The sequence below is a fragment of the Xanthomonas cissicola genome (assembly GCF_008801575.1).
Classification (GTDB): Bacteria; Pseudomonadota; Gammaproteobacteria; order Xanthomonadales; family Xanthomonadaceae; genus Xanthomonas; species Xanthomonas cissicola.
The window spans coordinates 1-52,650 of record NZ_VZPL01000031.1 but is presented as its reverse complement, the minus strand read 5'-3'; the positions used below and the strand labels follow the sequence as shown (position 1 = coordinate 52,650).

42 protein-coding genes and 1 pseudogene are annotated in these 52,650 nt (G+C 64.4%); 24 read left to right on the top strand and 19 right to left on the bottom strand.

Going from position 1 to position 52,650, the window contains the following annotated elements; all coding sequences use genetic code 11:
* Positions 1–124: 124 nt before the first annotated feature.
* The gene (locus F7R02_RS14260; protein ID WP_078591218.1) at positions 125–1,102 is read right to left on the bottom strand and encodes a glycosyltransferase family 2 protein; all 978 of its coding nucleotides are present in this window, start codon (positions 1,100–1,102) and stop codon (positions 125–127) included.
* A 40-nt stretch (positions 1,103–1,142) separates the two neighbouring features.
* Here F7R02_RS14260 and F7R02_RS14255 point away from each other — a divergent pair, with 40 nt between their 5' ends.
* Positions 1,143–1,820, top strand: a complete 678-nt coding sequence (locus tag F7R02_RS14255) for a class I SAM-dependent methyltransferase (RefSeq protein ID WP_208789123.1) — start codon at positions 1,143–1,145, stop codon at positions 1,818–1,820.
* Positions 1,810–2,757 (top strand): hypothetical protein, encoded by a 948-nt coding sequence (locus F7R02_RS14250; RefSeq protein ID WP_078591219.1) that lies wholly within the window; start codon positions 1,810–1,812, stop codon positions 2,755–2,757. Before F7R02_RS14255 ends, F7R02_RS14250 begins: the two co-directional genes overlap by 11 nt.
* A 36-nt stretch (positions 2,758–2,793) precedes the next feature.
* Here F7R02_RS14250 and F7R02_RS14245 read toward each other — a convergent pair whose 3' ends face one another.
* A complete protein-coding gene (locus F7R02_RS14245; RefSeq protein ID WP_078591220.1) occupies positions 2,794–3,735 on the bottom strand; it encodes an electron transfer flavoprotein subunit alpha/FixB family protein in 942 nt (313 codons plus the stop codon).
* Positions 3,735–4,481, bottom strand: coding sequence for an electron transfer flavoprotein subunit beta/FixA family protein (locus F7R02_RS14240; protein WP_003484150.1), 747 nt, complete (start codon positions 4,479–4,481; stop codon positions 3,735–3,737). The genes F7R02_RS14245 and F7R02_RS14240 overlap by 1 nt, the downstream gene beginning before the upstream one ends.
* A 236-nt stretch (positions 4,482–4,717) precedes the next feature.
* On the opposite strand from F7R02_RS14240, the gene rfbB reads away from it, so the two are divergent.
* From rfbB to F7R02_RS14215, 5 genes are all read left to right on the top strand, one after another.
* Positions 4,718–5,773, top strand: a complete 1,056-nt coding sequence (gene rfbB / locus F7R02_RS14235) for a dTDP-glucose 4,6-dehydratase (RefSeq protein ID WP_078591221.1) — start codon at positions 4,718–4,720, stop codon at positions 5,771–5,773.
* Between the two features lie 52 nt (positions 5,774–5,825).
* A complete protein-coding gene (gene rfbA / locus F7R02_RS14230) occupies positions 5,826–6,713 on the top strand; it encodes a glucose-1-phosphate thymidylyltransferase RfbA (RefSeq protein WP_003484154.1) in 888 nt (295 codons plus the stop codon).
* Positions 6,710–7,267: a dTDP-4-dehydrorhamnose 3,5-epimerase gene (gene rfbC, locus F7R02_RS14225; RefSeq protein ID WP_033482374.1), complete on the top strand. Its 558-nt coding sequence runs from the start codon at positions 6,710–6,712 to the stop codon at positions 7,265–7,267. The genes rfbA and rfbC overlap by 4 nt, the downstream gene beginning before the upstream one ends.
* The gene (rfbD, locus tag F7R02_RS14220; RefSeq protein ID WP_078591222.1) at positions 7,264–8,163 is read left to right on the top strand and encodes a dTDP-4-dehydrorhamnose reductase; all 900 of its coding nucleotides are present in this window, start codon (positions 7,264–7,266) and stop codon (positions 8,161–8,163) included. Before rfbC ends, rfbD begins: the two co-directional genes overlap by 4 nt.
* A gap of 340 nt (positions 8,164–8,503) precedes the next feature.
* Positions 8,504–9,670, top strand: a complete 1,167-nt coding sequence (locus F7R02_RS14215; RefSeq protein WP_078591223.1) for a nucleotide sugar dehydrogenase — start codon at positions 8,504–8,506, stop codon at positions 9,668–9,670.
* A gap of 282 nt (positions 9,671–9,952) precedes the next feature.
* Here the strand turns inward: F7R02_RS14215 and F7R02_RS14210 are convergent, their stop codons facing one another.
* Together F7R02_RS14210 and F7R02_RS14205 are read right to left on the bottom strand one after the other, a co-directional pair.
* Complete coding sequence (locus F7R02_RS14210) at positions 9,953–11,356, bottom strand: mannose-1-phosphate guanylyltransferase/mannose-6-phosphate isomerase (RefSeq protein ID WP_003484165.1); 1,404 nt, start codon at positions 11,354–11,356, stop codon at positions 9,953–9,955.
* Positions 11,357–11,402: 46 nt separating this feature from the next.
* Positions 11,403–12,749: a phosphohexomutase domain-containing protein gene (locus tag F7R02_RS14205; protein WP_078591224.1), complete on the bottom strand. Its 1,347-nt coding sequence runs from the start codon at positions 12,747–12,749 to the stop codon at positions 11,403–11,405.
* A gap of 136 nt (positions 12,750–12,885) precedes the next feature.
* On the opposite strand from F7R02_RS14205, the gene F7R02_RS14200 reads away from it, so the two are divergent.
* Together F7R02_RS14200 and F7R02_RS14195 are read left to right on the top strand one after the other, a co-directional pair.
* Positions 12,886–13,617 (top strand): CoA transferase subunit A, encoded by a 732-nt coding sequence (locus F7R02_RS14200; protein ID WP_003484175.1) that lies wholly within the window; start codon positions 12,886–12,888, stop codon positions 13,615–13,617.
* Positions 13,617–14,249 carry a CoA transferase subunit B gene (locus F7R02_RS14195; RefSeq protein ID WP_033485865.1) on the top strand — a complete coding sequence of 211 codons (633 nt, stop codon included), beginning with the start codon at positions 13,617–13,619 and terminating at the stop codon, positions 14,247–14,249. The genes F7R02_RS14200 and F7R02_RS14195 overlap by 1 nt, the downstream gene beginning before the upstream one ends.
* Positions 14,250–14,279: 30 nt before the next feature.
* Here F7R02_RS14195 and F7R02_RS14190 read toward each other — a convergent pair whose 3' ends face one another.
* On the bottom strand, positions 14,280–15,929 hold the full coding sequence (locus F7R02_RS14190) for an electron transfer flavoprotein-ubiquinone oxidoreductase (RefSeq protein ID WP_078591225.1): 1,650 nt from the start codon (positions 15,927–15,929) through the stop codon (positions 14,280–14,282).
* A gap of 115 nt (positions 15,930–16,044) precedes the next feature.
* On the opposite strand from F7R02_RS14190, the gene F7R02_RS14185 reads away from it, so the two are divergent.
* Complete coding sequence (locus F7R02_RS14185; RefSeq protein WP_078591226.1) at positions 16,045–16,647, top strand: alpha-ketoglutarate-dependent dioxygenase AlkB family protein; 603 nt, start codon at positions 16,045–16,047, stop codon at positions 16,645–16,647.
* A gap of 206 nt (positions 16,648–16,853) precedes the next feature.
* Here the strand turns inward: F7R02_RS14185 and F7R02_RS14180 are convergent, their stop codons facing one another.
* The 4 genes from F7R02_RS14180 to F7R02_RS14165 form a co-directional block, all read right to left on the bottom strand.
* On the bottom strand, positions 16,854–17,498 hold the full coding sequence (locus tag F7R02_RS14180) for an ABC-type transport auxiliary lipoprotein family protein (protein ID WP_016850203.1): 645 nt from the start codon (positions 17,496–17,498) through the stop codon (positions 16,854–16,856).
* Entirely contained in the window at positions 17,495–18,421 is a 927-nt protein-coding gene (locus F7R02_RS14175) for an MlaD family protein (RefSeq protein WP_003484185.1), read from the bottom strand. Before F7R02_RS14175 ends, F7R02_RS14180 begins: the two co-directional genes overlap by 4 nt.
* 2 nt (positions 18,422–18,423) lie before the next feature.
* Positions 18,424–19,266 carry an ABC transporter ATP-binding protein gene (locus tag F7R02_RS14170; RefSeq protein ID WP_005913466.1) on the bottom strand — a complete coding sequence of 281 codons (843 nt, stop codon included), beginning with the start codon at positions 19,264–19,266 and terminating at the stop codon, positions 18,424–18,426.
* A gap of 85 nt (positions 19,267–19,351) precedes the next feature.
* Entirely contained in the window at positions 19,352–20,464 is a 1,113-nt protein-coding gene (locus F7R02_RS14165) for an MlaE family ABC transporter permease (protein ID WP_003484189.1), read from the bottom strand.
* Between the two features lie 181 nt (positions 20,465–20,645).
* Here F7R02_RS14165 and F7R02_RS14160 point away from each other — a divergent pair, with 181 nt between their 5' ends.
* A complete protein-coding gene (locus F7R02_RS14160; RefSeq protein WP_005920776.1) occupies positions 20,646–21,905 on the top strand; it encodes a threonine/serine exporter family protein in 1,260 nt (419 codons plus the stop codon).
* Positions 21,906–21,961: 56 nt separating this feature from the next.
* On the opposite strand, the gene F7R02_RS14155 is transcribed toward F7R02_RS14160, so the two are convergent.
* The 3 genes from F7R02_RS14155 to F7R02_RS14145 all read right to left on the bottom strand — a co-directional run bounded on the left by F7R02_RS14155 (position 21,962) and on the right by F7R02_RS14145 (position 25,002).
* Positions 21,962–22,423, bottom strand: a complete 462-nt coding sequence (locus F7R02_RS14155) for an H-NS histone family protein (RefSeq protein WP_005920774.1) — start codon at positions 22,421–22,423, stop codon at positions 21,962–21,964.
* 142 nt (positions 22,424–22,565) lie between these two features.
* A complete protein-coding gene (locus F7R02_RS14150; protein ID WP_003491014.1) occupies positions 22,566–24,260 on the bottom strand; it encodes a proline--tRNA ligase in 1,695 nt (564 codons plus the stop codon).
* 343 nt (positions 24,261–24,603) lie between these two features.
* Positions 24,604–25,002, bottom strand: a complete 399-nt coding sequence (locus F7R02_RS14145) for a DUF4124 domain-containing protein (RefSeq protein ID WP_005913471.1) — start codon at positions 25,000–25,002, stop codon at positions 24,604–24,606.
* Positions 25,003–25,133: 131 nt separating this feature from the next.
* Between F7R02_RS14145 and pssA the strand changes: the two genes are divergently transcribed.
* The 5 genes from pssA to F7R02_RS14125 all read left to right on the top strand — a co-directional run bounded on the left by pssA (position 25,134) and on the right by F7R02_RS14125 (position 28,819).
* The gene (gene pssA / locus F7R02_RS14140) at positions 25,134–25,907 is read left to right on the top strand and encodes a CDP-diacylglycerol--serine O-phosphatidyltransferase (RefSeq protein WP_005913472.1); all 774 of its coding nucleotides are present in this window, start codon (positions 25,134–25,136) and stop codon (positions 25,905–25,907) included.
* 22 nt (positions 25,908–25,929) lie between these two features.
* Positions 25,930–26,385, top strand: a complete 456-nt coding sequence (locus F7R02_RS14135; protein ID WP_029829439.1) for an alanine acetyltransferase — start codon at positions 25,930–25,932, stop codon at positions 26,383–26,385.
* On the top strand, positions 26,382–26,864 hold the full coding sequence (gene rimI, locus F7R02_RS14130) for a ribosomal protein S18-alanine N-acetyltransferase (RefSeq protein ID WP_167521033.1): 483 nt from the start codon (positions 26,382–26,384) through the stop codon (positions 26,862–26,864). Before F7R02_RS14135 ends, rimI begins: the two co-directional genes overlap by 4 nt.
* A 32-nt stretch (positions 26,865–26,896) precedes the next feature.
* A complete protein-coding gene (locus tag F7R02_RS26380) occupies positions 26,897–27,040 on the top strand; it encodes a hypothetical protein (RefSeq protein WP_155400525.1) in 144 nt (47 codons plus the stop codon).
* 627 nt (positions 27,041–27,667) lie between these two features.
* Positions 27,668–28,819 (top strand): pectate lyase family protein, encoded by a 1,152-nt coding sequence (locus F7R02_RS14125; RefSeq protein ID WP_078591227.1) that lies wholly within the window; start codon positions 27,668–27,670, stop codon positions 28,817–28,819.
* Positions 28,820–29,120: 301 nt separating this feature from the next.
* Here F7R02_RS14125 and F7R02_RS14120 read toward each other — a convergent pair whose 3' ends face one another.
* Positions 29,121–31,094, bottom strand: a complete 1,974-nt coding sequence (locus F7R02_RS14120; RefSeq protein ID WP_139371102.1) for a transglycosylase SLT domain-containing protein — start codon at positions 31,092–31,094, stop codon at positions 29,121–29,123.
* A gap of 259 nt (positions 31,095–31,353) precedes the next feature.
* Between F7R02_RS14120 and F7R02_RS14115 the strand changes: the two genes are divergently transcribed.
* Entirely contained in the window at positions 31,354–34,233 is a 2,880-nt protein-coding gene (locus F7R02_RS14115; RefSeq protein ID WP_078591228.1) for a TonB-dependent receptor, read from the top strand.
* A gap of 255 nt (positions 34,234–34,488) precedes the next feature.
* Here F7R02_RS14115 and F7R02_RS14110 read toward each other — a convergent pair whose 3' ends face one another.
* The 4 genes from F7R02_RS14110 to F7R02_RS14095 form a co-directional block, all read right to left on the bottom strand.
* Complete coding sequence (locus F7R02_RS14110) at positions 34,489–37,323, bottom strand: valine--tRNA ligase (RefSeq protein WP_078591229.1); 2,835 nt, start codon at positions 37,321–37,323, stop codon at positions 34,489–34,491.
* A gap of 119 nt (positions 37,324–37,442) precedes the next feature.
* The gene (locus tag F7R02_RS14105) at positions 37,443–37,868 is read right to left on the bottom strand and encodes a DNA polymerase III subunit chi (protein ID WP_078591230.1); all 426 of its coding nucleotides are present in this window, start codon (positions 37,866–37,868) and stop codon (positions 37,443–37,445) included.
* Between the two features lie 7 nt (positions 37,869–37,875).
* Positions 37,876–38,238, bottom strand: coding sequence for a hypothetical protein (locus F7R02_RS14100; protein WP_003490204.1), 363 nt, complete (start codon positions 38,236–38,238; stop codon positions 37,876–37,878).
* Positions 38,238–39,710 carry a leucyl aminopeptidase gene (locus F7R02_RS14095; protein ID WP_078591231.1) on the bottom strand — a complete coding sequence of 491 codons (1,473 nt, stop codon included), beginning with the start codon at positions 39,708–39,710 and terminating at the stop codon, positions 38,238–38,240. Before F7R02_RS14095 ends, F7R02_RS14100 begins: the two co-directional genes overlap by 1 nt.
* Positions 39,711–39,817: 107 nt before the next feature.
* On the opposite strand from F7R02_RS14095, the gene lptF reads away from it, so the two are divergent.
* The 3 genes from lptF to F7R02_RS14080 are packed head-to-tail and all read left to right on the top strand — an operon-like array spanning position 39,818 to position 42,307.
* Complete coding sequence (gene lptF / locus F7R02_RS14090) at positions 39,818–40,900, top strand: LPS export ABC transporter permease LptF (protein WP_078517974.1); 1,083 nt, start codon at positions 39,818–39,820, stop codon at positions 40,898–40,900.
* On the top strand, positions 40,849–42,003 hold the full coding sequence (lptG, locus tag F7R02_RS14085; RefSeq protein WP_172397291.1) for an LPS export ABC transporter permease LptG: 1,155 nt from the start codon (positions 40,849–40,851) through the stop codon (positions 42,001–42,003). The genes lptF and lptG overlap by 52 nt, the downstream gene beginning before the upstream one ends.
* A 4-nt stretch (positions 42,004–42,007) precedes the next feature.
* The gene (locus tag F7R02_RS14080; RefSeq protein ID WP_016850866.1) at positions 42,008–42,307 is read left to right on the top strand and encodes a hypothetical protein; all 300 of its coding nucleotides are present in this window, start codon (positions 42,008–42,010) and stop codon (positions 42,305–42,307) included.
* Positions 42,308–42,416: 109 nt separating this feature from the next.
* On the opposite strand, the gene F7R02_RS14075 is transcribed toward F7R02_RS14080, so the two are convergent.
* Positions 42,417–42,884 (bottom strand): RDD family protein, encoded by a 468-nt coding sequence (locus F7R02_RS14075; RefSeq protein WP_033485885.1) that lies wholly within the window; start codon positions 42,882–42,884, stop codon positions 42,417–42,419.
* A gap of 357 nt (positions 42,885–43,241) precedes the next feature.
* Here F7R02_RS14075 and xerD point away from each other — a divergent pair, with 357 nt between their 5' ends.
* The 4 genes and pseudogenes from xerD to F7R02_RS14030 form a co-directional block, all read left to right on the top strand.
* Entirely contained in the window at positions 43,242–44,213 is a 972-nt protein-coding gene (gene xerD / locus F7R02_RS14070; protein ID WP_003490213.1) for a site-specific tyrosine recombinase XerD, read from the top strand.
* Between the two features lie 475 nt (positions 44,214–44,688).
* Complete coding sequence (locus F7R02_RS14055; RefSeq protein WP_078591232.1) at positions 44,689–45,486, top strand: DsbC family protein; 798 nt, start codon at positions 44,689–44,691, stop codon at positions 45,484–45,486.
* 539 nt (positions 45,487–46,025) lie between these two features.
* Positions 46,026–50,072 carry a phosphoribosylformylglycinamidine synthase gene (gene purL / locus F7R02_RS14040; protein WP_078591233.1) on the top strand — a complete coding sequence of 1,349 codons (4,047 nt, stop codon included), beginning with the start codon at positions 46,026–46,028 and terminating at the stop codon, positions 50,070–50,072.
* A 660-nt stretch (positions 50,073–50,732) separates the two neighbouring features.
* Positions 50,733–52,650 (top strand): annotated as a pseudogene (locus F7R02_RS14030) (adhesin); the annotation flags it as partial.

Genomic DNA, 52,650 nt, shown 5'->3' with positions numbered 1-52,650 from the left:
TCGCGCCGGGTCTGCTTGCGCTTGCCCAGGCCCTCAGCGTCACCGAACGTCAGCTGCATAGATGATCCTCTACATGATGAGGCGGGTAGTGTCGCGTATCTGTGGTGCGTTGTTCAGAGCTTCCTTAACGTCCCTGTTCGGGCGTTACGGTGGCAAGAGTCACTGGATGGCTAGTCAGGACGCTGCCCTGGCTACGGATGTCCTCAAGCAACTTGCGATTTGCTGACAGAAGATCTGCGAGAAAGGCGGCTATTAGTGTCTGGAATCCCATTAGAATTAGAACAGACGAGAGAATGAGGGACTGGATGTGACCATCGCCGTGTCCTAATAACAGATATGCCAGAAAACGGGCGCCAAGTAAGACACCACAAAAGAAAAAGAATATTCCGATCGTCCCGAAGAAACGGAAGGGCCTATAGATGGCGAATATACGGACAATTGTGATGATGCTGCGTTTAATATAGGAGGGTATGCTCCGCATTAATCGTGATGGCCTCAAATCCTCGTTAACCCTAATCGGAACGGAAGTGATGGCTAATCCTCGCTGTCCTGCTTGGATGATGGTTTCGAGTGTATATGTATAGTCGTTGAATACAGTGAGTTGGCGGGCCGCGTTACGACTAAATGCTCGAAATCCGCTCGGAGCGTCGGGGATAGTGGTTTTGCTTGCGATCCGGACTACCCAGCTGCCAATCCGCTGCAAGAGTTTTTTGAGTGGTGAGAAGTGCGCGATGGTGGCTATGGGGCGGCTGCCTACTACAATGTCCGCCTGTCCGCTAAGAATGGGAACGAGGAGAACCGGTATGTCTGCAGCATTGTATTGATTGTCGGCATCAGTGTTGACGATTACGTCGGCCTCCAATTGAAGAGCGGCGGCAATTCCTGACATGAAGCCTTTTGCTAGACCAAGATTTTGCGTGTGGCGAACTATATGGTTTGCGCCGGCATCGCGAGCCACCTTTGCGGTGTCATCAGTGCTGCCATCGTCAATCACCAGCCATTCAACCAAGTCGAAACCTGGTAAGGTGCGCGGTAATTCTGCCAGTGTAATACCAAGCGTGGCTGCTTCGTTGTAACAAGGGATCTGGATGATGAGTTTCATGCGCGCCACGGCTAAAAAGTACAGCTTGTAATATACTTAAATGCTGTGCGAGTTCAATTTCTTCTGCGCCGGGTTTGCGATCGACCTGGTACTTTTAGGACCTCGGATCATGTCCCTCCAGCCAGCCGGCAACTACTACGACAAGTACAACACAGTCAATCCAATCGCGCGTCGACTGATGCGAGGTTTCCTGTCTTCCTTTGGTGAACTTGTTGCGCTGGCGGGTACGCCGAGCGAAGCACTGGAGGTCGGATGCGGGGAGGGAGAGCTGTCCATGCGGATGGACGCTGCAGGTTGGCGAGTGCAGGCGTGCGACATCGCCGAAGACGCGGTACAGGAAGCGCGACGCCGAATTAACGCAGCACGCCTGAATATCCCGGTTAAGCGTGCCGATGTTCGCGATATAGGTGGTTGCTATCGGCCGGTTGACCTGGTGGTCTGCTGCGAAGTGCTTGAGCACTTGGATTCCCCGGAGCAGGCTTTGCAGACGCTGCTCGCATTGAGTCGCCGGTACGTGTTGGTCAGCGTTCCTCGCGAGCCGATTTGGCGGATGCTGAATGTGATGCGTGGCAGTTATTGGACGGATCTGGGCAACACGCCTGGGCATATCCAGCACTGGTCCAGGCGAGAGTTTCTAGCCATGCTGTCGGATCATGCCGAGGTGGTTCACGTGCGCAATCCCCTTCCCTGGACCATCGCGCTCTGTCGTGCGCGTTGATCGACGGCTGGTTTTGCGCGTAGCTGGAGCGCTGCTTTCGATCACCAGCGTCGCCTGGATCGTGAAGCGATTTGTCGAGCAAGGCGCGCTTGCTCGGATGCTCGGCAAAGATCAAGAGCGTCTTGCGCTGACTGCTGGCTCCGGTGCGTTGACCTATGCGGGCGCCGTGGCGCTGCTTGCGTTGGCCTGGCTGCTGGTGCAACGTTCTGCGTGCGCGTCGGCGCTGCCCGTGCGGCCGCTTTTGCGCGTCTATTGCATCAGTCAGTTCGCCAAATATCTGCCAGGTAACGTAGGTCACTATGTAGGACGCCACGTATGGTGCCGCCGCCATGGGATCGGCCACGCCGCGTTGCTCGCCGCTGCGGTGAGTGAGGCGGCGATTCTAATATTCGCCGCCATGGCTTGGTCGGCCCCGCTGCTTGGTGCTGAGGCGCTGCAGCAGTGGTGGTCTTACAGCCCAGGAGCGTGCTGGTTGTGGGTCGCACAAGCCTGTGTGTTGCTGGCGGTCTGGCTGATGCTGCGTTGGCTCCCGCTTTCCTTGGAGGGTGTCGGGTCACTACGCAGAATGTGGGACCAGATCGTCGTCAGCATGCTGCCCCTGCACCTGCTTTTTTTTGCGATGTTGGGTGCATCGCTTTACGGCCCGGCAATGGTGATGGGCGCTCCGGCCGACATCATACTGGTCCTTCCGGCAGCTGCTGCAATCAGCTGGCTGGCGGGCTTTCTGGTCGTGGGTGCGCCCGCAGGCATCGGAGTGCGGGAGGTTGTGTTTGCCGCTGTGTTGGCTGGGCGGATGCCGGAAGCAGATCTGCTGGCACTGGCCGCCGTGATGCGCGTGATCACCTTTGGTGGAGATTTTGCTGCATTCGCAGTCGCAACGATGTTGCGCGCCGGTAGCGAGCCAGAGGCTACCCATCGGACGACCGCGAAGCGGTGATACAAGCGGCGCTATATGCACCGCCTGCAGGATGCATCAGAGCGCGTTTTCCAACTCCGGCAGCAGCGCAAACAAATCCCCCACCAGCCCGATATCGGCAATCTCGAAGATCGGCGACTCCGGGTCCTTGTTGATCGCCACAATCGTGCCGGCGTCCTTGATGCCGGTCAGATGCTGGATGGCGCCGCTGATGCCGATGGCCACGTAAAGCTCCGGGGCGATGATCTTGCCGGTCTGGCCGACCTGCAGCTCGTTGGGCACGTAACCGGCATCCACTGCCGCGCGCGAGGCGCCCACGGCGGCACCGAGTTTGTCGGCCAGGCTGTAGATGTGCTGGAAGTTCTCGGCCGAGCCGACGCCGCGACCACCGGAGACCACGCGTTTGGCGCTCTGCAAGTCGGGGCGATCAGAGGTGCCTGCGGCCAGCCCGATGAAGCGGGTATGGGTCGGCAGCGTCGCATCGACGGTCACGGACTCGACAGCGGCGCTTCCGCCGGCCGCCGCTTCCGGCCACGAGGCGCTGCGCACCGTCGCGACCACGATCTGGTCGGCCGGCGCCTTGACGGTGATGATGGCGTTGCCTGCGTAGACCGGACGCTTGAAAGTGTAAGCGTCTTCGACCGACATCAGATCGGAGATCTGGTTGACGCCCAGCAGCGCAGCCACGACCGGCATCAGGTCCTTGCCGAAGGTGGTGGAGGGGCCGAAGACATGCGTATAGCCCTGGCCGGCAAGCTGGGCGATCTGCGGTCCCAGCACCTGCGCGATGGCATGTTCGTTTGCGGGGTTCGCCACCGTCAGCACTCGGGCAGCGCCGGCCAATTGCGCGGCCTGCGCTGCAACCGCTGCCGGGTCCGCTGCCAGCACAACCACATCGATGGATTCGGCCGAGATCGCCAGCGCAGCGCTCAGCGTCTTGGCGGTGGCCGCATTGAGCTGACCGTTGAGATGTTCGGCAACAACGAGAACTTTGGCCATTACAGCAACCCCTTCTGCTTGAGTGCGGCCACCAGCTCGGCGGCGTCCTTAACCATCACGCCGCGGCTGCGCTTGGACGGCGCGGCGTAGTGGGTGGTGGTCAGGCTGTCATGCGCGTCGACGCCCAGGTCGGCAAACGCCAGCGTTTCCAATGGCTTGCTCTTGGCCTTCATGATGTCCGGCAGCTTGATGAAGCGCGGCTCGTTCAGGCGCAGATCGGTGGTGATCACCGCCGGCAGGTCCACTTCCAGCGTCTCCAGGCCGGCGTCGACCTCGCGCGTGACCGTGGCCTTGCCATCGGCAACGACGAGCTTGCCGGCGAAGGTGGCCTGCGGGCGGCCCCAGAGTGTGGCGAGCATCTGGCCGGTCTGATTGGCGTCGTCGTCGATCGCCTGCTTGCCGAGGATGACCAGATCCGGCTGTTCCTTCTCGACCAATTTGAGCAGCGCGCGTGCGGCGGTCAGGGGCTGAACAGCCGCATCGGTCACCACATGGATTGCGCGATTGGCGCCCATGGCCAGGCCGTTGCGCAAGTGCGCAGCCGCATCGGCCGGCGCCAGGGTGGCGACCACGACTTCCGTGGCGATGCCGGCATCGCGCAGGCGCAATGCTTCTTCCAGGGCGATTTCGTCGAACGGGTTGGGCGAGAGCTTGACGCCCTCGGTCACCACGCCGGAACCATCCGGCTTGACCTGAATGCGGACGTTGTAGTCCACCACGCGCTTGTAGGCGACGAGGATTTTCATCGTGTACGAGATCCTTCAGCTATTGCGGGAAGGCCCGGCCGCGGCGGCAGGCACGGGAGTGGAGTCATTCTAACCGGGTGAAGCGAACCATGCGATGGCGTATGGATGGTGCGGTGCATCTACCCATCTTGCCGCAGCACATAACCACGCTTAAGCCGGATGCGGCTGGCACCGTATATCCTGTGCGGTTAAAAAGCGCGGCAGGGTTCGCGCGACCAGCGCACAAGAGGTAAACAGTGACGACTTGGCTTGTAACCGGCGGCGCCGGTTTCATCGGAGGCAATTTTGTGCTGGAGGCGGTGTCCCGTGGAGTCCGTGTGGTCAATCTGGACGCCCTGACTTACGCGGGAAACCTGAACACATTGGCGTCGTTGGAGGGCAATACTGGCCATGTGTTCGTCAAGGGCGATATCGGTGACGGTGCGCTCGTTACCCGCCTGTTGCAGGAACACCGGCCCGATGCAGTGCTGAATTTCGCCGCCGAGAGCCATGTCGATCGTTCGATCGATGGGCCTGGCGCCTTCATCCAGACTAATGTCGTCGGGACCTTGGCCCTGCTCGAAGCAGTGCGTGATTACTGGAAGGCGTTGCCGGATGCGAGTCGGGATGCGTTCCGCTTCCTGCACGTGTCCACCGACGAGGTCTACGGCACCCTGGGCGAGACCGGCAAGTTTACCGAGACCACGCCATATGCGCCGAACTCGCCGTACTCCGCGTCGAAAGCCGCCTCGGATCATCTGGTGCGCGCATTCCACCACACCTATGGGCTGCCGGTGCTGACCACCAATTGCTCGAATAACTACGGCCCGTACCATTTCCCCGAAAAGCTCATACCGCTGGTGATCGCCAAGGCGCTGGCTGGCGAGCCGCTTCCGGTCTACGGCGACGGCAAGCAGGTGCGCGACTGGCTATTCGTCAGCGATCACTGCGATGCCATTCGTACCGTGCTGGAAAAGGGGCGAGTTGGTGAGACCTACAACGTTGGGGGCGATGCCGAGCGACAGAATATAGAGGTGGTCAATACCATCTGCACCTTGCTGGACCAGTTGCGACCACGCGCCGACCGTCAACCGCGTGCCAGCCAGATTGCTCACGTTGCCGACCGTCCAGGCCATGATCGCCGTTATGCCATTGACGCCAGCAAACTCCGCAACGAATTGGGGTGGCAGCCTGCGTATACGTTTGAGCACGGAATTGCACTGACGGTGCAGTGGTATCTGGACAACCAGGACTGGGTGAAGGGAGTGCTGGACGGCAGCTATCGTCTGCAACGTATTGGTGCCGTCGTCTGACGCAGCCTTCGCTCGAATGCGCACATGATGCGCACGTCAAAGGAACATTCGTATGAAAGAACGCAAGGGCATTATCCTGGCTGGCGGCTCCGGGACGCGGCTGTACCCCATCACCAAGGGGGTCAGCAAGCAGCTGTTGCCGGTTTACGACAAGCCGATGATCTACTATCCGCTCAGCATTTTGATGCTGGCTGGAATTCGCGAGGTGCTAATCATCAACACGCCGCATGAGCAGTCATTGTTCCAGGCACTGCTCGGAGATGGCACACAATGGGGAATGGATATCCGTTATGCGGTGCAGCCTAGCCCGGATGGGTTGGCTCAGGCTTATCTGATCGGACGCGACTTCGTCGATGGAAGGCCCAGCTGTCTTGTGTTGGGCGACAACATCTTCCACGGGCATGGGCTGACTGACGTACTGCGACGCGCCACTGCACGCCAGCATGGCGCAACCATTTTCGGCTACTGGGTCAATGACCCGGAACGCTATGGGGTCGCCGAATTCGATTCGCAGGGTAGAGTCATCGACATCGAAGAGAAGCCCTCAAGGCCGCAATCGAACTACGCCGTTACTGGGCTGTATTTCTATGATGGTAGGGCGTGCGAGTACGCCGCGCAGTTGAAGCCCTCGAGTCGAGGAGAATTGGAGATTACCGATCTCAATCGCCGTTATCTCGAAGTAGGAGACTTGCATCTGGAGCAACTTGGACGTGGATACGCTTGGCTGGATACGGGCACCCACCAGTCTTTGCATGAAGCTTCCAACTTCATCGAGACGATCCAGTTGCGCCAAGGCCTGCAAGTCTGTTGTCCTGAAGAAATCGCTTTTGCGCAGGGTTGGATTGACGCCTCCCAACTGGAGCTGCTGGCAGCCCCACTGCGTAAGAATGCCTATGGTCAATATCTGCACTCGCTGGCACAACGTGGAGTGGTTCCTTGAAAGTCATCGATACATCCCTGCCTGGTTGCTTCGTGGTCGAGCCGAGAGTGTTCGGAGACGAGCGGGGTCAATTCTTCGAAGCCTGGAATGCCGAACGCTTCGACCAGCACGGATTTTCCGCGCGGTTCCTGCAGAGCAATATCTCCACTTCGACCAAGGGCGTGCTGCGAGGTCTGCACTACCAATGGCCACGGCCACAGGGGAAGTTGGTCAGCGTGCTGGAGGGCGAGGTCTACGATGTGGCGGTGGATATCCGGCGCGGATCACCGTACTTTGGTCAGTGGACTGCCGCCATCCTGAGTGCCGAGAACAATCGGCAGTTCTGGATTCCGGAAGGTTTTGCGCATGGCTTTGCAGTTCTGTCCGAACGTGCGGTCTTCAGTTACCTGTGCACCGACATCTACGTCCATGACGCCGACGCAAGCGTGCGCTGGGACGACGCCACCATCGGTGTGGACTGGCCGATCAGTTCGCCAATTCTGTCTGCGAAGGATAGGGCTGCGCCGTTTCTTGGGGATATCGCCGAAGAGCGCCTGCCGGTTTATCAGGGATGACCACGCTGGTGATTGGTGCCAACGGGCAGGTGGGTACCGAGTTGCTGCGGGTGCTGGCGCCGCTGGGTATCGTAGTGGCTGCGTCCCGCTCAGGGCAGTTGGCCGATGGACTCTCCTGTGAGCGGATCGATCTGGACGAGCTTGCGTCGCTGGACCTGGCATTAAATAGGGTGCGGCCGGCGTTAGTGGTCAACGCAGCCGCCTACACCGCCGTCGATCGTGCCGAGCAGGAGCGTGATGCGGCCTTCCGCGCCAATGCCGAAGCGCCTGGCGTGATAGCGCAATGGTGCGCGCGCGCCGATGTGCCCCTGGTCCATTACTCGACCGACTATGTCTTCGATGGGCAGGGCACGCGCCCCTATCGGCCGGACGATGCCACCGCGCCGCTCGGCGTGTACGGGCAGAGCAAACTGGCCGGCGAGCGAGCGGTGCAGGCGGCCGGCGGCCGTCATCTGATCTTCCGCACTGCCTGGGTCTACGCGGTGCATGGACACAATTTCCTGCGCACGATGCTGCGCGTGGGCGCCGAGCGCGATGTACTGCGCGTGGTCGCCGACCAGATCGGCACGCCAACGCCAGCGGCGTTAATCGCCGACATCACGGCGCACGCGCTCCGCCAGCCGGGCGAACCCTCCGGCTTGTGGCATCTGACTGCCGCCGGGCAGACCACCTGGCACGGTTTCGCCGAAGCCATCTTCGCGCAGGCGCGCGCGCGCGGCCTGCTCGCCCGCACGCCGCGCGTGGAGGCGATCGGCACCGCCGACTATCCCACGCCGGCCACGCGCCCGGCCTATTCGCGACTGGATACCCACAGCCTGCAGGACACCTTCGGCGTCCGCCTGCCGGACTGGCAGGATGGACTGAGCCAGGTGCTGGACACGCTCGCCCAACGGTGAGCCTTGTCGGTGCTGCCATCGATCGGTGCGGCTTCAGCACCGACTCATCGCTTGCACTTCGCTTCGGCTACCATCAGGGCTGATCCGCGCCGTACCGGCGAGCTGCTCCGCGCAGGTCGCGGCCGACGTGGATGTGCCGCTGAAGCGGATGCAACGCACGACGCATCCGCTGGATGCATGCAGGTGTGCGCTGTATCGCATCGGTCGGCACCGTGCAGGTTTTCGCGTGTCCCCCAGCGGGCGCGCCAGCCCCATCGCGGGCTCGGCCGTACCGTCATCACGCCATGGCCTGCATGCAGCGCGCTACATCCTCCCCCATCCAATGTCGCAAGGAATTCCAATGAAGATCGCTGTCGCGGGTACCGGCTATGTCGGTCTGTCCAATGGCGTGTTGCTCGCCAAGCACCATGAAGTGGTGGCGCTGGACATCGTCGAGTCCAAGGTCAAGTTGCTCAACGAAGGCCGCTCGCCGATCGTCGACAAGGAACTCGAGGCCGCGCTGGCCCAGGGTGGCCTGAACTTCAAGGCCACCCTGGACGCCAACGAGGCGTTTGCCGGCGCGGAGTTCGTGATCATCGCCACACCCACTGACTACGATCCGGACACCAACTATTTCAACACCGGGTCGATCGAGGTCGTGATCGCCAAGGTGCTGGAGATCAATCCGCAGGCGACCATGGTGATCAAATCCACCATTCCGGTCGGCTACGTCGCCAAGGTGCGCGCGCAGTTCGGGACCGACAACATCATCTTCTCGCCGGAATTCCTGCGCGAAGGCCGGGCGTTGTACGACAACCTGTACCCGTCCCGGATCATCGTCGGCGAACGTTCGGCGCGCGCGGAGACCTTCGCGCGGCTGTTGCTGCAAGGCGCGCTCAAGCCCGACGTGCCGGTGTTGTTCACCGAGCCGACCGAGGCCGAGGCGATCAAGCTGTTCGCCAATACCTACCTGGCGATGCGTGTGTCCTACTTCAACGAACTGGACACCTACGCACTCACCCATGGGTTGGACAGCCGCCAGATCATCGAGGGCATCTGCCTGGATCCGCGTATCGGCAGCCACTACAACAACCCGTCCTTCGGCTATGGCGGTTACTGCCTGCCCAAGGACACCAAGCAGCTGTTGGCCAACTACCAGAGCGTGCCGCAGACCATCATCCGGGCGATCGTCGATTCCAACACGACCCGCAAGGACTTCATCGCCGCCGACGTGCTGCGACGCAATCCTAAGGTGGTCGGCATCTATCGGCTGATCATGAAGGCCGGGTCCGACAATTTCCGTTCGTCCAGCATCCAGGGGGTGATGAAGCGCCTCAAGGCCAAGGGCGTGGACGTCATCGTGTACGAGCCGACCTTGAACGATCCTGAGTTCTTCCGCTCGCGCGTGGTCAACGACCTGGAGACCTTCAAGCGCGAGGCCGACGTCATCATCAGCAACCGCATGGCCGAGGCGCTGCAGGACGTGCAGGACAAGGTGTATACGCGCGACCTGTTCGGCGACAACTGAGCCAGACCGGCGCTGAGTCCTGGCGGGTGGTGCCACCCGCCAGGCCACCCATGAAGTCCACGGCGCTGCGGCGCTATTTGCTGCCTCACGCAGCTACCAGCGGTGTCGAACTGCGAGCGATGCAGCTGCGTTGCCAGCACGCACCTGTGTGCGACATCGCCAACGGGGGCATGCGACCTCTGATCTGCGCGCGCAGCGTGCCGCCATAAAGTGGGCCATGGATAACGCAGGACGGCGGCCATAGGCCGCCGTCGATATTGCAGTCTACGTTGAGACGCGCGATTAAGCGCGGCCGTAGGTGTCTTCGAAGCGCACGATATCGTCTTCGCCCAGATAGCTGCCGGACTGCACTTCGATCAGTTCCAGCGGCAGCTTGCCCGGATTGCGCAGGCGATGGGTGACGCCCAGCGGGATGTAGGTGCTCTGGTTTTCGGTCAGCAGCAGGACTTCTTCGCCACGCGTTACTTCGGCAGTGCCACTCACCACGATCCAGTGTTCGGCGCGGTGGTGATGCATCTGCAGGCTCAGCACCGCGCCCGGTTTGACGGTGATGCGCTTGACCTGGTGCCGCTGGCCCATGTCGATGGAATCGTAAGCGCCCCATGGACGATAGACCTTGCGATGCCAGGTGGCCTCGGAACGGCCAGCGGTCTTGATCTGGCTGACGACGTCCTTGACCTCCTGAATGCGGTCGCGGTGGCCGACCAGCACGGCGTCCGGCGTTTCAACGACCACCACATCCTCAAGCCCCACCATGGCGATCAGGCGCGAGCCGTACGCGTAGGTGTTCTGGCAATCGAGCTGGATCACGTCGCCATGGTGCGCGTTGCCTTGCGCATCCTGGTTGGAAACATCCAGCAGCGAAGACCACGAACCGACGTCGTTCCAGCCCGCGTCCAATGGCACCACGACCGCATCGGCGGTCTTTTCCATCACGGCATAGTCGATCGAATCCGACGGGCTGGCGGCGAAGGCGTCCTTGTCCAGACGAGTGAAATCGGCGTCGCGCTTGCCGTTTTCCCACGCCTTTTGGCACGCATCGGCGATGGCCGGATGGAACTTGCGCAATTCTTCCAGGTAACGCGACGCACGGAACAGGAACATGCCGCTGTTCCAGTAGTACTCGCCGCTTGCCAGGTAGCTTTGCGCGGTCGCGAGATCGGGCTTCTCGACGAAGCGCTCGACCGCGCTGGCACCAGTCCCGGCCCCTGCCTTGATATAGCCATAGCCGGTTTCAGGCGCGGTTGGCTTGATGCCGAAGGTCACCAGTTTGCCCTGTGCCGCCGCTTCTGCGGCCACCTTCACTGCCGCCTGGAATGCAGCTTCGTTGCCGATCACGTGATCGGAAGGCAGCACCAGCAATAGCGGATCGGCGCCATCGCGGGTCGCTTCCAGCGCTGCAACGGCAATCGCCGGCGCCGTGTTGCGTCCCTTGGGTTCCAGCAGGATGGCCGAAGGCTTCACGCCCAACTGCTGCAGCTGCTCGGCGGCCATGAAGCGGTGTTCTTCGTTGGCGACCACGATGGGGGCGTGGCCCGCGACGGGAGCCGCGCGCAGCCAGGTGGACTGCAGCATGCTCTTGTCGCCGACCAGCGGCAGGAATTGCTTGGGATAGGACTCGCGCGACAGCGGCCACAGGCGCGTGCCGGAGCCGCCGGACAAGATAATGGGTAGGACGTCGCTCATGGGCGGGGGAAACTCCAGTGCGTCAAAGGTGGGGGAGAATGGTAGATCAGCCGCGCAGCAGGTTAGAAATTTCCTGCGTACGCGTTTCCAGCAGTGCGGCATCGCCGCGCGTTTCCACATTCAGGCGCAGCAGCGGCTCGGTGTTGGAGCTACGCAGGTTGAAACGCCATTGGCCAAAATCGGCGCTGATGCCGTCGGTGTAGTCCAACTCCGGCGACAGCGAGGCGTAGTGCTCCATCACGCGGGCAACGGAGGCCTTGGCATCGGCCACCTTGAAGTTGATCTCGCCGCTGCAGGGGAATTTCTGCATGCGCGCTTCGACCAGATCGGCCAGCGAACGGCCCGACTGCGACACCAGCTCGGCGATCAGCAGCCACGGAATCATGCCGGAGTCTGCGTAGGCGAACTCGCGGAAATAATGGTGTGCGCTCATCTCGCCGCCGTAGACGGCATTTTCGCTGCGCATCTTTTCCTTGATGAAGGCGTGGCCGCTCTTGCACAGCACGGGAATGCCACCGGCTTCTTCGACCTGCTCGACCGTGTTCCAGGTCAGGCGCGGGTCGTGTACGACCTTGCCGCCCGGCTGTTTGGCAAGGATGGCTTGTGCCAAAAGGCCAACCAGGTAATAGCCTTCGATGAAGCGGCCGGTGTGATCGAAGAAGAAACAGCGATCGAAGTCGCCATCCCACGCAATACCGAAATCGGCGCCATTGTCCTTGACGGCCTTGGCGGTGGCGTCGCGGTTTTCCGGCAGCAACGGGTTGGGGATGCCGTTGGGGAAATTGCCATCGGGCTCATGAAACACGCGCACGAACTCGAACGGCAGATGCGGCGCCAGCAGTTCGACGATCAGACCGGCGCCGCCGTTGCCGGCATTGACCACCAGCTTGAGCGGCTTGAGCGTGCTGCGGTCCACGTAGCTGAGCAGGTGCTCCAGGTAGGCCGTCTTGTCGGTGCGGCTCTGCTCACTGGCGGTGGGCTCGCCTGGCGCTGCGGTATCGGCCGCGACCGTGTCGCGGATGGCGAACAGTCCGGTGTCCGAGCTGATCGGTCGCGCTTGCTCGCGGACCAGCTTCATCCCGTTGTAGTCCATCGGGTTGTGACTGGCGGTCACCATCACGCCGCCGGCGGCCTTGAGGTAATCGGTCTGGAAATAGACTTCCTCGGTGCCGCACAGGCCGATGTCGATCACGTCACGGCCACTGGCGCGCAGGCCGGCCGACAGCGCTTCCTGCAGCGCCGGGCTGGCCAGGCGCACGTCATGGCCCAGGACCACCGGCCCTTGATCCAGCTGCGCCGCCAGCGCCACGCCGATGCGGCGGGCCAAGTCCTCGTTGAGTTCATCCGGCACACGGCCGCGAATGTCGTAGGCCTTGAAGGCGGGTAGCGTCATGGGCAAATCCTGAAGTGGGGGGGACGCCCGAGTTTAGCGGCTGCGCTGTGTCTTGGGTGTGGCGGAATTGCGACCGGGGACAGGGAACAGTCAGCGGATAGAATGGGCGCTTCACATCAGCGAGGTGAGGGCGGTGATGCGCAGCGAAGGACGTGGTGCGGCAAGCGGCAAACGCTATGCCGATGCCAAGGCAGCACTGGGCGGGGTACTGGCCAATGGTCAGACCCTGGCGGTGGGCGGCTTTGGGTTGTGTGGAATCCCGGAGGCATTGATTGCAGCCGTGCGCGACAGTGGGGTCGGCGGGTTGACCGTGATCTCCAACAACGCTGGCGTCGACGGATTCGGGCTTGGTCAATTATTGGCCACCCGGCAGATCCGCAAGATGATTTCGTCCTACGTGGGCGAAAACAAGGAATTCGAACGCCAATACCTGGCGGGCGAACTCGAGCTGGAGTTCAATCCGCAAGGCACCCTGGCCGAGCGTTTGCGCGCCGGTGGCGCGGGCATTCCTGCGTTTTACACCGCCACCGGCTACGGCACGATCGTGGCCGAGGGCAAGGAAACGCGCGAATTCGACGGCAAGCATTACGTGCTGGAAACCGCGTTGCAGGCCGACGTGGCGCTGGTCAAGGCATGGCGCGCCGATACCGCTGGCAACCTGGTATTCCGCAAGACCGCGCGCAATTTCAATCCCGCCTGCGCCATGGCCGGACGCGTGTGCATCGCCGAGGTCGAGGACATCGTGGAGCTGGGCGTCATCGATCCGGATCAGGTGCATCTGCCCGGCATTTACGTGGACCGCCTGGTGCTCAACGCCACGCCGGAAAAACGCATCGAACAGCGCACCGTGCGCGAAGGACAGCAGTGATGGCCTGGACCAGAGACCAGATGGCCGCACGCGCGGCACGCGAACTGACCGATGGCGCCTACGTCAACCTGGGCATCGGCTTGCCGACGCTGGTCGCCAACCACATCCCCGACGGCGTCGATGTGTGGCTGCAGTCGGAAAATGGCCTGCTTGGCATCGGCCCGTTTCCGACCGAAGACGAAGTGGACGCGGACCTGATCAATGCAGGCAAGCAGACCGTGACCGCCCGCGCCGGTGCCAGCTATTTCGGGAGCCACGATTCGTTCGCGATGATCCGTGGCGGCCACATCGACCTGGCGATTCTCGGCGCGATGCAGGTCACCGACCGTGGCGACCTGGCCAACTGGATGGTGCCCGGCAAGATGGTCAAGGGCATGGGCGGCGCAATGGATCTGGTGGCCGGCGTCAAGCGCGTGGTGGTGTTGATGGAGCATGTCGCCAAGGATGGAAGCCACAAGATCTTGCGCGAATGCGACCTGCCGCTGACCGGCGTCGGCGTGGTGGACCGCATCATTACCGATCTGGCGGTGTTCGATGTCACAACGGATGGCTTGGTGCTGTTGGAACATGCCGATGGAGTGGAGCTGGAGGAACTGCGCAACAAGACCGGCGTTGCATTCATCGCTGCTTAAATAGCCAGGGGCCTGTCATGCCCCTGGCTTTTAGAGATTCTGGTAGTTCGGGCCCGAACCACCCTCCGGTGTGACCCAGGTGATGATTTCGTACGGATCCTTGATGTCGCAGGTCTTGCAGTGCACGCAGTTGGCCGCGTTGATCTGCAGGCGCTTGCCGGAGGGGCTGGCGGTGTCTGCGACCATTTCGTAGACGTTGGCCGGGCAAAAGCGCGTGCAGGGATTGTCGTATTCCGTCACGCAGCGGGTGGCGCACACATCGGTGTCCAGCACCTTCAGATGCACCGGCTGGTCTTCATCGTGCTCGGTGGCGGCGAAATAAACGGCTTGCAAGCGGTCGCGGGGGGCCAGATCGCGGGTGACGTAGTCGCGCTTGGGTCGCTCGTACTCGCCGATCTTGTGCAGCGCCGACCAGTCGGGTTTGTTCTTCAGCGTCCAAGGCGAAGCGCCCTTGAGCGCGGTTTCCCAGGCCGCGTTGAGCAGGCCGAACCACAGGCCTTTCTTGAAACCGGGTTTGATGTTGCGGACTTGCTTCAGCTCGGCCATGACGTCGGAGGCGCGCAATGTGGCATCGAAACCCTGCGGCGCCATCTGCGATTGCACCAGGTGTTCGGCGGCCAGCATGCCGCTGCGGATCGCCTGGTGGGTACCCTTGATCTTGGGCACGTTGAGCAGGCCGGCGGTGTCGCCAATGAGCAAGGCGCCGGGCATGTCCACTTTCGGCAGCGATTGCCAACCGCCACTGACCAGTGCGCGGGCACCGGCAGACAAGATGCTGCCACCTTCCAGCAGCGGCTTGATCATGGGGTGGTTCTTCCATTGCTGGAAGGCTTCCCACGGCTGGTAGGTCGGGTCGCTGTAGTCCAGCCCGCTCACATAGCCGAGCGCAATCTGGTTGTTGTCCAGGTGATACACAAAGCTGCCGCCGTAGGTACGATTGTCGGCTGGCCAGCCAATGGTGTGCACGATCTTGCCGGGCGTGACGCGGCCTTCCGGGACCTGCCACAGCTCCTTGATGCCGATCGAATAGCCTTGCGGGTCGCTGTCGGCGGTGAGGTCGAAGCGCTTCAACAATCGCTTGGTCAGGTGACCACGCGCGCCTTCGGCAAGCACGGTCACCTTGGCGCGGATGTCGATGCCGGCGGTGTAGCCGGACTTGTGCGAGCCGTCTTTTGCAATGCCCATGTCGCCGATGCGCACGCCCACCACCTGGCCGCTGTCGTCGTGCAGCGTCTCGGCGGCGGCGAACCCGGGGTAGATCTCCACGCCCAGCGCTTCGGCCTGCGGCGCAAGCCAGGCGCACATCGCGCCCAGGCTGACGATGAAGTTGCCATGGTTGCGCATGCCCGGTGGCACCACCGGGAACTTGCGCGCGCTGTCCTTGCCGAAAAACCAGAATTCGTCGTCGGTGGCCGCCACGCAGATCGGCGGCGGATTGTCGCGCCAGCCTGGCAGCAGTGCATCCAGCGGGCCGGGCTCGATCACCGCACCGGACAGGATATGCGCGCCGATGGTGCTGGATTTTTCGATCACGCAGACGCTGATGTTCGGATCGAGCTGCTTGAGCCGGATCGCGAACGACAGCCCGGCCGGACCCGCACCGACGGTGACGACGTCGTATTCCATGACGTCACGCTCGACCGCCTCTGACGCGTGTGCGCCCACTCCCGCTTCCGACATTGCTCCGCTCCCGTTGGCTCGATGGCTGTCGCGCATTTTCCGGGATTGCATGTGACGGCGGCAAATCGTGCCGATTCATCCGCAGTGCGCAGGCCTGCGTGCTAGCGTGTCCGGCATGAGGATTCGGGTGGCATTGCCGGGAGCGGAGATCAACTGGTGGCGGGGTTGGCTGCAGCCTGCGCAGGCCGATGCGCTGATGCAGGCGCTGCTGGCGCAGGCGCAGTGGGAGGTGCACCGCATCCGGATGTTCGGGCGCATGGTGGATTCGCCACGCCTGAGCAGCTGGATCGGCAATCCGGAAGCGCGCTATCGCTACTCGGGCACGCGGTTCTCGCCACAGCCGTGGCTGGACGTGCTGCAGCCAGTGCGCATACGGCTGGAGGACGAGACCGGTCACCGGTTCAACAGCGTGCTGGTCAATCGCTACCGAAGTGGCAGTGATGCGATGGGCTGGCACAGCGACGACGAGCCTGAGCTGGGCGCGCAGCCGTTGATTGCCTCTGTGAGCCTGGGTGCCACGCGGCGCTTTGCGTTCAAGCACCGCGACGATGCGGCGGTGAAGCAAACGCTGGAGCTAGGCCACGGCGACCTGTTGTTGATGGGCGGTGATACCCAGCGCCACTACAAACACGCGTTGCCGCGCACGGCGCGGCCGGTGGGGGAACGGATCAATCTGACCTTTCGGCAGATTGCGCCGGCTGAAGCAGGTTCAGGCTAGCGCCTGCGGAACGCTTGCCGAGGGATGGTGTATGCGACTCATCCGGCGCTGCGCGTCACCTTCTCCCGCGTGCGGGAGAAGGCAGGGCTACGTATCTGGGCGCCAGTGCCGGGTGGGATGAGTTCCGGCTACAGGCGACGCGTCGGCTCAGAGCAGCTAACAAAACTCCTGCGCAGCCGCTAGGCGGGCGCGTTTTTTAGCCGCTCTCAGGGTGTACGCGGCAACGCGCTGCTGTCCTGCTGCCCGGTGGTCAGCGTCCAGCCGACCAGCTCGGTGGTGAGCTGGGTCAGCGCCTGCTCGAACGCCATTGCCACTGCGGCGGTATCGGTGCCGCTGGACGGGCGTGCGACCAGGAAGGTGCGCGAGGCGACCACGCGTTGATCGGCCGAATGCAGCAGTTTGGCGTTGAGTTCGATCGTGGCCGAGGGCAGCGACTGGCCGGCGTAATCGGATTCGAAGCGGCGCAGGTCGATCGCCAGCTTGTAGTCGGAGCGGATGCCGGTGCCGATATGGGCCACCGCGGCAATCTTGCCGGAGTCTTCGAACGCGCGCACCACGCTGTCTTCCAGCATGTCGGTGGCGGGCTGTGCCCAGCCAGCGCCGTGGTAGACCTGCAGTTCGCCAGGGGTCGGGCGCACATTGATGCGCGGGCTGTCGATGACGCGTGCGGCGCTGGGCTTGGCCACCACCAGCTGCCAGTTCACCTGTGGCCACGCCGGGTTCGGGGTCACCCGCACGGTGGGCGCATAGATGGTGGCCGGTTTCTGGTCGCCGCCGGTCAGGACCGAGCAGCCGCCCAGCGCCAGCAACGAGACGCACAGCAAGGGACGCAACACGCGCATGGCAGTCATTTCGGTTCGAACTCCTTGGGTGCGTCGCGGCCGAGTAGGTAGCGCGCAGGGTTGTTGTCCAGTTTGTCGCTGACCCGGCGCAGGTCGCGGATCAGGCCACGCAATTCGGTCAGTGTGGGGCCGAGCTGGCCCAGCCCATCATTGGCAAAACTATTGATGGCCGCGCGGTTTTCGCCAAGGATGTTGTCGGCGTTGCCGGCCGCCGAATCCAGCTTGACCAGGGTGGCATCGAGCTTTTCCAGGATGCCCGGCAGCTGCTGCACCAGGTTCTGATCCAGCCGCTTGATGGTGCCGTTGGTGGTGGTCAGCGTGGTGTCCAGATTGCGCGCGGCGTCGCGCGCGCTGACGATCAGCGCCTGCATGCCTTCGTCGCGATCGGCAATGCCGCCGCTGATCTTTTCCAGGTTCTGCAAGGTGGCCGAAATGCTGGCCACGTTCTTGTCCGAGAGCATCTGGTCCATGCGCTCGACGATGCGGTTGGCGGTGTCGGTGATGTTCTGCAGCGCCGATGGCGTGGTCTGGATGATCGGCGCATCGCTCTTGTCGATGGTGGTCAGCGCCGGCGCTTCGGGGGTGCCGCCGGAGAGCTGGATGATCGACGGCCCGGTCAGGCTGGTGATCGCCAGCTTGGCGCGGGTGTCGCTCTTGATCGGCGTGGTCGAATTGACGCGCACATGCGCGACCACCTGCCGCGGGTCGTTCGGCGCCAGGGTCAACTCGGTGATCGAGCCGACCGCGATGCCGTTGTACTGCACCGGGCTGCCGACCGACAGGCCGGTCACCGCCTCGCGGAACACCACCCGGTACTGCTGCCAGGTGCGGTCGGAGGAATATTTGGCGGCCCAGAGCCCGAACAGCAGCAGGGCCAGGCCGGCCACGATGGTGAAGGCGCCGATCAGGACGTAATTGGCTTTGGTTTCCATGCTCAGGCGGTCTCGGTGGAATCGGTCTTGGCCGCGCGCGCAGCGCGGGCGCGCGGACCGTGAAAATAGTCCTGGATCCAGGGGTGATCGATCTGCTCGACCTCGGCCAGCGGCGCATTGGCGATCACCTTGCGATCGGCCAACACCGCGATGCGGTCGCAGATGGCGTACAGCGTATCCAGGTCGTGGGTGATCAGGAACACGGTCAGGCCCAGGGCCTGCTGCAAGGTGCGGATCAAACGGTCGAAGGCGGCCGCACCGATCGGGTCCAGTCCGGCGGTGGGTTCGTCCAGGAACAGCAGCGGTGGATCCAGCGCAAGCGCGCGGGCCAGGCCGGCGCGCTTGCGCATGCCGCCGGACAATTGCGAAGGCAGCTTGTCCAGCGCATCGGCGGGCAGGCCGGCGAGCTTGATCTTCAGCAGCGCCAGTTCGAAATACCAGCGCTCGGGAAACTCGCCGTGGTGTTCCTTCAGCGGCACCTGGACGTTTTCGCCCACGGTCATCGACGAAAACAGCGCCCCGTCCTGAAACAACACGCCGGTGTTGCGGGTGATGTGCTGGCGGTCGGCGAACCGGCCCGAGCGCGCGTCCGCGCCCAGCACCTGGATGCTGCCGGCGTCGGGTTCGCGCAGGCCCAGGATGCTGCGCATCAGCACCGACTTGCCGGTGCCCGAACCGCCGACCACGCCGAGGATTTCGCCGCGCCGTACATCTAGATCCAGGTCTTCGTGCACGGTCTGGCTACCGAAACGGTTGGTGAGCCCGCGCACGGAAATCGCCAGCTGTTCGTTGTCGACATCGGCCTGTGGGCCGGGATCGGGGCGTGGGGATTCGGGATTGATCACGGCACCGTCCTCTCCGATACCAGTGCAAGCGCCGCGCTGCGGCTTTGTGCAAATCCCGAATCCCGAATGTCGAATCCCGGCTCCATCACCACCCCATCTTCATGAACCACAACGCCGCAATCGCGTCGAGAATGATGACCAAGGAAATCGTCTGCACCACCGAGGAGGTGGTGCGTTCGCCCACCGATTGCGCGGTTCCGCTGACCTTCAGCCCTTCCAGGCAGCCGATCAGGCCGATCACCAGCGCAAACAGCGGCGCCTTCGAGAGCCCGACCAGGAAATGCCGCAACTGGATGGTGTCGTGCATGCGCGCCAGGTACATCTGCGGCGGAATATCCAGGTCGAACGCGCCCACGGTGACGCCACCGGCCAGGCCGGCGATCATTGCGATGAAGGTCAGCAGCGGCAGGGTGAAGATCAGCGCGAGCAGGCGCGGGATCACCAGCAGGTCGATCGGGTCCAGGCCCAGCGTACGGATCGCGTCCACTTCCTCGCGCGATTTCATCGCACCGATCTGCGCGGTGAAGGCGCTGGCGGTGCGGCCTGCCAGAACAATTGCCGTCAGCAGCACCGCGAATTCGCGCAGGAAGGCGATGGACACCAACTCCACCACATAAATTTCCGCACCGAAGTCGCGCAGGATGGTCGAGCCCAGGAAGGCGATCACCGCGCCCACCAGATACGACAGCAGCACCACCAGCGGCACCGCGTCCAGGCCCACCTGCTCCATGTGATGCACGGTGGAGGTCAGCCGGAAGCGCCGCGGCTCGTGGATCAGCCGCATGATCTTGACCAGGTTTTCGCCCAGAAAACTGTTCAACTCCAGGATGTCCTGGCCGACGCGGTGGGTGGCCCGGCCCAGGCGGTCGAGCGCGGCGACGAAGCCGTAATCGCGTTTGGGCTTGGGGCGCTCGTCGTTGAGTTCCTCGATGGTGCACACCAGTGCCTGGTGTTCATCGCGAAAATCGATCGCGTCTTCCTTCAGGCCCATGCGACCGGCAAAGCGCAGCAGCTGCAGTACGCCGGCCGAATCCAACTGCTGGATGCCGCGCGCGTCGATGCGGCGCACCCCGTCGGGCACGGCCTGCAGCAGTTCTGCCTGGGGCAGGGCGGTCGCCAGGACCCAACTGCCAGCGAGGCGGACCTGTGCCTGATCCTGCGAGTCTTGTTCGATGCGTGGAGGTTGCGGTTTGATCATGGGTGGCCTGTCCGTGGCGCCAGCATACAGGGCCAATGTGAGCGACGGATGGGGACGCAACCGCAGCGGCGTGCCGAGGGCCGTCGATGAGGGCCGTCGATGAGGGCGCCGGCCGCACGTGCTGCGGCATACACTGGCGGCCTCGCCGGACACGGCGTTTCTCCGATCCGACCCGCCACGCATGTCCGCTGCCACCGTTGTCCTCCCGTCCGCCAGCGCCACCTACGCCCAGCGCGTCGCCTTCGTGTCCGAAATCGCCGGGCGCCTGCATTCCTATGGCACCACCGCGCAACGGCTGGAAGCAGCGGTGGTGGGGTTGTCGCAGAAGCTGGGCCTGGACTGCGAGCCCTGGTCCAACCCCACTGGCATCATCCTGAGCTTCAGCGACCCGACCAAGGCGATCGGCTCCAGCGACATCACCCGGGTGATCCGCCTGGCCCCGGGCGAGAACGATCTGTACAAGCTGAGCGTGGCCGACTATGTGGCCGACAGCGTGGCCAACGGCCGCATGAGCATCGCGCAGGGACACACCGCCTTGCGCCGGCTGGACCGCGAGGTGGACCGGCGCGGCAAGACCCTGCAGGTGCTGGCGTTCGGGCTGGCCGCCGCCGGCGTGGCCGGGCTGTGGAAGCTGCCGTGGCTGGATATCGCCACGGCCGGGGCGATCGGCATGTCGATCGGCCTGCTCACCCAGTACACCGACAAGCGCGCTGCCAGCAAAGAAGCCGGCGAGGCGCTGGCCGGCCTGCTGGCCGGGGTGGTGGCGGCGCTGGTGGCCTCCCTGCTGGGGCCGTTGAACCTCAATACGGTGATCATCGCCTCGCTGGTGGTGCTGTTGCCAGGCATGTCATTGACCAATGCGTTCAACGAGCTGGCCAGCCAGCACTGGGTCTCCGGCACGGCGCGTCTGGCCGGTGCGGTCACCACGGTGCTCAAGCTGACCGTGGGTGCGGTCATTGCGGTGACGCTGACCCAGCTGGTTGGCCTGCATCCCCAGGTGGCCGCGTTGCGGCCGCAGGCCGGTTGGGTGGAATGGGCCTCGTTGGTGGTGGCCGCTTATGCGTTTGCGGTGCTGTTCAAAGCCAATCGACGTGACTATTTATGGATCATGGCGGCGGCTATGTCAGGTTATGTCATTGCGCGTTATGCAGGACATGCCTGGGGCGGCCCGGCCGGTGTATTCGCCTCGGCAATGGCATTGACCGCTGCGGGAAATTTATTCGGGCGCGTGGTGCACAAGCCCGGTGCGTTGATCCGATTGCCTGGCATCATCATGCTGGTTCCCGGGAGCGTCAGTTTGCGTGGCTTTTTGACCCTGGTGCAGCAACAGGATGTCAGCGTCGGACAAGCCGCACTCTTGGCAGTGACCAATATCGTAATGGCATTGATGGCCGGATTGCTGTTTGGCAATCTGCTCATTCCTGCCCGCAAGAATTTATAAGGGGAAACACCCTGCAATAAAAACGCCGGCATGGCCGGCGCTCTTATTGGTTTGAATCAAGCGGCCTTGGACTTCTTGGCGGCGCGCTTGGTCACGGCTTTGCGCGGCGAGGCCTTCTTTGCGGTTGCTTTTTTCGCGCCGCTGACCTTGCTGATCAGGAAGTCTTCTACCTTCTTGCCGGCGGCGGTCAACTCGGCCAGCCAGCGCGGCTGCTTGCCACGGCCGGTCCAGGTTTCCTGGGCGTTGCCGGGGTTGCGATACTTCGGCGGCACCTTGCCCAGCTTGCGGCCGGCACGCGGACCCGGCTTGCCGGCACCCGCCGGACGGCCCGGGCCGGCACTGGCAGAAGCACCAAACAATTCTTCGATGGAATAACCCTGGGCTTTTGCAGCGCGGACCAGCTGCGTGCGGACCTTGGCGATCGGCGCGCGCTTGGCAACCACGGTCTGCTGCTTCTTTGCATTTTTGATCAGGGCGCTCAACTGCTTGGCCGACAGGCCACTAAGATCGATCGACATCACTGCTCCGGAAGATGAGAGAAAAAGAATGCCGGTCCATGGCAGCGGTGGCCATCATAAAGTGAGAAAACCGGTGTGACAAATGCGCCGAAATAATTCGGCGCTTTGTGTTCATCCATTTGAAGCCGATGCCCGGGTTTGATCAATGCCCCAGGCGGGAGAATAACCCGGCTTTATCCAGGCTTTCCGCTGCATCGGCGGTACGGGCGCGATATTCAAAAGTGCCGGCCGCCAATCCACGTTCCGAGACCACTACCCGATGCGGAATGCCCAGCAATTCCATATCGGCGAACATCGCGCCCGGGCGCAGTCCGCGGTCGTCCAGGGCGGCATCCAGGCCGGCGGCAAGCAATTGGTCCAGCAAGGCCTGGGCGGCGGCGAGCACCTGCGGGTCCTGCTTGGGATTGATCACGCAGACCACCACCTGCCACGGCGCCATCGGCGCGGGCCAGATGATGCCGGCATCGTCATGGTTCTGTTCGATCGCCGCGGCCACGATGCGCGAAATGCCGATGCCGTAGCAGCCCATCTTCATCACCGCCGCCTTGCCACCTTCGTCGATGACGGTGGCTTGCAGCGCCTGCGCGTACTGGCTGCCAAGCTGGAATACATGGCCCACCTCGATGCCGCGAGCCAGGCGCAGTTCGCCGCCATCGGCCGCGCGTTCGCCTTCGACCACGTTGCGCACATCGGCCACGGTCTCCGGTTCGGGCAGATCGCGGCCCCAGTTGACGCCGACCAGGTGGGCGCCGGACACATTCGCGCCGACCACAAAATCGGCCAGTGCGGCGACATCGCGGTCGGCCACTACGCGCACCGGGCGCGCGGTGTTGACCGGACCCAGGAAGCCCGGCTCGCAGCCGAGGTGTTCGCGGATTTCGCTTTCGTTGGCCAGGCGGTAATCGGCCAGTCCGGGCACCTTGGCCAGCTTGATCTCGTTGACCGCGTGATCGCCACGCACCAGCACCAGCACGAAGCCGGCCTGCGTCATCACCGCCACCGACTTGACCGTGCGCTGCAGCGCGATGCCGAGCAACTGGGCCACGTCTTCACAGGTCTTCTGGGTGGGCGTTGCCACCTGCTGCATCGCTTCGCTGGCCGCGGCGCGCGGGGCAGGCGGTGCCGCACTGGCGGCTTCCACATTGGCGGCGTAATCGGAGCCAGTGGAGAACGCCAGCGAGTCTTCGCCGGAGTCGGCGATGACGTGGAATTCCTGCGATGCATCGCCGCCGATGGCGCCGGAATCTGCCTGCACGGCGCGGAAGTCCAGTCCCAGGCGGGTGAAGATGCGCGTATAGGCGGCGCGCATATTGTCGTATTCGCGCGCCATGTCCTCGTCGGTGAGGTGGAACGAATACGCGTCCTTCATCAGGAACTCGCGCGCACGCATCACGCCGAAGCGCGGGCGGATCTCATCGCGGAATTTGGTCTGGATCTGATAGAAATTCAGCGGCAGCTGCTTGTAGCTGTTGATCTCCTGGCGCGCGAATTCGGCAGCGGCCTCTTCGGCGGTGGGGCTGTAGCAGAACTCCTGTTCCTTGCGGTCCTTGATCTTGAGCAGCTGCCCGCCGAACTTTTCCCAACGCCCGGTGGCGTCCCACAGCTCGCGCGGCTGGATGGTGGGAAACAGCACTTCCACTGCGCCGGCGCGGTTCATCTCCTCGCGCACGATGGCCTCGACCTTGCGCAACACGCGCAGGCCCAGTGGCGACCAGGTGTACAGCCCGGAGGCCAGCTTGCGGATCATGCCCGCGCGCAGCATCAGGCGGTGGCTGACCAGCTCGGCGTCGGCCGGGGTTTCCTTGGTGGTGTGCAGGTGGAACTGGGAAAGACGCATCGGGCTTCGCTTGGGCGGAAAGCCGCTAGTTTGCCAGTCTCGGGCCCTGCCGGTCATCGCCGGGCGCGCGTTGCGGATTGTCGCTGGCCAGGGCGGACCGGTGCGGGGCGGCTCAAGTGGCTGGCTTGCCGGCACACGTGCGCCATAGGCTGCGCGGTCGTCCGCATACATCCGTCATCGGTGCCCGGCGATCGTGCAGCTGTTGGGGCCGCGCTTCGTCTACGACTACGCAGGTGCGGCCATCAGGTCGGGCGCGCTGGCTCGGCCGGTGCTCGCGGCACCAAGGTGCTTGGCTCCAGCCCGGCGGCGGGACGGCAATCCCGTCCTGGCACCTCTTCCCGGCTCAGGTGGCCGGGCCGCCTGGGGCTGCCGGCTTGCAATAGGCCTTGACGGCGGCGTCGGCCAGGTTCCTCTGGGTCGCACGGGCATCCTGGTCCAAGACGGCGCCAGGCTTGCCGTCGGCGCCGGCCGCCATGGAGACCTCTCCCTTGCCGCTGAGCAGTTCCAGATTGCGGCGCGCGGTGAGGCAGTCGGCCGATTCGGGCGCGGCCGTCTCTGCAGCAATGGCGGCGGTGCCGCTGCGCGCGTCGATTCGGCGCGCTTCATAGCGCTGGCCGGTCGGTGGCGGGGTTTCGGTGTAGTGGGTCACGCCCTTGGCATCCTTCCACTTATAAAGATCGGTCGCGCCGGCGGCGGCGCTGACCAGCATCAACAGGGCGCAAAGCCCGGACGACAGTTGCATGTGGCTTCCCCTGGATGATTCCCGTCGCGATTGCAGCATCCGCAGCGGGCGCTGGCAAGTGATGGGCGCGCAAGGTGCTGAACCGGCAGGCGCGCTACCGCCGGACAGACCTCAGGCCCTACACTTGGCGGATGGATGAGATGAGACCGCCCCCGCGCTCGCGCACGATTTACCTGCTGCCGAACCTGTTCACCACTGCCGGGCTGTTTTCCGGTTTCTACGCCATCATCGCCGCCGCCAATGGGCAGTTCGTCCAGGCCGCCATGGCGGTGTTCGTGGCCGCGGTGATGGACGGGCTGGATGGCAGGGTGGCGCGTCTGACCAATACCAGCAGCGAATTCGGTGTGCAGTACGACTCGCTGGCCGATCTGGTCAGCTTCGGCATGGCGCCCGCGCTGGTGATGTACCACTGGTCGCTGTCGGCGCTGAAGTACGACAGTAGCGTGATGGGCCGGGTCGGTTGGTCGGCTGCCTTTTTGTATGCGGCCTGCGCGGCGCTGCGGCTGGCGCGCTTCAACACACAGGTCGGCGTGGTCGACAAACGCTGGTTCATCGGCCTAGCCAGCCCGGCGGCGGCTGGATTGATGATGTCCTTCGTTTGGGCCTTCGCCGACGACAGCCTGGGCTTCGATGGCGAGCAGCTGCGCTATGTGGCGCTGGCGGTCACGGTGGTGTCGGCGCTGCTGATGGTCAGCCGAATCCGCTTCTGGAGCTTCAAGGGCGGCGCGCGCGGCCCGCGTGCCGACCGCGTGCCGTTCCTGGCGCTGGCGATCGCCACGGTGGTGATTGCGCTGTTGGTGATCGATCTGGCGCGCTCGTTGCTGGTGATCGGCGTGCTGTACGCCTTGTCGGGTCCGTTGATGTGGCTGTGGCGACGCTGGCGGCGCGTGCCCGAGCTGCCATGAGCCAGTTTTCGTGAGCGACTCAATGAGCGAGCCGATGTGGTCCGATCTGCAGGTGTCGTATCTGCAGGCATTGGGGCATACCGTGTACCTGGATCGCGATGCGGTCGATGCGTTGCCCGCGCCTGTCGAGATTGCCGAGCGCGCACCGATGGCCGCGCCGGCGCGTGTGGAGCGGGCGCTGCAACCTGCAACGGCCAATGCGCCCGTCGCGCGGCGGAATGCACCGGCGGCACCGGCCGAAGCGCCACGTGCGCCCAGCACTGCGCCAGCGTCGGTGCCGCAACGGCGCAGCCGGGTCGGCATGCCGGATCGCCTGCAGATGGCCTTGCTGCGCGCATCCGGCTGCAATCCGGGCGATCCTGCGACCCAGGCCTTGATGGCATCCTGGCCGCTGGCGGAACTGCGCGGCAATCCGGCCGCCAAGCGTGCACTGTGGCCGCAGCTGCGCGCGCTGCGTCGGCGCCGGGACCCGGCGTGAGCGCATTGAATGCGCCGCAACCCAACTCGCTGCGCGCAATGCGCGAGAGCGACCTAGATGCGGTGATGGAGATCGAGCTGCGCGCCTATCCGTTTCCGTGGACGCGCAACATCTTTCGCGACTGCCTGCAGGCCGGATATCCCGGCTGGGTGATGGAGCAGGGCGGCCGGGTCATCGGCTATGGTGTGATCAGCATCGCCGCCGACGAGGCGCACGTGCTCAACGTCTGCATCGCACCGGAGGCGCAATCGCAAGGCCACGGTCGCGTGTTGCTGCGCGCGCTGATCAAGGGCGCCTGCGATCGCGGTGCGCGGCGCGCGTTTCTGGAAGTGCGCCCGTCCAACCCCTCGGCCATCGCGCTGTACCACTCCGAAGGCTTCAACGAAATCGGCCGGCGCCCGCGCTACTACCCATCCCACACCGGACGCGAAGACGCGTTGGTGATGGCGATCGAGTTGTTCTTCGAAGGATTTTCCTGAGCGCACGCATTCGTCGTTGAGGGAGCGGCCAGTTGGCGTTGTTGCGCCGGATGCCGGCGCTGATGGTCTTCGATTCGATGCTTGTGCTGAGCGATTGCAGGATGCACCTGCGCATGGAGCGTTTGGTATCTCGCTTGCGCAACGAGCTCGCCTTGCCCTACCGAATGGCTTGGTGAGGTCGCAGCGAACCGGTCGCCGGAGCGGTCGATGGCGGCGCTGACCCATGCGCATCAGACGCGTGGCGTCCAATGATGCTGCGCCCGTGCAATCGATCTGACCGTGGTCATGCGGCATGCTGGCCACATTGGAGCGAGGGGCGTGCGCCTTGCGTACAACGTGGGCCGACGCGCCCGTCTGCGGGGTGGCGAATGTTTCGCCATGGACCGATAGGCGCTTTTGCGTTGCTCCAGTCGTAGGCGGGCGGCGCTTTCGTGTTGAATGCCGCGGCGCGGCAATGGATTGCAACGACTGGTACGCCGAAAAACAGATGTATTTGAATGGTGGCGTGCATTCTCGCGTGGCACGCCCCATGGCGTGACCCGCAATCTTGCTGCGTTGCAGTGTCCTTGCGCTGTCTCTGCGTGTCCTGATCGCAGCGTTTTGTCTCTTCTTTTGTGTCTCGCAAGCGTTTGCGTGATTGCGCATGCATATCCGAAAAACGTCTAGATACAAGCGGTTGCAATGCTCCTAGTATCGGCTCCGCGGAATGGAATATTCCATATCTGAATAATACGTTCCGAGTCTGCTGGACCAGGGGTGCGCCGCAGCGCGGCGCATCGAACCCATTCGAGGGAGAGATCAAGATGAAGCCGAAATTTTCGACGGCGGCCGCCGCGTCGCTGTTCGTTGGGTCGTTGCTGCTCACCGGCGTTGCCTATGCCGATGCGGCGTTGGAGGTTGCAACCACGGGCTGGGCGACCCAGAACGGCGGCACCAAGGGCGGCTCCAAAGCAGCTACCGCCAATATCTACACCGTCAAGAACGCCGCCGAGTTGAAAGCAGCATTGAGCGCAAGCGTCGGGAGCAACGGGCGCATCATCAAGGTCAGCGGCATCATCGATATCAGCGAAGGAAAGCCTTACACCAAAACCTCGGACATGAAGACGCGCGCGCGTCTGGACGTGCCCACCAAGACCACGCTGATCGGCATCACCAGCAACGCTGAAATTCGCGAAGGCTATTTTTACGTCAAGGCCAACGACGTCATCATCCGCAATATCACCATCGAAAATCCATGGGACCCGGAGCCGGTCTGGGACCCGGAGCCGGTCTGGGACCCGGATGATGGCAGCGCCGGCAACTGGAATGCGGAGTACGACGGCCTGACCGTGGAAGGCGCCAGCAACGTGTGGGTGGACCATGTCACCTTCACCGATGGCCGCCGTACCGACGATCAGAATGGCACTGCAAATGGTCGTCCGAAACAGCACCACGATGGCGCGATGGACATCAAGAAAGGCGCCAATTTCGTCACCGTCTCGTACTCGGCCTTCAAGTCGCACGAAAAGAACAACCTGATCGGCTCCAGCGACAGCGCGTCCAGTACCGACAGCGGCAAGCTCAAGGTCACCATTCCCAACACCCTGTTCGAAAACATTTCTGCGCGCGCCCCGCGCGTGCGCTTCGGTCAGGTGCACCTGTACAACAACTACCACGTCGGCAGCACCAGCAATACGGTGTATCCGTTCTCCTACGCGCATGGCGTGGGCAAGGAGTCGAAGATCTTCTCCGAGCGCAACGTGTTCGAGATCAGCGGTGTCAGCAGCTGCGACAAGATCGCCGCCGACTACGGTGGCAGCGTGTATCGCGATCAGGGTTCGCTGCTCAACGGCAAGGCGCTGTCGTGCTCGTGGAATACCAACATCGGCTGGACACCGCCCTATACCTACAATCTGCTGTCGGCAGACAAGGTCGCTGCAGACGTCAAGGCGAAAGCAGGCGCCGGCAAGCTGTAACTGCCGCTGGCTGCAGGGCTGCAAACGCGGTGCAGCACCCAGTTGCACACCGCCCGCAGTGATGCGGGCGTTATGCGTTTGGCGTGGTGATGTATGTGGTCTGGGGGGGGGGCATTGCATCGTGGAGCTGGGAAATGCTTGCAGCACCCTTGCCTTTCCATGCCGATCCATGACCGCTGGACACGCTGCAGGTACGTCCTTGCCGCTCCCTGCGTGGCGTCCATGTTGCGTCAGTGTCGTGCGCAATGGCGGTGCCGCGCACGCGCTAGGGCCCTGCAACCGTGCAGGGCACCGGCGTCGCTCAATCCTGCGCGGCGTTATTGGCAGCCTGGCCCGGGGTGCATACCGGTTTCAGACGTTTGTCCACCAGCTTGCCCATGAGCCGGTCGCTCAACGGCAGCATGTCGCCGTTGAGGCGCCAGTCGTAGATCACGCTGAAAGCCAACACGCGCGCGACATAGTCGCGGGTTTCATTGTAGCTGATGGTTTCGATCCAGAAGTCCGGCTCGAAATTCGGCCGCTGCGATTGCCAGCGCCCGGTGGGGCCGGGACCTGCGTTGTAGGCGGCAATGGTGAGGTAGGGCAGCCCGTAGGTGTTGAGCAGCTGGCGCAGATACGCCGTGCCGATGGCGATGTTGATGTCCGGCTCATAGAGGCTGCTTGCACCCGCATAGCCGGGCAGGGCGATCCCCTTGGCGACGGCCGCGCCAGTGCCAGGCAATACCTGCATTAGGCCCATCGCGTTGGCCGGCGAGCGCGCGCGCGGATTGAAGATGCTTTCGGCACGGATTTCCGCAGCCACCCAGGCTGGGTCGATCGCATTCTTGGCGGCCTCGCGACGAATGCTGTCGTCGTGGTGCAGGGGGAAACGCAACGCATAGAGCCGTTGTTCGTCCGGCTGCTTGCCGAGCGCGAACACCGCACGGTCGAACCAGCCGTTGTCGCTGGCAACTTCCACTGCCAGGCGGCGCTGTGTGTCGTCGAAGCGGGTGGCGGCATCGTTCCATTCGGCCACGGCCCAACCGGGGCGATCGATCTGAAATAACGCGATTGCGCGGACCAGGGCCGGGTCGCGCGCAACGGCGGCCTTTGCCTGTGCGCTGTCGTTGGGCTCCCAGGGGCAAAGCCGGTAAGGTTGCCGCAGGCGGTCGGCGGCCAGGAAGCCGTGGAAGGTCGGCGATTGCGCGGCGGCGCGATACAGCGGCTGGGCCGCCGCCGCAGCGCCGGTCTTTTCGGCCAGGCGGGCTTCGAAGTACTGCCAGCGTGAGTCGCTGCGCTGGCTCGCCGGCATCTTGCGAATCGCGGCCAACGCCGCCGGCCAGTCGCCGCGCGACATCGCCTCACGTGCACGCCATTCGTGCAGGCGTTCGTCGTAGGACGCGTCCGGTACGGCATTGAGCCGACGCGCCGAATCCGGCAGATACGAGGCGACGGTCCACAATGCGATCTGATACAGCACCTGCCCACGCTGCGCCTGGCTGAAGCCGAGCGCACTGGCAAGTTGCGGTAGCTGCTGCTCGGCAGCGTCGGGATCGCTCTTGGCCAACTTGGCCAGCCCGTCGACCGCGATGCGGCGGCTGCGCTCGGTCTTGGGCCAACCTAGTGCGCGCGGGTGGACCTTGTCGAGAAAGGCAGCGTAATCGATGGCCAGCGTCAGATCGGCCGCCGGCAGACCACGCGCGGCGGTGCGCATCACCGCAGGCTGCTGTGCATCGGCAGCGGCTTCCACACGTTCCCAGCGCAGCGCCAGAGTAAGTTCGCCGCGCGATTCCAGCCCGGCAACCACTGCATCGCAGGCATCGGGCAGCGCCTTGCCGTTGCGCCACAGCGTCAGCGCATCGCGGCTCCATTGTGCATCGGCCTTGCCAGTGGCCAGGCGCGCGGTCAGTTGCGCGCAGCGCAGGCCGACGTTGTCGGTGGACTTCCAGTTGGCCAGCAGCGTGTTCCAGTCTTGCCGCCGCGCCACCGCCGGCAGCCACGTGTTGCGGAAGCTCTCAGCCACGGGCTGGCCGGCATAACGCTGCAAAAATGCTTGCGCCTGCGCATTGGAGACGGTGTCGATACTGCGCTTGAGCGCGGCAAATTCCAGCCATCCATACAGCGGATGGCGGCTCAATGCAGCGAGCTGGCCGGCATCGGTCTGGCCGCGCTCTGCGGCCGCGATGGCATCGCGCATGGCAGTCAGCTGTGGGTCGAGGGTTTGCGCGTGCAATGCGGTGCTGCCAAGGCACAGCAGGCCGATGAAAACAGTGGCAAGGCGGGGGGCATAAGTCATGGCGCGATGATACCCAAGCACGCCTGAGCGCCTGAGTGAATACGCGTCATTGCGCGTGATGGAGATGGCCGTCTTCGCTTGCATGCGCAATGGGTCGAGCACGCACGTGTTTGCAGATGACACCTCGTCACGATCGCTGCGGCACCGTGCGTTGCTGCACCGCCAGTTGCGGCGCGTTAATTTTTCGTTTAAGAATTGGGAAGGACCGCAGGGCACGGGGGCGTGCGGACACTCAAGAATCCTTCTGGAGAGAGAAAGGATGAAGCGTCTGATTGGCCCCCATCGGTCATGCCTGGCCGTGCAGTTGTCATTGTGTCTGATCCCCACGCTCGCCTGGGCGCAACAGCCCGAGGCCACACCGAGCACGCGCACGCTCGACAGCGTGCAGGTCACCGGCACGCGCATCAAAACCGCCGAGTTGCAGGGGCAGGTACCGATCCAGACGCTCAATCGCGCCGACATCGAACGCACCGGCCTGACCTCCATCGGCGAAGTGCTGCAGGAGCTCACCGCGTCCGGTTCGGCGCTCAATGCCAAGTTCAATTCGTCGGGCAACTTCGGCTTTCCGCCCGATGGCAGTGGCGTGGGTGCCGGCTCGGCGCAGGTAGATCTGCGCCATCTCGGTTCCAAGCGCGTGCTGGTGCTGGTGGATGGCATTCGCTGGGTCAATGAATCCTCCGCGTCCGGCGTGGGCTCGTCGACCGATCTCAACACCATTCCGCTGGCGATCGTCGAGCGCATCGAAGTGCTCGAAGACGGCGCATCGTCGTTGTACGGCTCGGATGCGATTGCCGGTGTGGTCAACATCATCACCCGTCGCAGTTTCGACGGTGCGCAGGTCACGCTCAACTACGGGCAGTACGGCAAGGGCGATGGCACCAACCAGGGCATGGACCTGGCGTGGGGCACCAGCGGAGAGAATTTCAGCCTGTTTCTGGGCGCAAGCTATGTCAAACAGGATCCGATCTATGCGCGCGATCGTGCGCAGGCCCGCTTCCCGATTCCTGGCACCGGGCTGACCTTCGCCAGCTCGGCGACGCCGGATGGCCGCTTCCAGTTCGTCGACCCCAACACCGGCGTGCGCCAGAACCTCACGCCCAATGCCGGCGTCGGCACACCGCAATACGATGGCAGCGTCGGTTGCACGCGCAGCGACGACTATCACTGCTTCGGCACCGCAGACCGCTACAACTTCGCCGAGCAGAATCTGTTGCTGACACCGTCCGAGCGCAAGGGCGTATTTGCGCAGTTCCGCTATTACTTCAACGACGACGTGCAGTGGTACGTCAAGGCGTTGGGCAACCGGCGCGAATCGACCAACCAGGCCGCGCCGGAGCCTATCTTCCTCGGGCCCGACGCCGGCACCGGCAACCCGCTGGCCGACAACATCGTGATCTCCGCGCTCAACCCGTTCAACCCGTTCGGATTCGATCTGGATTCGGCCACCAATCTGATCCAGATCGGTCGCAGGCCGGTGGAAGGCGGGCCGCGGCGTTACGAGCAGCAGGTCGACACCCAATATTTCGGCACCGGCCTGGTCGGCACGTTCGAAGGCGCAGGGCGGACCTGGTTCTGGGACGTCAACGGCATGTACAGCAAGAACAAGGCCGAGCAGACCAACTACGGCAGCTACAACCTCTACAACATCAACCTGGCGCTGGGCGACCCGGCTGGCTGCGCGGCCGTGGCTGGCTGCGTGCCACTGGATATCTTCAGCGGTGCCGGCAGCATCACGCCGGAGATGTTGCGCTGGATCCAGCCGGTGGTGCGCGACCGCAGCCAGAACGAATTGAGCCTGTTCACCGCCAACCTCAGCAGCGAGTTGTTCCAGTTGCCCGGCGGTGCGGTGTCGTTCGCCAGCGGTTACGAATACCGCAAGTACGAGGGCTCTTATCAGCCCGATCCGCTCACCGTGGCCGGGCGTTACAACGGCGTGCCCTCGTTGCCCACGGCGGGCAGCTACGACGTCAACGAAGCCTATCTCGAACTCAATATTCCGATCTTCGCCAACTCCGCATTGGGCGACAAACTGGATCTGAATATCGCCGGACGCTATTCGGACTATTCGACATTCGGTGGCGAGTTCACGCCGAAGTACGGTCTGCGTTGGCAGGTCACCGATGAGTTCGTGTTGCGCACCAGTTATGCGGAAGGCTTCCGTGCGCCGACCATCGGCGAGTTGTTCGGTTCGGCGGCACGTGCGGATCTGCAATTGTCGGACCCGTGCTCGATCGGTCTGGGCGGCACCGCGCCGCGTGGCAGCGCGGCCAACTGCGCAGCGCTCGGCGTGCCGACGGGCTACCAGCAGGCCAACCAGCAGATCTCGGTCACCACCGGCGGCAATGAACAACTGGACCCGGAGCATTCGCGCAGTTTCAGCGCGGGTTTTGTCTTCAGCCCTGGATTTGCGAGCGATGCCAGCTGGTCCGACCGCCTCGATCTGGAGGTGACCTTCTATCGCCATCATGTGGATGGTGCGATCCAGGCGATCAATGCGCAGACGCAGCTGGATTTGTGCGTGGATACGCTGGATGCGTTGTACTGCGATGGCATCGCGCGGGCGTCCACCGGCGGCATCAATGCCTTCAACAACCGGCTGACCAACCTGGGCTCGATCAAGACCGACGGCTGGGACGTGGATCTGTTCTGGACGCTGCCGGAAGCCGCGTTCGGGCGCTTCAAACTCTCGTGGCAGAACACCTTGGTAGGCCGTTACGAGGCGCTGGGCGCGGCAGGTCAGCGGCAGCCGCAAGGGCCGGGTATCGAGGTGGTCGACAGCGCAATTCCGGAGTGGACCAGCAACGCAGTACTGGATTGGTCGCTGGGCAACTGGACGGCTTCGTGGACTGCGCGGCACATTTCCAAACTCACCGAGCAATGCGGTGACGCGGTGGAGTTTGCGGTGTGTTCTGATCCGACGGTGGGAACCAACCGGCTGGATGCGATTACCTATCACGATGCGCAGGTGGGCTATCGTGTGGATTGGCTCAAGGGCCTGCAACTCACGGCCGGCTTGAACAACGTATTCGACAAGGATCCGCCGATCTGCCTGTCCTGCTCCCTCAACGGCTACGACGCATCCACTTACGATATCCCCGGTGGACGTTTCTGGTATGCGCGTGTGGATTTGAAGTTCTAGTCCACAGCGCTTACATCGCGGACAGATGCGATGAATTATGCGCCGGGCAGTGGAGTTGCGATTTACTGCAGGGCCTTGCCCGCCCACCATCGCGGGACACGCTGCAAGTACGTCCCTGTAAGCTCCGTGGCGGCATCCATGCCGCCATGGGTTTATGGCGTGTCCCGTGAGCGGTGAGGGCACCGCGCACTCGACACGCTGCTCCGACCCTGAGCGCGACCGCATGACTGCGGCGCGCTCGACTGACCGACTTGCTCAGATCTTCGCGCGCTGCTCGCGCAGGCCGGTCAGTTGCGTGGTCCAGTCGTTCAAGCGCGCGCGCTCCTGTTCGACCACTGCAGCTGGCGCATTCTGCACGAACGTCGCGCTGCCGAGTTTGCCGTTGCACTTGCCGATCTCGCCTTCCACGCGCCTGATTTCCTTGTCCAGGCGGGTGCGCTCTGCATCCATGTCGACCAGGCCTTCCAGTGGCACCAGCAACGTGAGTTCGCCGACGATGGCGGCGGCCGACGGCGGGGTGTCCTGGCCAGCGTCCAGCCAGTCGATGCTTTCCAGCTTGAGCAGGAACGACAACTGCGAGGCGAAGCGGGCAACGCGCGGGCGGTCGTCGGCAGTGCCGGCCTGCAGCAGCAGGCGCACCTGCTTGGACGGCGGCACGTTCAATTCGCTGCGCACGCGGCGCAGCGCCGACACCATCGACTTGAGCCATTCGACATCGGCTTCAGCGGTGGCATAGCTGCCGGTATCGACATCGCCGGGCTGCGGGAAGCTCTGCAACGAGATTGTGGCGGTGGTAATGCCCAGGCGCGGTGCGACCTGCTGCCACAATTCTTCGGTGACGAACGGGGTGAGCGGGTGCAACAGGCGCAGCAACGACTCCAGCACAAACAGCAGCGTGTGGCGCGTGCTGGTGGCCGCGTCGGCGTCCTGATGGTTGAGCGCCGGCTTGGCCAGCTCCACGAACCAGTCGCAGAACGCATTCCAGGCGAATTCGTACAGCGATTGCGCGAGCAGGTCGAAGCGATAGTTGGCGTAATGCGCGTGGGTTTCCGCGGTGACCTTGTCCAGGCGCGCCAGGATCCACTTTTCCGCTTCGGTGCGCGGCTGCGGCACGCCGGTAAAGCGTGCGCCTTCGCTGTTCATCAACACGAAGCGCGTGGCGTTCCACAGCTTGTTGCAGAAGTTCTTGTAGCCCTCGGCGCGGCCCAGATCGAACTTGATGTCGCGGCCATGCGTGGCGAGCGCGGCGATGGTGAAGCGCAGCGCGTCGGCACCGTGGGCGATGATGCCGTCCGGGAATTCCTTGCGTGTGGCTTTTTCGATCTTGGGCGCATCCTTCGGCTTCATCAGCCCGGTGGTGCGCTTGGCCACCAGGTCTTCGATGCTGATGCCGTCGATGATGTCCAGCGGATCGAGCACGTTGCCCTTGGACTTGGACATCTTCTGGCCCTGCGCATCGCGAATCAGGCCGGTGATGTAGACATCGCGGAACGGCACCTGGCCGGTGAAGCTGTCGGTGGCCATGATCATGCGCGCCACCCAGAAGAAGATGATGTCGAAGCCGGTGACCAGCACCGACGACGGCAGATAGCGCTCGAAGCCGCGCTCGGCCATCGCCTGCGCATCCGGCCAGCCCAGCGTGGAGAACGGCCACAGCTGCGAAGAGAACCAGGTTTCGAGCACGTCGCTGTCCTGATGCAGCGCAATCTCCGCACCCAGGCCATGTTTGGCGCGCACCTCGGCTTCGTCGCGACCCACGTAGCACTTGCCTGCATCGTCGAACCACGCCGGAATGCGATGGCCCCACCACAGCTGACGGCTGATGCACCAATCCTGGATATTCTCCATCCAGTGACGATAGGTGTTGATCCAGTTCGGCGGCACGAATTTGATCTGGCCGCTTTCGACCAGCTCCAGCCCGCGCTTTGCCAGCGCATCCATTTTCACGAACCACTGATCCGTGAGGTAGGGCTCGATCACCTGGCCGGTACGATCGCCGCGCGGCACCTGCAGCTTGTGCGGCTTGGTTTCGACCAATACGCCCAGGTCTTCCAGTTCCGACAGCACCAGCTTGCGTGCGTCATAACGATCCAGGCCGCGATAACGCTCCGGCGCATTCTCGTTGATGGTGGCGGTGACAGTGAACAGGTTGATCAGCGGCAGGTCATGCCGCACGCCTACCTGATAATCGTTGAAATCGTGCGCAGGCGTGACCTTGACCACGCCGGTGCCGAAGGCGCGGTCGACGTAATCGTCGGTGATCACCGGCACGTGCCGGCCGGTCAGCGGCAACACGATGCGGGCGTTATGCAGCGTGAGATAACGCGCATCTTCAGGGTGCACCATCACTGCGGTGTCGCCGAGCATGGTTTCCGGGCGCGTGGTGGCCACCACCAGATAATCGCGGGTTTCGCGGAGCGTCTCATTGCCGTCGGCATCGTGCTCGACGTGTTCGTAGCTGACGCCATCGGCCAGCGGGTAACGGATCGACCACAGGAAGCCGTCTTCTTCGACGTTTTCCACTTCCAGGTCGGAGATCGCGGTCTTCAGCACCGGATCCCAGTTGACCAGGCGCTGGCCACGGTAGATCAGACCTTGCTCGTACCAGCGCACGAACGCTTCGTTGACCGCGGCCGACGGCTGCGGGTCCATGGTGAAGGTGCTGCGCGACCAATCGCTGGAGGTGCCCAGGCGGCGCATCTGGCGCTCGATGGTGTCGCCGGATTCGGCTTTCCATTCCCACACCTTGGCGATGAAGCCCTCGCGCCCCAGCGAATCGCGCGTTTGTCCCTTGCCTTCCAGCGCCAGATTGCGCGAGACCACCATCTCGGTGGCGATCCCGGCATGGTCGGTGCCCACCTGCCACAAGGTGTCGTAACCACGCATGCGGTGATAGCGCACCAACGCATCCATCAGCGTTTGCTGAAATGCATGGCCCATGTGCAGCGTGCCGGTGACATTGGGCGGCGGCAACAGCACGGTGTAGGGCTCACCCTTGCCGGACGGCACGAAATAACCGGCCGCCTCCCACTGCGCATACAGGCGCGATTCGAAGGAAGAGGGATCGTAGCTGGAGGCGAGGGTGGTCATAAGGCAGGGAATGGGGAGTCGGGAATAGGGAATGGGTAAAGCGGGAGGTGCTGATCGGTGACGGTCTAATGGGACGGAGCCAAGTTTCGATTCCCCATTCCCCATTCCCCATTCCCGATTCACATGTCGTACTTGGTCAGTTCCAGGCCCAGGGCCTTGTATTGTTTCCAGCGTTCGCGCAGCGGTTCGCGGGCAGCGGGGTCGGCGGGGACGACTTCGAGCACGCGGTCGCAGGCGCCTAGGTACGGGTCGTCGCGCAGGTTGATCACCAGCGGGCGCGAGGGGGCGGCGAATTCCGGTGCGACGATCAGCACCGGTGCCAGTTCGTCTTCCTCGTCGGTGCCGGCGATCTGGTGCGGCACGTAGGCCTCGTCGTCGAACGCCCACAGCAGATCGTCCAGCGCCTCGGCCTGCTCCGCATCGCGGGCCAGGATCAGCGTGGACAGGTTGGCGTCGTTGGCCTTGCGCGCCAGCTCGCAGACCAGCCGCAGCGGTTCGTTGAGGAAGCGCGGCTTGGCGATCAGATAAAAATCGGCACGGGGCATGGTCAGATCACGAAACGGAAGGAAAAACGGATTCGGCAATGATGCTGCCGAGCGTGAACAGCAGGCCGGACGCCAGGATCACCAGCACGAACCCGCCCATCGCCCGTAAGCGCCGACCGGCAGGCCGCGCGCGATACAGATAGATGGGGATGAATACCAGCCAGGCCAGCACCATCCCGATGTTGAGCCACATGGGGCGGCGAACGCCGTACTGGCGGCTGTCGGCCGCCAGCCAGACGAAAATCAGCGCCAGCAACAGCGCAAACCGCACCAGGTCGCTGGCAAGCCCGTTCCAGTTGGGCAGCGTGCTGGTGACCCCGTCCGCCAGCACGAACCCGGCGATCAGGGCCAGTGCAGCGCGCGGCGACATCAGGCGGCGCGGTCCAGCAACCACTGCGTCAGCAGGCCCACCGGGCGGCCGGTGGCCATGCCGCGCTTGCCTTCGTCGCTGGCGACGCCAGCGATGTCCAGATGCGCCCAGCGCTGGTTTTCGGTGAAGCGCGACAGGAAGCAACCGGCGGTGATGGCACCACCCCAGCGGCCGCCGATGTTGTAGACATCGGCGAAGGTGGAATCCAGCAGCCCCTGATATTCGTCCCACAGCGGCAGGCGCCAGGCGCGGTCGAACACGTGCTCGCCGGCGGCCAGCAATTCGTTAGCCAGGTCGTCGTGCTTGCTCATCAGGCCGGCGGTCTGGTGGCCCAGCGCCACCATGCAGGCGCCGGTCAGCGTGGCCACGTCCACCAGTGCCTCGGGGTTGAAGCGTTCGGCGTAGGTCAGCGCATCGCACAGGATCAGGCGGCCTTCGGCGTCGGTATTGCCGACCTCAATGGTCTTGCCGGACATGCTGGTGATCACGTCGGAGGGGCGGTAGGCGTTGCCGTCGATGGCGTTCTCGACCGCCGGCACCACCACCACCAGATTGATCGGCAGCTCGGCCTTGACCGTGGCCACGAAGGTGCCGATGACGTTGGCGCCACCGCACATGTCGTACTTCATTTCCTCGATGCCGCCCTGCGTCTTGAGGTTGACGCCACCGGTGTCGAAGGTGATGCCCTTGCCGACCAGCACGTAGGGGCGCGCGTCGCCGCCGCCATTCCACTTCAGCACGATCAGGCGCGGGCGGTTGGCCGAGCCACGTGCCACCGACAGCAGCGAACCCATGCCGAGCGCTTCCATCTGCGCCTCGTCCAGGATCTCGGCCTCGGCGCCGGGGAACTTGCCGGCAAACGCGGCCGCGGTGTCGGCCAGGTAGGCCGGGGTGCAGTAGTTCGGCGGCAGGTTGCCCAGCTCGCGGGCGAATTCCACGCCTTCGGCGGTGGCCACGCCCACGGCGAGCGCGCGGGCGTCGTCGCCGGCAATCGCCAGGGTGGTCAAGCCGGTTTCATCCACCTTCTTCTTGCCCAGCGTGGCGGTGTAGCGATAGGCCGCGTGGTCGCTGACGGTCACCGCCTGGCGGATGTTCCAGGCTGCATCGCGGGCCTTGACGGTGAGTTCGGTCAGGGTGAGCAGGGCGGTGCCGACCGCGCCGGTCTTCAGCGCCCGGGTCGCATCGCCGACGGCCTTGAGGTAAGGCGCCACGCCGAACTTGCCGGCTTCGCCCAGGCCGACCACCAGCACGCGCGGCGCGGTGACGCCGGGCAGGTCGTGCAGCAGTGTGGTGCTGCCGGTCTTGCTGGCCACGTCGCCGCGCGCGACCAAGGCCGTCAAACGGCCCTGGCTGGCGCTGTCCAGCGCCTGGGCAGCGGGCGAAAGGGTCTTGTCGGCGAACACGCCAACCACGATGCAGTCGACGGCAGCGCTTGCCGGCGCGTCTTGGTTCAGGGTGAATTGCAGGGCCATTGATCAGATTCCGTAGGCAAATCCGTACAATCGCGGGCTGTTTACGCCAACCGGACTAGGCTGGCGGCGCCGCGAACGAATCCGAGAGTTTAAAACAAGCCCACCCCATGCCGAAGCTCGATCGATACCTGCTCAGCGATTTCACCCAGAGCTTCCTGGCCACCTTGATCGTGCTGCTGGTCGTCAGCGTCGGCGGCGTGCTGGTGGATATCCTCGGCAATATCGCCGACGGCCGCATCCCGGCGCGCTTGCTGCTGTCGCAGGTGGGGCTGCAATTCGTGGCGTATCTGCCCATCATCCTGCCGCTGGCCTTGATGCTGGGCCTGCTACTGGCACTGGCGCGGCTGTACCGCGATTCAGAAATGGCCGTCATTACCGCCATTGGCGTGGGTCCCAGGCGCATGCTGCGGCCGATGCTGATGCTGGTGGTGCCGGTGGTGTTGGTCATCGGGTTGTGCTCGCTGTGGCTGGGCCCCTGGGCGAGCCGCACCGCCGAGGCGATGCTGGAGGACGCCAATCGCAGCGTGCTGATGGCCGGCCTGGAGTCTGGCCAGTTCACGCCGCTGTCCGGTGGTGGGGTGGTGTACCTGCAGACGATCTCTGCCGACGGCAAGGGCCTGGGCAAGGTTTTCATGCAGCGCCAGCAGAACGATCGCATTGATGTGGTCACCGCCGACCGCGGCGCGATGTTCTTCGAAGGCAAAACCGACCGTTACCTGCGCCTGGACGATGGCTACCGCACGGAAGGCCCGGCGAGCGGCGCGACCCTGGACTACCGATTGATGAAGTTCGCCAGCAGCGATATCGCCTTGCCCGACCGCACCCGCGTGCACGATGCCAACGACCCGGAAGTGATGTGGACCACCCAGCTGCTGTCGGACGAACGCCCTGCCGCGCGCGCCCAGCTGCATGAGCGCCTGGCGCCGCCATTACTGGCACTGGCGTTCGCCTTGCTCACCTTGCCGCTGTCGCGCAGCGCACCGCGGCAACAGCGTTATGGCCGGATCATGCTGGCGTTTCTGGCCTACATGGTGGGCACCAATCTGATGATCGTCGGCACCCAGTGGATCGCCAACGGCAAGACCCCGGCGGCGCTGGGCCTGTGGTGGTTGACGCTGCCGCTGCTGGCCGTGGCGGTATGGGCGTATGCGCGCGACGGCCGCGTGCGTCGGCCGAGGGCGCGCGCATGAGGCTGACGCCGCGGGTCCACGATTGGTATGTCGGTCGGGTGGTGCTGTTTACCGTGCTGCTGACCTGGGCGGTGCTGCTGGGGCTGGATCTGGTCAACGCCTTCGCCAGCGAAGCCAAGAACATCGGGCAGGGCAGCTACACCTTCGGGCACGCGGTGGCTTACGTGGCCTACACCGTGCCGCGCCGGGCCTATACCTTGTTCCCGACGGCCGCGGTGATTGGCGCGCTGATGGGACTGGGCCAGTTTGCCGCCACCTCCGAGCTGACGGCGCTGCGCGCGCTGGGTGTGTCGCGCAAACGCATGTCCGCCTCGGTCGTCGCAGCGATGGCGCTGCTGACCGCCAGCATGGTGATCAGTGGTGAAACCATCGGGCCATGGGCACAGAACCAGGCCGACACGCTCAAGGCCAGTGCCCGCTACAACAGCGATATGGCGTCTTCGCGCTACGCCGGGCTGTGGGCGCGAGAGGGCGACACCTTCCTCAACGCCTTGAGTGGTGAAGAGAAGCTGCTCGATGGCGGTGGCACCGCACTGGATCTGCACGATGTGCGGCTCTACCACCTTGATTCCAGTGGCAGGATGCAGCAATTGACCTACGCCTCGGTGGCCGAACACCGCGACGGCCGTTGGACCCTGCGTCAGGTCCGTCGCGACACCTTCCAGGAGCGCTCGGTGCAGCGCGAAACCTTTCCCGAATTGCCGTGGCAATCGCAACTGAATCCTGCTGCGCTGGCCGCTGGCCTGGCCAAGCCGCGCAATCTCTCCGCGCACGATCTGGAGCAGAGCATCGAATACCGTCGCCGCAATGGATTGGACGCGCGCGATTACGAGGATCAGTACTGGAGCCGGTGGTTCTATCCGCTCAACGTGCTGGCGCTGTGCATGGCGGCAATCCCGTTCTCGTTCGGCTCCCTGCGCAGCGGTGGCCTGGGCAAGCGCCTGTTCCTGGGCATTCTGTTTGCGCTGGGTTTCTGGCTGCTGCAGCTGTTCTTCGGCCGCATGGCCGGCGCCCTCAAGCTCGATTACCGCATTGCCTATGCGCTGCCGCCCATGGTGATGCTGGGTGTGTCGGCGTGGTTGTTCCGCAGGCGTAGTAGCTGAGCGCATGCGGCGGGTGAGCGTGGTGGGTGTGGCGCTCTGCCTGCTATACCTGGCGGCAACTGCTTTTTGCGTGTGGGGTGCGCTCAGCGCTCAGGGCGATCCCAAGGGCCACTTCGTTCTGCTGCAATTGCCGTTGACGCCTCAGCTGATCGCACTGAACGCCCTCCACGCGGATGCCTGGTTGACCAACATGCGTTGGACGACAAGTTATGCGTTGTTGGTTCCGCCATTTTTAGCGGTGCTGTATGCGTTTGGGCATGCATTTCAGTGGTTGATTGCGCGCGCCTTCTTGGGTGCCAAATAAGCCGCAGCCCGGTTTGGTCGCTGCCGCTAGCCCTAGAGCATTCCAGGTGCAGTCGCATGCATCGAAGATGCGGGAGCTTCGAAAAGAAGCTTGTGGACTGCCGGCCCGATTACTGCAATTTCCTGGCAATACGCTCCAGCCGTGTCTTACTCGCACGGTCATGCCAGGTTAGCCGGTCGCGATCCAGCCACGCCCACCAGAATCCCAGTCCGCCCAGCGCCAGCGACAAGCTGCCGACGGCATAGCGGATCCACAGCGCACGCCAGGGCACCTGTGGGTCGATCAAGCGCAGCCGCCAGGGGCGCATGCCCAGCGTCTGCCCGCCGCGCCGCCAGCTCACGGTGGCGTAGATGCCTGCGGCGATCCAGCAGCACAGCCACAACAGCCATTGCCAGCCGCTGAAAGGCGCGATGTTTTCGCGCGCGGGGTGCCCGACGAGCGTAAAGCCCAGCGTGAAGACGGTGGAGATCAGCATCGACAGCGCCAGCACCGGCCAGGCGTCGTAGCACAACGCCAGCAGCCGCCAGCCCACCAGGGCAGGCGCGCGTGCAAGGCGAGGCGAAGGAATTGAGGTCATGGCGCGAGCATAACGGTCGCCCAGCACGGCGCAACGCCGCGCTGCAATAGCCGCGCTCTGGTGCCTGCACGCGCTGACGCACGCGATACATCGAACTGCGATCAATCGCATCCTGGCGCGAAGGCTGATGCGCAGACGCGGCATGTTCAATTGGGCGCATGCCCATGCCGGGGACCTACCGGCCATGGCAGCGCTGGCGTCGCGATCCGGATTGCCTGCCCGCCTGCGGACGACGCGTGCTGATCACGCATAACAATGACGCGCACAGGTCCTAGCCCGCGCGCGCAGGCAAGGCACCTACCGGCAACCCGCACTGCGTCCGCTCTCAAAACGCGCGCCGCGTTTTATGCTGTGGCGATGTCTGCCAGCAGCCCCGCCGAACGCCGCCAACTAGCCCGCCACCTGCCGCCGGTGCAGCCGGCTGATGCCAGCGTCATCGAACGGTTTCTCGACCGGTTCTGGGCCGAGCAGGGCGTGGCGCGGCAGACCCTGGAGAGTTATCGGCGCGATCTGGAAGGGCTGGCGCGTTGGCGCGATGGCGCTGGTGGCGGCTTGCTGGGCATCGACCGTGCCGCCCTGTTCGACTATCTGCGCTGGCGCACCAGGGCGAATTATTCTCCGCGCAGCACGGCGCGGCTGTTGTCGACCTTGCGTGCGTTCTACGGACTGTGCCTGCGCGATGGCGCGCGCAGCGACGACCCCACCGCCTTGATCGACCCGCCGCACCTGCCACGCTCGCTGCCAAAGGCCTTGACCGAAAGTCAGATCGAGGCCCTGCTGGCTGCGCCGGACCTTGACACACCTGCGGGCCTGCGCGATCGCGCCATGCTGGAACTGATGTACGCCGCGGGCCTGCGTGTGAGCGAGCTGGTCAACCTGCCGGCAGTGGGGGTGAACCTGCGCCAGGGCGTGTTGCGGGTGACCGGCAAGGGCAGCAAGGACCGGCTGGTGCCGCTGGGAGAGGAATCCCAGCATTGGTTGGAGCGTTACCTGCGCGAGGCGCGCCCGCTGCTGGCCGCGAACAAGCCGGTGGCGGCGGTGGACGGGCAGGTGCCGTTGTTCATCGATGTCTCCCGCCAACCGCTCAGTCGTCAACAATTCTGGGCGCTGGTCAAACGCTACGCAGCGGTGGCCGGCATCGACCCGGCCACGGTCAGCCCGCACGGGCTGCGCCACAGCTTTGCCACCCATCTGCTCAACCACGGCGCCGATCTGCGCGCGTTGCAGATGCTGCTGGGCCACAGCTCGTTGTCGACCACCCAGATCTATACGCTGGTGGCGCGCCAGCATCTGCAGAAACTGCACGCCAGTCATCATCCGCGTGGTTAGTCCGCGCGGCGCCTCGCCATAGGCGTGCGCGCTGGCGACGCGCCGGTCGCGGTAGAGCTGCGACCGGGCCAATCGCCTGCCCGCGGCCGCACCAACACCGCCAGCCGACGTTGTTGGTACCTTGCCAGACCCGCTCGGCGGCCGTGGCGGCGTTGCCGGTGAAGGGTGGCGCCGGCCGGTGTGGCCTCCTCGTTGTCATACCTCGTGCTGACGGGCAGCGCCGGGCGCCATGCGGCGCTGTATTCCAGGAAACAAAGAGAGCGGGGGACGACGCTTGGGGGGCACCTTCAGGGGGCCTTGCGACGGCGAAAACGCCGAGCCCATCGCCAGACGCGGCAGACCACGCTCTGCACTGCGTCTGTCCAACGGGTGCAGCAACGGGGTGCCTGCAGCGCTCACAAACTGTCGCGGCCGCGGCCAGGCTTCATCTGCGCTGTGCGAGAATCCCGGCACCTCATTCCATCTGGATGCGTGAATGTATCGTCTTGCCATCGCCGCGCTGCTGGGCGCGATCAGCCTTACCGCCTGCGCACAATCCTCGCAGCCTGCGGCAAGCACTGCCGGCGCCAAGCCAGCCGCTGCGCCCGCCGCCACCGGCACCGTGGACCAGCGCGTGAGCACTGCGCTCAAGGCGCTGGACCCGGATTTCAAACCCGATTACATCGGCGCTGCGCCGTTCCCCGGCTTTCGCGAAGTGGTCGTCGGCGGGCAGGTGCTGTACGTCAGCGACGACGGTCGTTACCTGATCCAGGCGCAGCCGTTCGACATCCAGAACAAGCAGTTCGCCGCCAGCCCGGGCTTGCTGGCCTACCGCCGCAAGCAGCTGGACACCGTGCCCAAGGCCGACCGCATCGTGTTCGCGCCGGCCAACCCGAAGTACACCGTCACCGTCTTCACCGATGTGGAGTGCGGTTACTGCCGTAAGTTGCATAGCGAGATCGGCGAGCTCAACAAGCAGGGCATCGCGGTGGAATACCTGGCGTTCCCGCGCATGGGCCTGGGCAGCCAGGACCATAAGGAAATGATTGCGGTGTGGTGCGCTGCCGATCGCAAGCAGGCGCTCACGGCCGCCAAGTCGGGTCAGCCGGTCGCCTCCAAGGACTGCAAGAACCCGGTGTCGATGGAATACAACCTGGGCCAGCGCCTGGGCGTCAACGGAACGCCGGCGATCTTCGCCCCCGACGGCACCCAGCTCGGTGGCTACCTGCCGCCGGCCCAGTTGCGTGCGGCGCTGGAAAAGCGTGCCGTGACCACGGCGGGCGGCAGCCGCTGAGGCCGTCTCGGCTCTGATCATCGTGGCGCGTCGCCGATAGCGCCGTTGCGTTGATCGTCTGCGCAACGACAAGGCCCGGGTCCGACTGCATCCGGGCCTTTGCTGTTTCTGGGGGTTAGCCGCCATCTAGAGCGTGTCATGCACGTTGAGATGAAATGCGTTGGCTGCCAGCGGTGCGGCGCGGGTCCTGCGTGGCGCCGGCTCGGCGTGCGCTTCGTGCCGCTGACGGCCAACCCTCCGGGGGCGCCCTGTGGCGCGCCGATACCGCGTTGCGCGCCTTGCCCAGGCGGCCAGCCTGGGCCCGCAGCGCACGGCTTGTCTCGACGCGCCACGGAACGCTTCACACGCGCCTCAACGTCCATAACACGCTCTAGTCGCGTCCTTCATGCTGGCCGGTGCAACGTGTGCGCATGGGGCGGCGACAAGGGTCCCGCCTGACGATTCCCATTCCCGAGTCCCGCCATCGCACGCGCAGTCCGGCGTCGATTCATCAGCTCCGTTACAATCTGCAGCCCCGTTTCTGACACGGTTCCCCGGACATGATGGTCCTCGAGGGCGCTTCCGCCCTTTCGCCGTTCCGCCGCGCTCGGCTCGAAACCCGCCTGCAAACCCTCGTTCCCGCGCTGCGTATCACTGGCGCCTGGCACGTGTACTTCATCCGTCCCGAGGCCGGGCAATCGCCCGACCAGGCCACCTTGCAGCGGATCCTGCAGGCCAACGCCGCGCCCGCCGAGCGCGATGCCGATGCCTCCTCGCGCTACGTGGTGCCGCGCCTGGGCACCTTGTCGCCGTGGTCGAGCAAGGCCACCGAACTGGTGCGCGGGGCTGGGCAGCCGATCCAGCGCGTGGAGCGCGGCACCCGCATCGATCTGGCCGGCTGGCCGGACGACGCGGCTGCCCAGGCCGCCGTGGCCAAGTTGCTGCACGACCCGATGACGCAATCGCTGCTCGGTTCGGCCGCCGCTGCCGAAGCGCTGTTCAACGTGCCCGACCCGGGCCAGCTGCGGCGCGTGCCGCTGGATGGGCTGGAGCAGGCCAACCGCGACCTGGGCCTGGCGCTGGCGCAGGACGAGATCGACTACCTGCGCGAACGTTTCGGCGCGCTGGGCCGCGACCCGGCCGACGTCGAGCTGATGATGTTCGCCCAGGCCAACTCCGAGCATTGCCGGCACAAGATCTTCAATGCCAGCTGGACCATCGACGGCAAGCCGCAGGAGCGCTCGCTGTTCCGCATGATCAAGCACACCCACCAGCAGACCCCGCAGCACACCTTGTCGGCCTACAGCGACAACGCGGCGGTGGTGGAAGGCGTGCCGGCTGCGCGCTATCGCCCGGATCCGGCCACCGGCCAATACCGCAGCGAAGCGGTGCTGCCGTCGGCGTTTGCGATCAAGGTGGAAACGCATAACCACCCGACCGTGATCGCGCCGTTCCCCGGCGCGGCCACCGGTGCGGGCGGGGAAATTCGCGACGAAGGCGCCACTGGCCGCGGCGGCAAGCCCAAGGCAGGCCTGACCGGGTTTTCGGTCTCGCACCTGCGCATTCCGACCCTGCCGCAGCCGTGGGAAGCGCCGCGCGCGCTGAACCCGCGCATGGCGCCGGCGCTGGACATCATGCTCGACGGCCCACTCGGCGGCGCAGCGTTCAACAACGAATTCGGCCGGCCGAACCTGCTCGGCTATTTCCGCAGCTTCGAGCTTGCCGAAGGCCCGGGCCTGACCCGCGCCTACGACAAGCCGATCATGCTGGCCGGCGGCCTGGGCGCGATCGACCGCAACCAGGTGGAAAAGCTGCGCCTGCAGCCGGGCGATGCGGTGATCGTGCTCGGCGGCCCGGCGATGCTGATCGGCCTGGGCGGCGGTGCGGCCAGTTCGGTGGCGGCCGGCGACAGCGCCGAGGCGCTGGATTTCGCCAGCGTGCAACGCGAAAACCCGGAAATGGAACGTCGCTGCCAGGAGGTCATCGACCGCTGCGTGGCGCTGGGCGTGGATAACCCGATCCGCTGGTTCCACGACGTGGGCGCGGGTGGTTTGTCCAACGCCATTCCCGAGCTGCTGCACGATTCGGGGGTGGGCGGCATCATCGACCTGGGCCGCGTGCTCACCGACGACCCGTCGCTGTCGCCGCTGGAACTGTGGTGCAACGAATCGCAGGAACGCTACGTGCTCGGCGTGCCGCAGGCGCGCCTGGAAGAGTTTGCCGCCATCTGCGCCCGCGAACGCTGCCCGTTTGCCGCCGTCGGTGTGGCCACGGAAGAGGAGCGGCTGGTGGTGGGGTATGGCGTCCTGGATAACGGGATTGGAGATTCGGGATTCGGGATTCGCAACGGCGCATTGCCGGCAACCGATGCCGCTTCTAACCAATCCCGAATCCCGAATCCCGAATCCCAGCTCCCGATCGACCTGCCCATGGACGTCCTCTTCGGCAAGGCGCCGAAGATGCATCGCGATGCCGCGCATCCGGCCGCTCCCAGGTGGCCGGTGCTGCAGACCGCGTCGCTGGACCTGCAGCAGGCCGGTTTGCGTGTGCTGGCGCATCCCACCGTGGCGTCCAAGAGCTTTCTGGTCACCATCGGCGACCGCAGCGTGGGCGGGCTGACCGCACGCGAGCAGATGATAGGCCCGTGGCAGCTGCCGCTGGCCGATTGCGCGATCACGCTGGCCGGCTTCGAGACCTTTGAAGGCGAAGCGATGTCGATCGGCGAACGCACGCCGCTGGCGCTGTTGAATGCCGCCGCATCCGCGCGCATGGCCGTGGGCGAAGCCATCACCAACCTGTGCGCGGCACCGGTGCAGCGGCTGGACAGCATCAAGCTTTCGGCGAACTGGATGGCCGCCGCCGGCCACAGCGGCGAAGACGCGTTGCTGTACGACGCGGTGCGTGCCATCGGCATGGAGTTGTGCCCGGCGCTGGAGCTGAGCATTCCGGTGGGCAAGGATTCGCTGTCGATGCAGGCGCAGTGGGCTGAAGCCGGGATTGGTGATTCGGCATTCGGGATTGGCAACACACCGGAATCCGCCGCTGTTGCGAATCCCCAATCTCCAATCTCCAATCCCGTCTCTCACAAAAGCGTTTCGCCGGTCTCGTTGATCATCAGTGCGTTCGCCCCGGTTGGCGATGTGCGCACGCAGCTGACGCCGTTGCTGCGCAGCGGTGAAGAGAGCGAGTTGTGGTTGATCGGGCTGGGAGGCGGCAAGCAGCGGCTGGGCGGGTCGGTGCTGGCGCAGGTGTATGCCGACGACACCGCGCTGCCGGCGTTCGGCGGCGAGGTGCCGGATCTGGACGATGCGCAGCGGCTGCGCAGCTTCTTCGAATTGATTCGCGACGCGCGCGACAGCGGGCTGTTGCTGGCGTATCACGATCGCAGCGATGGCGGTGCGTTTGCTGCGTTGTGCGAGATGGCGTTTGCGTCGCGGCATGGCCTGGATATCACGCTGGATGCATGGGGCGACGATGCGTTCCGCAGCCTGTTCAACGAAGAATTGGGCGCAGTGGTGCAGATCGCCAGCGAAGACCGCGCCGCGTTCGCCGACCTGGTCGAGCGCCACGCATTGACCGAATGCGCGCAGCGCATTGCACGCCCCACCGGCACGCCGCGCATCCGCGTGAGCGGGCAGGGCCGCGTGCTGGCCGAATGGCGCTGGGAAGAGCTGTTCGATGCGTGGTGGTCGGTGACCCATGCGATGCAGAAGCTGCGCGACAACCCGGACAGCGCCGATGAAGAACGCGCCCTGGCGCGTGATTTCAAGGCGTCAGGCCTGCGCCCGAAGCTGGTGTTCGACCCTTCCGACGATGTCGCGGCGCCATTTGTGGCCACCGGCACGCGGCCCAAGGTGGCGATCCTGCGCGAGCAGGGCGTCAACGGGCAGATCGAAATGGCCTACAACTTCGAGCGCGCCGGTTTCCGTCCCTACGATGTGCACATGAGCGACCTGATCGAGGGCCGCGTGGACCTGAGCGCGTTCGTGGGCTTTGCGGCGTGCGGCGGTTTCAGCTACGGCGACGTGCTGGGTGCAGGCCGCGGCTGGGCGACATCCATCCTGGAGCGCTCGGCGCTGCGCGACGCGTTCGCCGCGTTCTTCGCACGCAGCGATACGTTCGCGCTGGGCGTGTGCAACGGATGCCAGATGCTCAGCCAGCTCAAGGACATCATTCCCGGTGCCGAGCATTGGCCGCGCTTCCTGCGTAATCGCAGCGAGCAGTTCGAAGCGCGCACCGCGCTGCTGGAAGTGGTGGAGTCGCCGTCGATCTTCCTGCGCGGCATGGCCGGCTCGCGGATTCCGGTGGCGGTTGCGCATGGCGAAGGCCGCGCAGAGTTCGATAGCGCCGTGGACCAGGCCGCCGCACGCGTGGCATTGCGTTACATCGATGGCGACGGCGCGGTGGCGTCGCAGTATCCGCTCAATCCGAACGGTTCCCCCGACGGCATCACCGGGCTGACCAGCAGCGACGGCCGCGTCACCATCCTGATGCCGCATCCGGAGCGCACGCCACGCAGCGCAAACCTGAGCTGGTACCCGGTCGACTGGGGCGACGACTCGCCGTGGCTGCGGATGTTCCGCAACGCGCGGGTGTGGTGCGGTTGATGCCGTGCGGCTGATCGGCAGCCGCTGACGCATGACCCGACGGCCGTGTGCAGCGATGCACACGGCCGTTGTCGTTTAGGCCGGCGCGCTGAATCTGCAATCGAAATCGGTTGCAGATTCGTCGCGTGCTGCCGCTACCACTACATGCGCGCGACGCGATGACCAGTCCCCATTGCAAAGCCATGCGGGTTTGCCGACCTCGCCAGCATCGGGCGCACGCGGCCGGTAGCGTTTGTGGCGCGCTCGAATCAGGCGACGGAGCGGCTCGATGGCGATGGTCGCTCGATCAGCCAAGTGCGCGTCGTAATTCTTTTCGAGACTCATTTTCGCGGTGGCAGCGAATGGGACTAAATAATTAATCGGCACTTGATAATCTTTAAATAACTAAAAAAATTATTAGTTATTTATTCCGTATGACCGATTGCGCGCTATGTGTGATGGCAATCGCATCTGAGGATTGGGTTTTTCAATAAATTCATCTGGCGTTATCGATCTTTCGATCGCTGCATCTTCTTGTTTACTGTTTCGAACATTTTGCGGTGGAAAACTCCATCGATGAAGCAAGTGCGCGCGATTATAAAACCTCAGGGGGACCGTGCGATCTGTTTGTGCGGTGGTCGGTTTTTTACACACCAGACCAAAATGGGGAGTCAGGCGTTAATGAAGCGAATTTATCTGGAGGCTGGTCGCGAGTCTTGTGCTCACGACCAAACGGTGCCGCGTGCTCGCGCGGTGGGAAACACGCAGGGGAGACTGCCGCGCGACCATGCCGGCGGAGTGCTGGCCACGGCAGTGGCGATCGTATTGCTCGGCATGGCCGGCATGGCCGGGGCGGCCGGTGCCGCGACCATACCGGCTGCAGCGATCACGCAGTGCCAGGCGATCGATGGCAGGCGACATTGCCCGGGCGAGACGGACACGGTAGCTCAGAGCGCTACTGCAGGATCGAACGGTAGCCCGACGCAAGCGGCTGCGATACCCGCCGCCGATGCAGAGATCCCGGCATTCGCGGACGGTGAGGATGCGCTGGCGTTGGGCAATGCGAGCAATGCGCTCGGCGATGGGACCATGGCATTGGGCGGCGGAAGCCTGGCGTTGGACCGCGACGCGACCGCGATCGGTCATAACGCTGCGGCCGCGGGAGAATCGTCGATTGCCCTCGGCGGCGTTGCGACCGTGTTCGATTACGATGCCGACGGCTTCGTCGTCGGCCAACGCGAACAGGCCACGCAGGCGTCAGGCGTGGGCGCCACAGCAGTGGGCGGTGGTGCACTAGCGGGCACGCCGTATGCCAGCGCCATCGGCAGCGGCGCCAGCGCCAGTGGCGTGCAGAGCACGGCGCTGGGGTACCGCGCACAGACCTCCAGCGACGGCGCCACCGCCGTGGGCGGGCTTTCCAGCGCCAGCGGCTTTCTTTCCACTGCTGGCGGTTATTCCTCGCGCGCCAGCGCAGACACCTCGACCGCGTTCGGTTACAGGGCGCGAAGCGACGGAGCCAGTAGCGTCGCAGTTGGCGACACCTCGTTGGCCAGCGGAGCGCAGAGCGTTGTCGTGGGCGGCGTCAGCAACTTCGGCTCGATTACCGCGGCGACCGGTCTTGGCGGCATTGCGCTGGGCTCGGGTGCGCAGAGCCAATCCGATTATGCGATTGCCATTGGCTACGATTCCAACGTGTTTCCGAACGCGCCCGGCAATACCGATGCGGTGGCGATCGGGCACAGCGCCGGTTCGTTCGCACCACGCACCGTGTCGTTGGGAGGCTTTGCCTTGGCGTCGGGCGATGGCGGCATCTCGATCGGCCATGACAGCACCGCTTACAACGAAAATAGCGTGGCGCTAGGTGCGCGTGCCACGACCTCGCGGTTCAATGGTGACAGCACGGTCGTTGGCGCGGACGCGCAGGCCAACGGCGTGGACGCAGTGGCGATCGGTTACGGCGCAAAGGTGGGATCCTGGGTCGACGATGCCTGGAATCGTTCGGCATCCAGCGCGGTTGCACTGGGTGCGCACTCCTATGCGTTTCGCAGCAACACGGTATCGGTCGGCGATGTGCAAGCCGGCTTGACGCGCCAGATCACCAGCGTTGCCGCCGGTACCGAAGCCACCGATGCGGTGAATGTGGCCCAGCTCGACACGGTGCGCGCCGCCACCTCACGCATCGATGGCTATCTGGCAGTGACGCCGGCCACCACGGACGCCACGGCGGCATCTGCGCAGGGGCAGGGCGCCATGGCGCTGGGTGGCGCGAGCAGCGCACTCGGCGCATCTGCCACCGCGGTGGGCTTCAATGCCTCCAGCGTTGGCCAGAGCAGTTCTGCGTTGGGTAGCCTTGCGGTTGCTGCCGGCGAGCGCAGCGTGGCGGTTGCCTCCGGCAGCCGTGCCTCGGCCACCGGCGCCAGCGCGCTGGGGGCGGACAGCAGCGCCAGCGGCGTGAACAGCACTGCGATGGGTCGGCAGACCAATTCCATCGGCGAAAACGGCGTTGCGCTGGGCTACAACGCGTTCGTGCGCGAAAGCGGCAGCAATGCCGTGGCATTGGGTGCGAATGCCGGTGCCAGCGGTGCCGATTCGGTGGCCC

Coding starts and splice junctions, on each gene's coding strand:
- F7R02_RS14260 (WP_078591218.1), bottom strand. CDS start 1,102: ATGAAACTCATCATCCAGATCCCTTGTTACAACGAAGCAGCCACGCTT.
- F7R02_RS14255 (WP_208789123.1), top strand. CDS start 1,143: ATGCTGTGCGAGTTCAATTTCTTCTGCGCCGGGTTTGCGATCGACCTG.
- F7R02_RS14245 (WP_078591220.1), bottom strand. CDS start 3,735: ATGGCCAAAGTTCTCGTTGTTGCCGAACATCTCAACGGTCAGCTCAAT.
- F7R02_RS14240 (WP_003484150.1), bottom strand. CDS start 4,481: ATGAAAATCCTCGTCGCCTACAAGCGCGTGGTGGACTACAACGTCCGC.
- rfbA (WP_003484154.1), top strand. CDS start 5,826: ATGAAAGAACGCAAGGGCATTATCCTGGCTGGCGGCTCCGGGACGCGG.
- rfbD (WP_078591222.1), top strand. CDS start 7,264: ATGACCACGCTGGTGATTGGTGCCAACGGGCAGGTGGGTACCGAGTTG.
- F7R02_RS14215 (WP_078591223.1), top strand. CDS start 8,504: ATGAAGATCGCTGTCGCGGGTACCGGCTATGTCGGTCTGTCCAATGGC.
- F7R02_RS14210 (WP_003484165.1), bottom strand. CDS start 11,356: ATGAGCGACGTCCTACCCATTATCTTGTCCGGCGGCTCCGGCACGCGC.
- F7R02_RS14205 (WP_078591224.1), bottom strand. CDS start 12,749: ATGACGCTACCCGCCTTCAAGGCCTACGACATTCGCGGCCGTGTGCCG.
- F7R02_RS14200 (WP_003484175.1), top strand. CDS start 12,886: ATGCGCAGCGAAGGACGTGGTGCGGCAAGCGGCAAACGCTATGCCGAT.
- F7R02_RS14195 (WP_033485865.1), top strand. CDS start 13,617: ATGGCCTGGACCAGAGACCAGATGGCCGCACGCGCGGCACGCGAACTG.
- F7R02_RS14190 (WP_078591225.1), bottom strand. CDS start 15,929: ATGTCGGAAGCGGGAGTGGGCGCACACGCGTCAGAGGCGGTCGAGCGT.
- F7R02_RS14185 (WP_078591226.1), top strand. CDS start 16,045: ATGAGGATTCGGGTGGCATTGCCGGGAGCGGAGATCAACTGGTGGCGG.
- F7R02_RS14180 (WP_016850203.1), bottom strand. CDS start 17,498: ATGACTGCCATGCGCGTGTTGCGTCCCTTGCTGTGCGTCTCGTTGCTG.
- F7R02_RS14175 (WP_003484185.1), bottom strand. CDS start 18,421: ATGGAAACCAAAGCCAATTACGTCCTGATCGGCGCCTTCACCATCGTG.
- F7R02_RS14165 (WP_003484189.1), bottom strand. CDS start 20,464: ATGATCAAACCGCAACCTCCACGCATCGAACAAGACTCGCAGGATCAG.
- F7R02_RS14160 (WP_005920776.1), top strand. CDS start 20,646: ATGTCCGCTGCCACCGTTGTCCTCCCGTCCGCCAGCGCCACCTACGCC.
- F7R02_RS14155 (WP_005920774.1), bottom strand. CDS start 22,423: ATGTCGATCGATCTTAGTGGCCTGTCGGCCAAGCAGTTGAGCGCCCTG.
- F7R02_RS14150 (WP_003491014.1), bottom strand. CDS start 24,260: ATGCGTCTTTCCCAGTTCCACCTGCACACCACCAAGGAAACCCCGGCC.
- F7R02_RS14145 (WP_005913471.1), bottom strand. CDS start 25,002: ATGCAACTGTCGTCCGGGCTTTGCGCCCTGTTGATGCTGGTCAGCGCC.
- pssA (WP_005913472.1), top strand. CDS start 25,134: ATGGATGAGATGAGACCGCCCCCGCGCTCGCGCACGATTTACCTGCTG.
- F7R02_RS14135 (WP_029829439.1), top strand. CDS start 25,930: ATGAGCGAGCCGATGTGGTCCGATCTGCAGGTGTCGTATCTGCAGGCA.
- F7R02_RS14125 (WP_078591227.1), top strand. CDS start 27,668: ATGAAGCCGAAATTTTCGACGGCGGCCGCCGCGTCGCTGTTCGTTGGG.
- F7R02_RS14120 (WP_139371102.1), bottom strand. CDS start 31,094: ATGACTTATGCCCCCCGCCTTGCCACTGTTTTCATCGGCCTGCTGTGC.
- F7R02_RS14115 (WP_078591228.1), top strand. CDS start 31,354: ATGAAGCGTCTGATTGGCCCCCATCGGTCATGCCTGGCCGTGCAGTTG.
- F7R02_RS14110 (WP_078591229.1), bottom strand. CDS start 37,323: ATGACCACCCTCGCCTCCAGCTACGATCCCTCTTCCTTCGAATCGCGC.
- F7R02_RS14105 (WP_078591230.1), bottom strand. CDS start 37,868: ATGCCCCGTGCCGATTTTTATCTGATCGCCAAGCCGCGCTTCCTCAAC.
- F7R02_RS14100 (WP_003490204.1), bottom strand. CDS start 38,238: ATGTCGCCGCGCGCTGCACTGGCCCTGATCGCCGGGTTCGTGCTGGCG.
- F7R02_RS14095 (WP_078591231.1), bottom strand. CDS start 39,710: ATGGCCCTGCAATTCACCCTGAACCAAGACGCGCCGGCAAGCGCTGCC.
- lptF (WP_078517974.1), top strand. CDS start 39,818: ATGCCGAAGCTCGATCGATACCTGCTCAGCGATTTCACCCAGAGCTTC.
- lptG (WP_172397291.1), top strand. CDS start 40,849: ATGGGCGTATGCGCGCGACGGCCGCGTGCGTCGGCCGAGGGCGCGCGC.
- F7R02_RS14080 (WP_016850866.1), top strand. CDS start 42,008: ATGCGGCGGGTGAGCGTGGTGGGTGTGGCGCTCTGCCTGCTATACCTG.
- F7R02_RS14075 (WP_033485885.1), bottom strand. CDS start 42,884: ATGACCTCAATTCCTTCGCCTCGCCTTGCACGCGCGCCTGCCCTGGTG.
- xerD (WP_003490213.1), top strand. CDS start 43,242: ATGTCTGCCAGCAGCCCCGCCGAACGCCGCCAACTAGCCCGCCACCTG.
- F7R02_RS14055 (WP_078591232.1), top strand. CDS start 44,689: ATGTATCGTCTTGCCATCGCCGCGCTGCTGGGCGCGATCAGCCTTACC.
- purL (WP_078591233.1), top strand. CDS start 46,026: ATGATGGTCCTCGAGGGCGCTTCCGCCCTTTCGCCGTTCCGCCGCGCT.